General features: G+C 57.4%; 48 protein-coding genes and 1 pseudogene. 19 read left to right on the top strand and 30 right to left on the bottom strand.

The window, feature by feature from the left end; translation table 11 throughout:
- Positions 1–176: 176 nt before the first annotated feature.
- The 11 genes from PMI22_RS19900 to PMI22_RS19850 all read right to left on the bottom strand — a co-directional run bounded on the left by PMI22_RS19900 (position 177) and on the right by PMI22_RS19850 (position 8930).
- On the bottom strand, positions 177–1460 hold the full coding sequence (locus PMI22_RS19900) for an NAD(P)/FAD-dependent oxidoreductase (protein ID WP_007944626.1): 1284 nt from the start codon (positions 1458–1460) through the stop codon (positions 177–179).
- Between the two features lie 161 nt (positions 1461–1621).
- Positions 1622–2455, bottom strand: coding sequence for a transporter substrate-binding domain-containing protein (locus tag PMI22_RS19895; RefSeq protein WP_007944627.1), 834 nt, complete (start codon positions 2453–2455; stop codon positions 1622–1624).
- 45 nt (positions 2456–2500) lie between these two features.
- Positions 2501–3292, bottom strand: a complete 792-nt coding sequence (locus PMI22_RS19890; RefSeq protein WP_007944628.1) for an amino acid ABC transporter ATP-binding protein — start codon at positions 3290–3292, stop codon at positions 2501–2503.
- A 6-nt stretch (positions 3293–3298) separates the two neighbouring features.
- Complete coding sequence (locus PMI22_RS19885; protein ID WP_007944629.1) at positions 3299–4273, bottom strand: amino acid ABC transporter permease; 975 nt, start codon at positions 4271–4273, stop codon at positions 3299–3301.
- 128 nt (positions 4274–4401) lie between these two features.
- A complete protein-coding gene (locus PMI22_RS19880; protein ID WP_007944630.1) occupies positions 4402–5652 on the bottom strand; it encodes a 2-aminoadipate transaminase in 1251 nt (416 codons plus the stop codon).
- A gap of 219 nt (positions 5653–5871) precedes the next feature.
- On the bottom strand, positions 5872–6210 hold the full coding sequence (locus PMI22_RS19875) for a HopJ type III effector protein (protein ID WP_007944631.1): 339 nt from the start codon (positions 6208–6210) through the stop codon (positions 5872–5874).
- On the bottom strand, positions 6203–6499 hold the full coding sequence (locus PMI22_RS19870; RefSeq protein ID WP_007944633.1) for a DUF1244 domain-containing protein: 297 nt from the start codon (positions 6497–6499) through the stop codon (positions 6203–6205). The genes PMI22_RS19875 and PMI22_RS19870 overlap by 8 nt, the downstream gene beginning before the upstream one ends.
- 82 nt (positions 6500–6581) lie before the next feature.
- On the bottom strand, positions 6582–6968 hold the full coding sequence (folX, locus tag PMI22_RS19865) for a dihydroneopterin triphosphate 2'-epimerase (RefSeq protein WP_007944634.1): 387 nt from the start codon (positions 6966–6968) through the stop codon (positions 6582–6584).
- Complete coding sequence (folE, locus tag PMI22_RS19860; RefSeq protein ID WP_007944635.1) at positions 6968–7546, bottom strand: GTP cyclohydrolase I FolE; 579 nt, start codon at positions 7544–7546, stop codon at positions 6968–6970. Before folE ends, folX begins: the two co-directional genes overlap by 1 nt.
- Before the next feature lie 21 nt (positions 7547–7567).
- The gene (gene folM, locus PMI22_RS19855) at positions 7568–8278 is read right to left on the bottom strand and encodes a dihydromonapterin reductase (protein WP_007944636.1); all 711 of its coding nucleotides are present in this window, start codon (positions 8276–8278) and stop codon (positions 7568–7570) included.
- 82 nt (positions 8279–8360) lie between these two features.
- Positions 8361–8930 carry an antibiotic biosynthesis monooxygenase gene (locus PMI22_RS19850; protein ID WP_007944637.1) on the bottom strand — a complete coding sequence of 190 codons (570 nt, stop codon included), beginning with the start codon at positions 8928–8930 and terminating at the stop codon, positions 8361–8363.
- Positions 8931–9134: 204 nt separating this feature from the next.
- On the opposite strand from PMI22_RS19850, the gene PMI22_RS19845 reads away from it, so the two are divergent.
- Positions 9135–10094 carry a MerR family transcriptional regulator gene (locus PMI22_RS19845; protein WP_007944638.1) on the top strand — a complete coding sequence of 320 codons (960 nt, stop codon included), beginning with the start codon at positions 9135–9137 and terminating at the stop codon, positions 10092–10094.
- A gap of 3 nt (positions 10095–10097) precedes the next feature.
- Here the strand turns inward: PMI22_RS19845 and PMI22_RS19840 are convergent, their stop codons facing one another.
- Entirely contained in the window at positions 10098–10703 is a 606-nt protein-coding gene (locus PMI22_RS19840; RefSeq protein WP_007944639.1) for a hypothetical protein, read from the bottom strand.
- A gap of 54 nt (positions 10704–10757) precedes the next feature.
- Positions 10758–11234 (bottom strand): PAS domain-containing protein, encoded by a 477-nt coding sequence (locus PMI22_RS19835; RefSeq protein ID WP_007944641.1) that lies wholly within the window; start codon positions 11232–11234, stop codon positions 10758–10760.
- A gap of 100 nt (positions 11235–11334) precedes the next feature.
- Between PMI22_RS19835 and PMI22_RS19830 the strand changes: the two genes are divergently transcribed.
- From PMI22_RS19830 to PMI22_RS19815, 4 genes are all read left to right on the top strand, one after another.
- Entirely contained in the window at positions 11335–11787 is a 453-nt protein-coding gene (locus tag PMI22_RS19830; protein WP_007944642.1) for a flavodoxin, read from the top strand.
- A gap of 118 nt (positions 11788–11905) precedes the next feature.
- Positions 11906–12688 (top strand): class II aldolase/adducin family protein, encoded by a 783-nt coding sequence (locus PMI22_RS19825; protein ID WP_007944643.1) that lies wholly within the window; start codon positions 11906–11908, stop codon positions 12686–12688.
- A complete protein-coding gene (locus tag PMI22_RS19820; RefSeq protein ID WP_007944644.1) occupies positions 12688–13590 on the top strand; it encodes an alpha/beta fold hydrolase in 903 nt (300 codons plus the stop codon). Before PMI22_RS19825 ends, PMI22_RS19820 begins: the two co-directional genes overlap by 1 nt.
- 112 nt (positions 13591–13702) lie before the next feature.
- On the top strand, positions 13703–14614 hold the full coding sequence (locus PMI22_RS19815; RefSeq protein WP_007944645.1) for an SDR family oxidoreductase: 912 nt from the start codon (positions 13703–13705) through the stop codon (positions 14612–14614).
- A gap of 51 nt (positions 14615–14665) precedes the next feature.
- On the opposite strand, the gene PMI22_RS30430 is transcribed toward PMI22_RS19815, so the two are convergent.
- The 5 genes from PMI22_RS30430 to PMI22_RS19800 all read right to left on the bottom strand — a co-directional run bounded on the left by PMI22_RS30430 (position 14666) and on the right by PMI22_RS19800 (position 18066).
- Positions 14666–14929, bottom strand: a complete 264-nt coding sequence (locus PMI22_RS30430; protein WP_081502761.1) for a bacteriocin immunity protein — start codon at positions 14927–14929, stop codon at positions 14666–14668.
- Complete coding sequence (locus tag PMI22_RS32330; RefSeq protein ID WP_338010174.1) at positions 14926–15048, bottom strand: hypothetical protein; 123 nt, start codon at positions 15046–15048, stop codon at positions 14926–14928. Before PMI22_RS32330 ends, PMI22_RS30430 begins: the two co-directional genes overlap by 4 nt.
- 150 nt (positions 15049–15198) lie before the next feature.
- A complete protein-coding gene (locus tag PMI22_RS19810; RefSeq protein ID WP_007944646.1) occupies positions 15199–15459 on the bottom strand; it encodes a bacteriocin immunity protein in 261 nt (86 codons plus the stop codon).
- A 95-nt stretch (positions 15460–15554) separates the two neighbouring features.
- Positions 15555–15818 carry a bacteriocin immunity protein gene (locus tag PMI22_RS19805; RefSeq protein ID WP_007944649.1) on the bottom strand — a complete coding sequence of 88 codons (264 nt, stop codon included), beginning with the start codon at positions 15816–15818 and terminating at the stop codon, positions 15555–15557.
- Positions 15808–18066, bottom strand: coding sequence for an S-type pyocin domain-containing protein (locus tag PMI22_RS19800; protein WP_007944652.1), 2259 nt, complete (start codon positions 18064–18066; stop codon positions 15808–15810). The genes PMI22_RS19805 and PMI22_RS19800 overlap by 11 nt, the downstream gene beginning before the upstream one ends.
- 897 nt (positions 18067–18963) lie before the next feature.
- Between PMI22_RS19800 and PMI22_RS19795 the strand changes: the two genes are divergently transcribed.
- The 4 genes from PMI22_RS19795 to PMI22_RS19780 all read left to right on the top strand — a co-directional run bounded on the left by PMI22_RS19795 (position 18964) and on the right by PMI22_RS19780 (position 27413).
- Positions 18964–20757, top strand: coding sequence for a DUF1302 domain-containing protein (locus PMI22_RS19795; protein WP_007944653.1), 1794 nt, complete (start codon positions 18964–18966; stop codon positions 20755–20757).
- Between the two features lie 23 nt (positions 20758–20780).
- Complete coding sequence (locus PMI22_RS19790) at positions 20781–22148, top strand: DUF1329 domain-containing protein (RefSeq protein WP_007944654.1); 1368 nt, start codon at positions 20781–20783, stop codon at positions 22146–22148.
- A gap of 140 nt (positions 22149–22288) precedes the next feature.
- The gene (locus PMI22_RS19785; protein ID WP_007944655.1) at positions 22289–24850 is read left to right on the top strand and encodes a LuxR C-terminal-related transcriptional regulator; all 2562 of its coding nucleotides are present in this window, start codon (positions 22289–22291) and stop codon (positions 24848–24850) included.
- A 172-nt stretch (positions 24851–25022) separates the two neighbouring features.
- Positions 25023–27413, top strand: a complete 2391-nt coding sequence (locus PMI22_RS19780) for a dermonecrotic toxin domain-containing protein (RefSeq protein ID WP_007944656.1) — start codon at positions 25023–25025, stop codon at positions 27411–27413.
- 33 nt (positions 27414–27446) lie between these two features.
- Here the strand turns inward: PMI22_RS19780 and PMI22_RS19775 are convergent, their stop codons facing one another.
- Complete coding sequence (locus tag PMI22_RS19775) at positions 27447–28241, bottom strand: IclR family transcriptional regulator (protein WP_007944657.1); 795 nt, start codon at positions 28239–28241, stop codon at positions 27447–27449.
- Between the two features lie 164 nt (positions 28242–28405).
- Here PMI22_RS19775 and hmgA point away from each other — a divergent pair, with 164 nt between their 5' ends.
- From hmgA to maiA, 3 genes are read left to right on the top strand one after another with little or no spacing between them, the layout of a single operon-like run.
- Positions 28406–29710: a homogentisate 1,2-dioxygenase gene (gene hmgA / locus PMI22_RS19770; protein WP_007944659.1), complete on the top strand. Its 1305-nt coding sequence runs from the start codon at positions 28406–28408 to the stop codon at positions 29708–29710.
- 4 nt (positions 29711–29714) lie between these two features.
- Positions 29715–31019: a fumarylacetoacetase gene (gene fahA, locus PMI22_RS19765; RefSeq protein ID WP_007944660.1), complete on the top strand. Its 1305-nt coding sequence runs from the start codon at positions 29715–29717 to the stop codon at positions 31017–31019.
- A 12-nt stretch (positions 31020–31031) separates the two neighbouring features.
- Positions 31032–31667, top strand: coding sequence for a maleylacetoacetate isomerase (gene maiA / locus PMI22_RS19760; RefSeq protein ID WP_007944661.1), 636 nt, complete (start codon positions 31032–31034; stop codon positions 31665–31667).
- Between the two features lie 135 nt (positions 31668–31802).
- On the opposite strand, the gene PMI22_RS19755 is transcribed toward maiA, so the two are convergent.
- Complete coding sequence (locus tag PMI22_RS19755; RefSeq protein WP_007944662.1) at positions 31803–32606, bottom strand: SirB1 family protein; 804 nt, start codon at positions 32604–32606, stop codon at positions 31803–31805.
- A 183-nt stretch (positions 32607–32789) separates the two neighbouring features.
- Here PMI22_RS19755 and PMI22_RS19750 point away from each other — a divergent pair, with 183 nt between their 5' ends.
- Positions 32790–33809 (top strand): Glu/Leu/Phe/Val dehydrogenase family protein, encoded by a 1020-nt coding sequence (locus tag PMI22_RS19750; RefSeq protein WP_007944663.1) that lies wholly within the window; start codon positions 32790–32792, stop codon positions 33807–33809.
- A gap of 175 nt (positions 33810–33984) precedes the next feature.
- Here the strand turns inward: PMI22_RS19750 and PMI22_RS19745 are convergent.
- Positions 33985–34224, bottom strand: a pseudogene (locus tag PMI22_RS19745) (YebG family protein); the annotation flags it as partial.
- A 318-nt stretch (positions 34225–34542) separates the two neighbouring features.
- Between PMI22_RS19745 and PMI22_RS19740 the strand changes: the two are divergent.
- Complete coding sequence (locus tag PMI22_RS19740) at positions 34543–35043, top strand: phosphate-starvation-inducible protein PsiE (RefSeq protein ID WP_007944665.1); 501 nt, start codon at positions 34543–34545, stop codon at positions 35041–35043.
- On the opposite strand, the gene PMI22_RS19735 is transcribed toward PMI22_RS19740, so the two are convergent.
- Together PMI22_RS19735 and PMI22_RS19730 are read right to left on the bottom strand one after the other, a co-directional pair.
- Positions 35040–35357, bottom strand: a complete 318-nt coding sequence (locus tag PMI22_RS19735; RefSeq protein WP_007944666.1) for a DUF3509 domain-containing protein — start codon at positions 35355–35357, stop codon at positions 35040–35042. The two genes, PMI22_RS19740 and PMI22_RS19735, sit on opposite strands and share 4 nt — an antisense overlap.
- A 387-nt stretch (positions 35358–35744) precedes the next feature.
- On the bottom strand, positions 35745–37121 hold the full coding sequence (locus PMI22_RS19730) for an L-serine ammonia-lyase (protein ID WP_007944667.1): 1377 nt from the start codon (positions 37119–37121) through the stop codon (positions 35745–35747).
- A 135-nt stretch (positions 37122–37256) separates the two neighbouring features.
- Between PMI22_RS19730 and PMI22_RS19725 the strand changes: the two genes are divergently transcribed.
- Together PMI22_RS19725 and PMI22_RS19720 are read left to right on the top strand one after the other, a co-directional pair.
- Positions 37257–38204 carry a LysR substrate-binding domain-containing protein gene (locus tag PMI22_RS19725; RefSeq protein WP_007944668.1) on the top strand — a complete coding sequence of 316 codons (948 nt, stop codon included), beginning with the start codon at positions 37257–37259 and terminating at the stop codon, positions 38202–38204.
- Positions 38205–38417: 213 nt separating this feature from the next.
- On the top strand, positions 38418–38825 hold the full coding sequence (locus PMI22_RS19720; protein WP_007944669.1) for an HPF/RaiA family ribosome-associated protein: 408 nt from the start codon (positions 38418–38420) through the stop codon (positions 38823–38825).
- A gap of 155 nt (positions 38826–38980) precedes the next feature.
- Here the strand turns inward: PMI22_RS19720 and PMI22_RS19715 are convergent, their stop codons facing one another.
- On the bottom strand, positions 38981–39856 hold the full coding sequence (locus PMI22_RS19715) for an AraC family transcriptional regulator (RefSeq protein WP_007944670.1): 876 nt from the start codon (positions 39854–39856) through the stop codon (positions 38981–38983).
- Positions 39857–39994: 138 nt separating this feature from the next.
- On the opposite strand from PMI22_RS19715, the gene PMI22_RS19710 reads away from it, so the two are divergent.
- The gene (locus tag PMI22_RS19710) at positions 39995–40897 is read left to right on the top strand and encodes a DMT family transporter (RefSeq protein WP_007944671.1); all 903 of its coding nucleotides are present in this window, start codon (positions 39995–39997) and stop codon (positions 40895–40897) included.
- Between the two features lie 27 nt (positions 40898–40924).
- Here PMI22_RS19710 and PMI22_RS19705 read toward each other — a convergent pair whose 3' ends face one another.
- The 4 genes from PMI22_RS19705 to PMI22_RS19690 all read right to left on the bottom strand — a co-directional run bounded on the left by PMI22_RS19705 (position 40925) and on the right by PMI22_RS19690 (position 43664).
- The gene (locus tag PMI22_RS19705) at positions 40925–41434 is read right to left on the bottom strand and encodes a DUF2165 family protein (RefSeq protein WP_007944672.1); all 510 of its coding nucleotides are present in this window, start codon (positions 41432–41434) and stop codon (positions 40925–40927) included.
- A gap of 144 nt (positions 41435–41578) precedes the next feature.
- A complete protein-coding gene (locus tag PMI22_RS19700) occupies positions 41579–42553 on the bottom strand; it encodes a 2-hydroxyacid dehydrogenase (protein ID WP_007944673.1) in 975 nt (324 codons plus the stop codon).
- Between the two features lie 195 nt (positions 42554–42748).
- Complete coding sequence (locus PMI22_RS19695; RefSeq protein ID WP_033049053.1) at positions 42749–43126, bottom strand: DUF6124 family protein; 378 nt, start codon at positions 43124–43126, stop codon at positions 42749–42751.
- Between the two features lie 307 nt (positions 43127–43433).
- On the bottom strand, positions 43434–43664 hold the full coding sequence (locus PMI22_RS19690; protein ID WP_007944675.1) for a hypothetical protein: 231 nt from the start codon (positions 43662–43664) through the stop codon (positions 43434–43436).
- Between the two features lie 121 nt (positions 43665–43785).
- Here PMI22_RS19690 and PMI22_RS19685 point away from each other — a divergent pair, with 121 nt between their 5' ends.
- Complete coding sequence (locus PMI22_RS19685) at positions 43786–45639, top strand: PAAR domain-containing protein (protein WP_007944676.1); 1854 nt, start codon at positions 43786–43788, stop codon at positions 45637–45639.
- 11 nt (positions 45640–45650) lie between these two features.
- Positions 45651–46304 (top strand): DUF2931 family protein, encoded by a 654-nt coding sequence (locus PMI22_RS30435; protein WP_007944677.1) that lies wholly within the window; start codon positions 45651–45653, stop codon positions 46302–46304.
- A gap of 240 nt (positions 46305–46544) precedes the next feature.
- On the opposite strand, the gene PMI22_RS19680 is transcribed toward PMI22_RS30435, so the two are convergent.
- Together PMI22_RS19680 and PMI22_RS19675 are read right to left on the bottom strand one after the other, a co-directional pair.
- The gene (locus tag PMI22_RS19680) at positions 46545–46922 is read right to left on the bottom strand and encodes a DUF6124 family protein (protein ID WP_007944678.1); all 378 of its coding nucleotides are present in this window, start codon (positions 46920–46922) and stop codon (positions 46545–46547) included.
- A 326-nt stretch (positions 46923–47248) separates the two neighbouring features.
- Positions 47249–48217: a LysR family transcriptional regulator gene (locus PMI22_RS19675; protein WP_007944679.1), complete on the bottom strand. Its 969-nt coding sequence runs from the start codon at positions 48215–48217 to the stop codon at positions 47249–47251.
- Positions 48218–48464 lie beyond the last annotated feature (247 nt).

Below are 48464 nucleotides of genomic sequence, written 5' to 3' on the forward strand. Positions count from 1 at the left end.
GCTAGGTTTTCACACAGTCTGCTCGGCCGGTTTTTTTGTGCCCACAATTTAATGCCTGATCACATTCCAATGTGGGAGCGAGCCTGCTCGCGATAGCGGTGTATCAGCCGACATCTATGTTGAATGATAAATTGCCATCGCGAGCAGGCTCGCTCCCACAGGTTCGCCTGTGTTCATCAGCCTTTGAACCGCTCTTGGACAAAGTCCATCACCTTCAGTGATTTATAGATCGCATTGGCAGCCACTCGACCGAACGGCCCGCCGTTCCAGTCCAGCAAGTACGGCTTGAACAACTCATGGCGCGCACTTTCCCCGCACACGGCTTCGGCAATCACCCTGCCGCCAATTGAGCCGGTATTCAAACCGTGTCCACCAAAAGAAGTGCAGGCCCAGACGCCCTGCTCCAGTAGCCCCAGGTTGGGCATTTTGTTGGTGGAGTAACCCATCAGGCCGGACCAGGCCATTTCGATTTTTACCGGAGCCAGTTGTGGATAGACCGACACCATGTCGGCCTTGAGCATGGCTGCCAGTGCTTTCTCGTTCTGTTCATTGCGGGTGGTAATGCGTCCACCCCAAAGCAGGCGATCGCCCTCGACGATGCGATAGTAATCTGAAGCGCGACGGTCATCGGAGAAGGCCGCACCGGAGTCGAGAACGGTTTTGATCGAGTCGCCCAAGTGTTCGCTCAACACTACGTAAGTGGCGATGGGCAGGTAAGCGCGGCTGAGCTTTTGCAACTCGGGGCCACCATAACCGCCCGCGCAAAACACCAGATCCTTGCAGCGCACGGTGCCACGCGCGGTCTTGACGATTTTGTCGTTGCCTTCGCGATGCCAGGCGAGCATTTTCGATTGCTCGAAAATTCTGCCTCCCGCCGTTTCAATGGCGAGGGCCAGGCCCAGGCAATAATTGAGCGGGTGGAAATGCATGGCGTTCGGATCTTCGACACCCTGAAAGTAGCGAACGGTGTGTGCCCGTTCGCGGACCTGAGCGGTATCGAGGTAGTTGAGTTCATAACCGAAGTCGCGGTGCATGGTTTCGATGTGGTTTTTCACGCCCGCGCCGTCGTCGTAGCGCTTGACCCGAATCGTGCCCGCGGATGGCGCGCAACCGGGCAGAGCCAGTTCGATGATGTTGCGGCGGACAATCTCCACGCCTTCGGCCGACATCTGGAACAGCGCCCTGGCGTGGTCCAGCCCAAGTTTCTTGCGAATCGCTCCGGACCCCTCAGCCCAACCGGGCGAGACCACGCCGCCATTGCGGCCGGACGCACCCCAGGCCACCTGATTGGCTTCAAGAATGATCACCCGCTTGCCGCGACGCGTCAGCTCCAGGGCGGCAGTGAGGCCGGCGATGCCGGCACCGATGATGCACACGTCGCAAGTTTCGTCCGTGTTCAATTCTGGCCTGGCCGCGCGTGGCAGCGAGGTTTGGGAATACCAGGTGTTGGGGAAGGACATGGTCGATCCTTGAGAAATGGCCAGTAAATTATGCGTACGTCAAACATTGTGGGAGCGGGCCTGCTCGCGAAAAAACGCAAGGTCGACGCGGGCATTCAGCAAAGCCGTGTCATCGTTGACGTCCATCGCGAGCAGACTCGCTCCCACAGTGGGAAGGCGTACTACTTGAGAGTCGAGTAATCCACGCCGTACCACTTGTCCGACAGCTTGGTCAGCGTGCCGTCCTTGTGCATCTCGCCGATGATTTCACCCAGCTTGGCTTTTAGCTCCGGATCACCCTTGTCGGTGGCAATGGCCAGAGGTTCGAAAAACACCACGGTGTTGTCGACGGCGCGCAGCGGGTAGCCTTTCTTGACGGCGGCATCCAGGGTGCTGCGTTGCGTGAGGATGGCATCCAGTCGGGTACCATCGCCCAGGCGCAGATCGTCGAGCGGGCCGACAGAGCCTGCGTAGGTCTTCATTTTTTCGGTTTTTACGTCATAGACGACGGGCGGTACGTCAGTGGTTTCGATGGCCAGCGCCTGGCTGAAATAGTCTTCTGACGTGGTGCCGCCTTCGACGCCGATGGTTTTGCCATTGAGTGCCTTGTGGTCGGAGACCGTGGATTTGTTGTGCACCGCAAACACATAAGGCACGTAGTAGTAAGTCCCGGGGAAATCGAGAATCCGTGCCCGACTTTTCGTCGCGGTCATCGAGCCCACGGAAACGTCCCAGCGACCATTCCATTTGCCGGCGGTAATCACATCCCAGTCGGGCGTGATGAATTTGGCCTCGACGCCGAGACGCTTGGCAATCTCCTTGGACACATCGATATCAAAACCGTCGATTTCATTTTTGTCGTTGATGAACCCCTGCGGCGGCCAGGTCGCCGACGTAGCGACGGTCAACGTCTTGCTGCTCTGGATCTTGTCCAGCACGGCACCGGCATTGGCGACGCCGACAAACAACAGTGACAGGGAGGCTGCGAGGGTGATTGCGTGTTTCTTACTGAGCATGTCCATCTCCACTTCTCGTTATTGTTATGCGGGGTAAAGCGCTTCTCAGTGACCGATGATTTGCGACAGGAATTTCCGCGCGCGTTCGGTCTGCGGGTTGTTGAAAAACTCGGCAGGGGTGGCTTGTTCGATGACCTGGCCCTGATCCATGAACAACACCCGGTCGGCGACCTTGCTGGCAAAACCCATTTCGTGGGTCACGCAGATCATGGTCATGCCGTCGGTGGCCAATTCGCTCATGACGTCCAGCACTTCGTGGACCATTTCCGGGTCCAGCGCGGAGGTCGGTTCGTCGAACAGCATCACTTTGGGGTTCATGCACAGCGCCCGGGCAATCGCCACGCGCTGCTGCTGACCGCCGGACAGTTGCGAGGGGTACTTGTCGGCATGCTCGGCAATTCGTACGCGTTCGAGATAAACCTGTGCGCGTTTCTTCGCTTCGGCGGATGAAACGCCCTGTACCAATTGCGGGGCCAGGGTCAGGTTGTCCATCACACTCAAGTGCGGGAACAGGTTGAAGCTCTGAAACACCATGCCGATTTCGCTGCGCACGGCGCTGACACTTTCCGCTTCACTGGTGAGGGTGATGCCGTTGACCTGAATGTGTCCTTTCTGAAAGTTTTCCAGGTGGTTGATGCAGCGAATCATCGTCGATTTGCCTGAGCCTGACGGCCCGCACACCACCAGAATTTCGCCGGTGGCGACGTTCAGGTCGACATCGCGCAAGGCGTGAAAATTGCCGTACCACTTGTTCAGGCCCGTAATCGAGATCATCGAAGGGCCGGGATTTACAGCCGGGGCCAGGTCGAGTTGTTCAGCGGTGTTGGTTCGAGTCATCACGTATCAGCCCCTTGCCGTGGAACGGTTGACCCGCTTTTCGATTCGCGCCTGCACCCGTTCGAGAATGAACGACAGCGCCCAGTAAATCATTGCCGCAGTAATCAGCATCTCCAGGTGGCGGAAGTCTGCCCGACCCTGGGTCTTGGCCAGGTACATCAGTTCCCAGACACCGATCACCGACACCAGCGAACTGTCCTTGAGCATGGCGATAAACTGATTGCCGGTCGGCGGAATGATCACCCGCAAGGCCTGGGGCATGATCACGCGGAAAAGGGTTTTGAACGGGCTGATGTTCAGGGCTCGCGAAGCTTCCCACTGGCCGACCGGAATGCTCTGGATACCGGCACGGAAAATCTCGGTCATGTAGGCGCCATAGCACAGTGACAGGGCGAGGATGCCGGCCGGCACCGCGTCAACCACATAGCCGAGTTGCGGCAGGCCCAGGTAAATCAGGTAGATCTGAATCAGCAGCGGCACGCCGCGAAAGAACGAGGTGTAGAAAGAGGCGAGGGCATTGGCCAAACCGTTATTCGACAGCTTCGCCACCGCGCCGATCAGCGCCAGAACAAACGCGATCACAATGGCCAACGCGGAGATGTACAAAGTGGTGGCAGCGCCCTGGAGGATCAGGAAACCGACTTTGTCGAGAATGAAGCTGTAGGAGAGGTCGAAAGTATCGAAGAACGCGAGAAACAGGATCAGCAGCTCGACCCACACCACGGTGGTCTGCACCTTGAACTTCAAGCGCCCGAGGACATGGAAGTTCAGCGTGCCCAGTACGGCAATGCCAAGGCCAGTGGCGATGTTGCGAGCGGTGAGGCTGTCCGGGGTATTGCCCAACAGCGGTTGCAAAAAATGGCTTAGGGCGCTGTTGCCCAGGTTCATCAGGTAGGAACCGAGGAACAGCACCACGGCGACGGCGAGCAGGAATTGAGGATCGTTGGACTTTTTCTTATAAATTATATTGTCGTGATACATGACGGCCTCAATGTGTAGGTGGTGATGTTCTCGCTAGGTAAAGGGGGCTTTGGTCAGTATTGCGACACGAATTCGGGGACAACAAGCGAACTTAATTCGCTATGTCAGTCCCAGAACGCATTTTGCAATCAAGATAATTTGGAGAGGCACGCTTCGAGAATGTCCAGGCCTTCCTCCAGCACCGAGGCTTCGGTGGTCAATGGCGCCAGCAACCGAATGATATGGCGCGACTTGCCGCTGGGCATCAACAACAAGCCTGCGTCCCGCGCAAGGCTCAGGAGTTGCGTCAACTGGGCCGATGCTGGCGTGCCGTCAGCATTGATCAACTCGATGCCACGCATCGCACCCACGCCGGTCAAACGCCCCAGATACGGCGATAGCTTGCTGTCGCGCCAGGCTTCGTAGCGGCTGACAATCGCTTCTTCCTGTTGCGCGCCCCAGGCTTGCAACTGCGTGTCGGTCATTTCATCCAGCGTCGCCAGCGCGGCGGCGCAGGCGATGGGGTTGCCCGAATAAGTACCGCCCAGACCGCCCTTGGGCAAGGTGTCGAGTAACGCTTTGCGCCCCACCACCGCACCCAGCGGCACGCCGCCGGCAATGCTTTTGCCCAGCAGGATCAAGTCCGGCTCGATGCCCAGTCGCGAGAATGCGAAACGCTGGCCGGTGCGGCCGAAGCCAGACTGGATTTCATCGGCGATCAGCAGGATGTTCTTTTCATCGCAGAACTTGCGCAGCCCTTGGGCAAACTCTACGTCCATCGCCAGGAAGCCCGCTTCACCCTGCACCGGCTCGACGATAAAACATGCCACGTCATTGACATCGATCTCGACGCTGAACAGGCGATCCAGGGCCTTCAGCGCTTCGGCACAGGTCACGCCGTTGTCCTTGCTCGGGTATGGCAAGTGAAACACCGGCCCCGGCAGCACACCGACTTTCTGTTTGTAGGGGGCGACTTTGCCGTTGAGGTTGAGGGTGGCAAGCGTACGGCCGTGGAAAGCGCCGTCGAAGGCAATCACGGCAGTGCGGCCGGTAGCGCCACGGACGATTTTGAGGGCGTTTTCCGCCGCTTCCGCGCCGCTGTTGGTGAGCATGCCACTGACCGGGTAATCCACCGGAATGAACGCGCTCAGGCGATCCATCAGCTCGATGTAAGGCACATGCGGGGCGGCGTTGAAGGCGTAGTGGGTCAGCCGGGTGGCTTGTTCGCGAATGGCTTCGACGATGCGTGGGTGGCAATGGCCGAGGTTCAGTACGCCGATGCCGCCGACGAAGTCGATGTAGCGTTTGCCATCGGTGTCCCAGACCTCGGCGTTTTTACCGTGGCTGAGCGTGACAGGATGAACGATGTTGATCGACTGGCTGATGGATTCGCTGCTCATGGATGACCGACTCTGAAGAAGGGATACTTCTTTTTATCTAAGCCGTGAGCAGCGGTGCCCGGCAAACGAAATAAAGTTGCCGGGTCAATCTTTAAAGTCGGGATGTGCCCTGGAAGACCAAAGGATCGCAGCCTCGTTTCACTCGACAGCTCCTACAGAGAAACACGATCCCTGTAGGAGCTGTCGAGTGAAACGAGGCTGCGATCTTTTGATTTTGAATCAGCGGCGAGTCAGTGGTTGCTGAGTGAACTTCACGCCAGCCAGCCCATGGGCAATCAATGCGCGGATATTGCCGTGGTCGCTGCCATCAGGCGTTGCAACCACCGAACGGTAATGCTCGCCAAACGCCAGCAGCGCTTCTTCATCGCTCAGACCTTCCAGCAGCGCCAGACCCAGGGTCTTGCACGAACCTTCGTTCTGACCAGCTGCGTTTTCCACACCACCGTTGTTGAAAGCCTGTGGTTGATAGTCGTAACCGGCGGCGATGAAGGCCAGGGTGTCGGCAAAGACGTGTTCGCCGCTCTTGAGGCTGGCGCGCAGGGTGTTCAAATCACTCATTGGGTTTTCCTTTGGCAAACGCCGCTTGTTGTTCGGCGCTGGCTTCTTGCTGGTATTGGGCTTTCCATTCGGCGTACGGCATGCCGTAAACCACTTCGCGAGCGTCATCGAGGCTGACGTCGATCTGGCGTTCGTCGGCAGCGGCCTTGTACCACTTGGACAGGCAGTTGCGGCAGAAACCGGAGAGGTTCATCAGGTCGATGTTCTGTACATCCTTGCGGCTGTCCAGATGGGCCACCAGCCGGCGAAAGGCGGCGGCTTCAAGTTCCAGGCGTTGTTGATCGGTCATGGGGGCCTCTGCGAGGCAGCTTCAAGCGGCAAGCTTCAAGCTGCAAGTTGGATTGCGGTGGCTTGTAGCTTAACGCTTGTAGCTAAACGCTTGAAGCTTGGCGGCTTGCCGCGAGCGTAATCGATACCGATTCGGCGAATCGAAGTGCGTGAGGCTTATCGACTTCAACCTCGGCGTACAGCACCGAGGTGTTAGCCATGACCAGATCGAGGATTTCCTGGGTCAGGCGTTCGAGCAGCGCAAAGCGATTGCCTTCCACGTGGGCGATGATTGCCTTGGTGATGGTGCGGTAGTTCAGCGCGTGATCAATGTCGTTGTCGCGCACCGCTTCCTGGGCTGCATACAGGATGGTCAGGTTGATCAGCACATCCTGCTTGTTGAGGATTTCATCCTCGTTGATTCCGATGTAGGTTCGCAGACACAGGTCCTTGACCCGGATGCGTGCCATTCCTGGTTGAAGTTGTGGCATTACGACGTGCTCCGTCCAATCAATTGCAGGAACTCCTGGCGGGTGTTGCTCGACTCGCGGAAGGCGCCGAGCATCACCGAGGTGTTCATGGTCGAATTCTGTTTCTCGACACCGCGCATCATCATGCACATGTGCCGGGCTTCAATGACCACCGCGACGCCGGCGGCATTGGTCACCTGTTGCACTGCTTCGGCGATTTGCCGGGTGAGGTTTTCCTGGATTTGCAGGCGACGGGCGAACATGTCCACCAACCGCGCAATTTTCGACAGGCCCAGCACCTTGCCCGTTGGAATATAAGCCACATGGGCCTTGCCGATGAAGGGCAGCAGGTGATGTTCACAGAGCGAGTACAGCTCGATGTTGTCGACAATAATCATTTCATCGTTGTCGGAGGCGAACAACGCGCCGTTGACGATCTCTTCGACACTTTGTTCGTAACCATGACAGAGGTACTGCATGGCTTTGGCCGCCCGCAGCGGAGTGTCTATCAGGCCTTCACGATCCGGATTCTCACCGAGACCGATGAGAATCTCGCGGTAGCTCTGGGTTAGGGCGTTCTGAGGCAGGGTTAGTGGCATGGAGCATCCTCGCGGGGCATCTTATTTGATGTGCCGTCCGCCGTTGACGGTCAGGGTGGTACCGGTGACATAAGGGTTGTCGAGCAAATAGCGCAGGCTCTGATAGATCACTTCACTGCCGGGTTCGATGCCCAGCGCTGACTTGGCCAGCGCCTTGGCGCGGTAAGCCGCGTCATCCTCGGGGTTGAACATTAGCAGGGCGGGCGCGATACCGTTGACCTTGATTGTCGGCGCGTATTTCGCGGCGAAGGACAGGGTGAGGCTATCGAGCCCGGCTTTGCTGGCGCAGTAGCCTATGTGTTTGCTGCTGCCCTTGCGGGTCACATCATCGCTGATGTGCACAATGTCCGCCGGGCTTGAGCGTTGCAGCAAGTCGCCACAGTGCAGGTTGATCAGGTAAGGCGCAAGCATGTGCACGTTGAACATGCGGGTGAAGGCGGCGGCGTCGGTGTCCGGCGTTTCGGTCAGCCATTCGGAGGCGTTATGGATAATCGCCCGCAGGCTGTCAGTGTGGGTTTTCAGGGTGCTGATGAACGCGAGGATCCCGGCTTCAGTGGAGAAGTCGGCAAACACCGCGGTGGCGCCCAGATCACGCAGCGTCTGGACACCGGGGCGTTCGCTGCGGTAGGTGAAAATCACCCGCTCGCCGTCCTCAATCAAACGCTGCGCACAATGCAGGCCGACACGCTGGCCGGCACCGGTGATGAGGATGGGGGCTGCGGAAGAGGTCATGAATGGCTCGCGTCGCGGTAAGAGCAAAACTATACCAGCGCGCGACGGCATTCACCTACCGTGGAAGCGGACCCCATGCGGATCATTGATTTTGAGGGATGGGCTCGGAGGGCTGCGGCCGTGGGGCCGCGCTGTTCAGCCAGTTGGCCAGCAGACGGGTCGACAATGGAATGAAGAAATAGACCATCAATGGCGTCAGGCACAACGTACTGATGAACACCCGTGGCAGCAGGCTCATTTCGCTCAGCAAAGGCCCGAGTAAAAAATTGAACAACAGGGACACCGGAAAGAACGCCAGCCAGATCGCCACGGCCTGTTTCCAGCGTGGCGGGCGCTGACCGACCGCGCCGAACCAGCCTTCGATTCCACTGACGCGATGTTCTGTTTTGTGGCCAAACAGGTCACTGCCGCGCGCCAGCCAGGCAGTGCGCGACGCAGAATGTTCCCACGCGTGCAGGGTCTGCTCGTCGGCAAAGCGGAAAATAATCTGGAATTCGTCATCGTCGGGCGGCGGAGCGAGCACGCCAGAGCCGAGATAACCGGGAAAATCGGTGGCCAGTTGTTCGCCTTCGCGCAACCAGACCATCAGGTCCTGATAGCGTCCTTCGGCAACGCGGCGCGCAACCATCAGCGTGACGGGTGAGGTAGACATTGTGAATCTCCTATAACAGTTGCGTTACTCCGGGTAGGAGTTTCGCCAGGCGCAACGCCGGGGTGGTGGGCTGCGCTTCGAGACAAGCAAGGATTATTCCTGATTCTGGCCAATACACCAGCATGATGCGTCGATTATCACTGTGTTGAATAGTCGGCGGGAGAGTTAGAATGGGATCCAATTTTGAACATGGACGTCGACTTGATGCCTGTCCTGACTGACGTTACCTCTACCCCGCAATCGGATCGTCCTCTCGATCGGGAAGAGCTGTTTCCTATTCGTGAGGTTGCGCGTCTGACGGGCATCAACCCGGTTACGCTGCGCGCCTGGGAGAGGCGTTATGGATTGATCCAGCCCACACGCACTGAAAGTGGGCATCGTCTTTACTCGATGCACGATATCGAGAAGGTTCGCAGCATCCTCGACTGGATCGACCGCGGCGTTGCGGTCAGCAAAGTCGGCAAGATCCTGGCCAGGACCGAACCGCTCAAGGCGCTGGCGCAGATCATACCCACCGAGCTCGTTCAGGCTGACTATGCCCAGTGGCAACAGCAGGTTCAGGCGGTGGTCAGCGCCTTTGACGAGGTTCAACTGGAGCAACTCTATGGTCAGATTTTTTCCAGTTACCCACTGACGGTCGTGTTTCAGGACATTTTGCTCCCGGTCTGGAAGCAATTGCTTCAGCGTCATGAAACGTTCGGCCAGACCAGCGAGTGGCTTTTTCTGGATGCCTTTCTGCGTTCCCGAGTATTGCAACGCCTGCTGCTGGTGCGTGTCATGCAACCGCGCCGAGTGATTGTCTGTGCTATTGCCGACCAGGCCCATGAGCTGGATGTCCTGATCACCGGGCTGTACCTGAGCAGTGTCGATCTGGCGATTCAACTACTGGCTATCGGTCAGCCCTTCGACGAGTTGACGCTGGTTTGCGAGAGGGTCAAACCTGCGGCACTGGTGCTGGTGTCCAATCATGCGCCCGCTGCGGAGCTGCCGCGTCGGTTGAGTCGACTGGCCATGAGCCTTGACTGTCAGTTATTGCTGGCGGGGGACGCGTCAGACCTGGCGCAAGAGAGCCTGGCCGGATCATCGATCGGATGTCTGGGGAACGAAGCAAGGGTAATGCGCCAGCGTCTGAAACAGTTCCTGGCGGGAAACCTTGATACCTGAAACTCAGATATGCAGCGCGGGGTGTGTCAGGCGATGTTGCTGAAGGATGTATTGGCGCAGACGTTCGGTTTCGTCCTTGTCAGACTGACTCAATTCGTAGGCGTAGAAACCTTGCTCGGTTTGACGCTCAAAGGTGCCGCGCAAAGAAATCCGTTCATAGCCTGACGGGCTGAACCATAAGGCAAAGTGTTTGGGTGGCTTGGTCTTGTTGCGGACCTCCAGCAAAACCCCTTTGAACGAGATTTCGTGCACAAACATTGTGCCGGGCTGGCCTTTGGCATTCTCCAGTGCCACCGGCTCTTCAAGTACCAGGCGCCAAGGACGGACCATTGGCCCGTCTTCGTAAATGCTTGGCACGCCCAAACGCAAATGCAGCGCATGAAATTCATCTTCCACCAGGTGCAGCGGAAAGGTCATTTGCTGATTTTCGAAATGGGCCTGGATGGTGACTTGCTCATGAGCGGCGAGGCGCGTGAGCAAATCACGTATCTGCGAGCCACTGTTAACGAGCAGGCTCGACGTTGCATCACGCACATTGAGCTGTGGGTTGTGTTGCATGGTCTGGATGAAATCCAGTTCGTCCTGGGTCAGGAGTGCGTCGCGCTGCATGGCTTGCTCGAAAGATATAGATACAAAGTCATTGGTGATTGTAGTTAGTGACCATTAATTCACCGTTTTGTTTTTACCGTTCGTCGCTTTCAGCGCAGAAAGCTCGGCGTGCGCCTCGGCCAACTGGGTTTCCAGCTGCGCAACACGTTGCTGGGCTTTGACCTGGGTCGTGACGTCCTTCTGTACGCCGACGAAGTAAGTCTGCCCGTCGTTCGGGTTTTTTACCGTGGACAGTGAGAGTTCGTTCCAGAAGGGGGTGCCGTCCTTGCGATAGTTCCTGAGGATTTCCCGGCAGGATCCTTCCTTGTTCAGCGCCTCGCGAATGGTGGCAAGTGCGGCCTGATCCCGGTCACCGGACTGCAGAAAGCGACAGTCCTGATAGAGGATTTCTTCGCTGGTATACCCCGTCAGACGTTCGAATGCCGGGTTGGCGTAAATCAGGATGTTGTCCTGCTCGCCTTCCTTTTCGGCAATCACGATGCCGTCGTTGGAAGCATTGATCACCATTTGCAGCAGCTGGGCATTAATCATCGGAGAATCCTTTCCAGAGTGATTGAGCGCAGCATTCTAAAAGAACAATGCAGGTCGTGCTGTTAATATCCGGTTTTCACTCAGTTTCAGGATCAGATTGATGAAAGTCGCCATCCTTTCCGGCTCGGTGTACGGCACGGCCGAAGAAGTCGCCCGCCACGCCGCGAGTATTTTGAAGACCGCCGGTTTTGAAACCATGCACAACCCACGCGCGTTACTGGCTGATGTTCTGGCATTCGAACCCCAGGCGTTTCTGGCAGTGACGTCAACCACCGGCATGGGTGAATTGCCGGACAACCTGCAACCGTTGTATTCGATGATTCGCGATCAGTTGCCTGCCGCCTGGCGCGGTCTGCCGGGGGCGGTGATCGGCCTGGGTGATGCGAGCTATGGCGATACCTTCTGTGGCGGTGGCGAGCAGATGCGTGAATTGTTCAATGAACTGGGTCTGCGCGAAGTGCTGCCCATGCTGCGCCTGGACGCCAGCGAAAGTGTCACCCCCGAAACCGATGCCGAACCCTGGCTGGCACAGTTGGTCAGCGCATTGCAGTGAAGATTGCGCCACTGACTCGCTCGGTCATCAAGCTGGCTGCCAATGCAACTACACGAAGGCCGGGGGCTGACTAGACTGGCATAACGACAGCACCACAATAAGAACAGGAGGTCATGCCGTGAATGTTGCTCCCGTCCAGTCGCCCCACTGTGTCAAAAGCCAGGTCAGTGCCGCCGAATGGCAGACCCGCGTTGATCTGGCGGCTTGTTATCGTTTGGTCGCGGCGCATGGTTGGGACGATCTGATCTTTACGCACATTTCGGCCAAGGTGCCAGGTACCGAAGATTTTCTGATCAACCCGTTCGGGCTGATGTTTCATGAGATCACCGCGTCGAGCCTGGTCAAGGTGGATCAAGCCGGCAACAAGTTGATGGACAGTCCTTACGACATCAACCCGGCGGGTTACACGATTCACAGCGCCGTGCATGAAGTTCGCCACGATGTGGTCTGCGTGTTGCATACCCACACGGCTGCCGGCGTTGCGGTCTCGGCACAAAAACAGGGTATTTTGCCGATCAGCCAGCAATCCTTGTTTGTCTTGTCCAGTCTGGCCTACCACGCCTATGAAGGCGTTGCGTTGAACCATGAAGAGAAGGCGCGCCTGCAAGCCGACCTCGGTGAAAACAATTTCCTGATGCTGCACAACCACGGTCTGCTGACCTGTGGCAGCACCATCGCCGATACGTTCCTGATGATGTTTACCTTCCAGCGCGCCTGCGATATTCAGGTGATGGCGCAGAACGGCGGTGCCGAACTGATCACCATCGAACCGCAGATTCTGGCAGGCGCCAGGGCGATGATCGCCGGCGTGACCAAAAGTGCTCAAGGGATGGGTGGCGCGTTGGCCTGGCCAGCATTGCTACGCAAACTCGATCAACAAGACCCGGGTTATAAACTCTAATGGCGCTTGCCGAGATCCCGCTGTGTGTCTGGCGCAAACGCGGCCAGACGTTTGTATTCCGTGGCCAGACCATTCGCTATTGGACGGCCGGGCAGGGTGAGCCGCTGTTGCTCATCCACGGATTTCCGACCGCCAGTTGGGATTGGCATTACCTGTGGCAACCACTGGCACAGCGCTATCGGGTCATTGCCTGCGACATGCTTGGCTTTGGCGACTCCGCCAAACCGGTGAACCACGAATACAGCCTGCTTGAACAGGCCGACGTGCAACAGGCGTTGCTGGCGCATTTGAGTGTCACGCAACCGGTGCACGTGCTGGCCCACGATTATGGCGACAGCGTGGCGCAGGAACTGTTGGCCCGGCATTACGAAACCCGCATTCACATCGCCAGTTGTGTGTTCCTCAACGGCGGCCTGTTCCCGGAAGCTCATCGCCCGCTGTTGGCGCAAAAATTGTTGCTCAGCCCTTTGGGCTGGATGATCGGCCGAGCGTTCACACGTGACGCACTGGTGAAAAGCTTCAGGAAGATTTTCGGGCGGATGACCCGTCCGACAGAAAGTGAGATGGATGATTTCTGGGGGCTGATCAACAGCAATCACGGCCCGCGGATCATGCACAAGCTCATCACGTATATTCCAGAGCGGCGGGTCCAGCGCGACCGTTGGGTCGGCGCCATGCAGCGCGGTGAAGTGCCGCTGCGTGTCATTGATGGCGAGGTCGATCCGATTTCCGGTGCGCACATGGTCGCGCGCTATCGCGAACTGATCCCCCATCCGGACACCATCCTGCTGGCCGAAATTGGCCACTATCCCCAGATTGAAGCGCCGGCGAAGGTGCTCAAGCATTATCTGGAGTTTCGTGATCGGCTGGCGTTGCCTCCGCGCAGGGCCGCCTGCTCCTGATTATCCCCCAGCCTTATCGGACACCATTCAGCCCGCCCCTTGTTCGTTGTGACCAGCAGCGCCGTGCCTGACACTCGAACCCATTGTCCCCTGGCCTGTTGGAGTTCCCCCCATGAGTGAGTCTGTGCGCTTCGAAGATAAAGTCGTGATCGTCACCGGTGCAGGCGGCGGCCTGGGTCGGGCACATGCGCTGCTGTTCGCCAAACAGGGCGCCAAAGTGCTGGTCAACGATCTCGGCGGTTCGGCGCAGGGTGAGGGCGCCAACGCGTCGGCAGCAGACCGTGTAGTGGCCGAAATTCGCGAGGCTGGCGGGATTGCCGAGGCCAATCACGACTCCGTCACTGACGGCGACAAAATCGTTCAGCACGCACTCGACGTTTTTGGTCGTATCGATGTAGTGGTCAACAATGCCGGGATCCTGCGCGACAAGACCTTCCACAAAATGGACGACGCCGACTGGGACCTGGTTTACCGCGTCCACGTCGAAGGGGCCTACAAAGTCACCCGTGCCGCCTGGCCACACATGCGTGAGCAAAACTATGGCCGCGTGATCTTCACCGCGTCGACCTCGGGCATTTACGGCAACTTCGGCCAGTCCAACTACGGCATGGCCAAACTCGGCCTCTACGGCTTGACTCGCACACTCGCCATTGAAGGCCGCAAGAACAACATCCTGGTCAATGCCATCGCGCCTACCGGCGGCACTCGCATGACCGAAGGCTTGATCCCGCCGCAAGTATTCGAGCAACTCAAACCGGAACTGGTCAGCCCGTTGGTGGTGTATCTGGCCAGCGAAAATTGCAAAGAAACATCCGGATTGTTTGAAGTGGGCGGCGGCTGGATGGGCAAAGTGCGTTGGGAGCGCAGCCTGGGTGCCGGGTTTGATCCACGGGTGGGGTTCTCGCCAGAAGATGTGGCGGCGCAGTGGGAGCAGATTTGTGATTTTGAGGGGGCTGCGCATCCGAAGGACAATATTGAAGCACTGAAGGAAATGATGGGGAATCTGCAGAAGTATTCGTTGTAATCAAATGATGTAAAGGGAGCATGCGTGATCGCATACTCCCTTTTTCAGGTTTTATTGTTCTGCCTTGAAGCCTGGCTTTCCGTTGGCGGCTCGCCATTTCTTTATAGCTGCTAATGCGCCGGCAGGGCTGTCTTCGACACCCGGTTCGGGGTAATACAGGATGTCGGTTCCGTTTGGGTGTTCTGAAGTGCTTACTATGTTGCCAACAATTGCGTCATGCTCTTTCTCTGATGAGTAATCGCCTACCACTAATCGGTTTATAAGGCTTACATATTCAGATTCTGTATATTCTTCAAATTTGTTTTTAAAGTTCATCTTGTTTGTCTATTTTTTTTGGAGTGGGTTTCAATGTGCTGCTTTGGTGTCAGTGCTTGGAGATTATCTAGGTCGTAGACCGTGCCACCCTCTGATTGGCTTGATGTGGTGAATTTCATACTTTGCCGCTTACCCACTTGCTCGGATGGGGGGGGTTGGTGACAGTCCCCCTTTTAATAGGATTCTTTTTTATGGTTCTAGGTTGTCGCTCTTGAGGTGATATGCCGGAAAGTGGAGCCAAGCACGTCTGCCGGCTCCACAATTTATCTCTATTCTTCTATTTTAAAGCCCGGCTTTCCGTTGGCAGTTCGCCACGCTTTTACTTTTTCAATGATAGCTTCGGGTGTGGCATCTTCGTCCGTCTCTGCGTAGTAAATTAAGTCAGATCCGTCTGGGTGCTCTGTCAGCTCCTCAAATAAGACTACTGCACTTATTTGAGCTTTTTCTGTAGTGTATTCAGAGCGGCAAATTTTTTTTAAGAGTTCGAGAAACTCTGTTTCGGTATAGTCTGAAATATTAAGCTTGCTCATGCCGGCTTCCTCCTTTATGGCTCCAGGATTGTCGTTTTGGAGTGACAGACTGGAAAGTGGAGCCAAGCATGTCTGCTGGCTCCACTGTCTTATCACTATTCTTCTATTTTAAAGCCTGGTTTGCCGTTGGCGGCTCGCCATTGCTTTATGGCTTCTAATACGCCGGCAGGGCTGTCTTCGACACCCGGTTCGGGGTAATACAGGATGCCTGTTCCGTTTGGATGTTCTGAAGTGCTTACGATGTTGTCAATAATTGCGTCATGTTCTTTCTCTGATGAGTAATCGCCTATAACTAATCGGTTTATAAGGCTTATATATTCAGATTCTGTATATTCTTCAAATTTGTTTTTAAAGTTCATCTTGCTTGTCTCCTTTTTTGGAGTGGGTTTCAATGTGCTGCTTTGGTGTCAATACTTGAAGATTGTCTAGGTCGTAGACCGAGCCACCCTCGCTGATTGGCTTGATGTGGTGAATTTCATATTTTTGCCGCTTACCCACTTGCTCCGATGGGAGAACGCTAGGAGATAGTCCCCTTCTAATATCAAATTTATTGAAGTGGGTGAACTGATCTATCAATACCTCGTCATTTGCTACCGCCTTCCAAAATACTCTGCGAAACGCTTTAAAACTTGAAAACTCTCTTCCTCGAAGTTTATCCGCCACGCGCATAGGAATCGGCGCGCCTCCCAAAGTCGAGGCCGTACCCAACCAATTTCCCGAAACCGACTGTCCAGAACCACTGGCAACACCCGGTTCGTTCCGTCGATCCCTGAACATTGTAAAAATCGGGGGGATACCCGATTCAGCCGGGAAGACGGTGATAAAGCCACCAAAGCTGTACAAATCCAGCTCTGGAAATTTATCGAGCCTTCCTTCCAAGGCGGTTAGGGTCGTGCCGTCGTAAACGGCAATGTTCGGCTCGCTTGCGGGGAGGGTGGTTGACCCGTTGTTCGGCTTGACGATTGGCGTCCAGGTCATGCCGATGGACGGGGCATCCGGGTTGTAAGACCTATACGCATTGACGGCTGGATCGAAAGTGGCGAGTCGCACCGGGACGTTGCCAGGTATCGATGTGTCGTTTGTGGCAGCGACAACGAATTCGGTTATGTTCCCCACTGATCTGGAGCCGATCGCTACCGGCAGCCTGATTTCTCCATCGACCTGGGCTACTGCATACAAGTCATCAAGATTGCCCGGTGCGAAATCCGAGAGCGGGAAGCTCAAGGCATGGAGATCGTTGGGCTGGTACTCCGAAAGCGCGAGGCTCCAGGCATGGAAGTCGTCCGGGACGAGATCCGAAAGCGGGGTGTTCAGTTGACGGCTTTCACCGTCAGCCAGCGGCGAAGGAAACAGAAGCGCCGCAAATCCGACGAGTACAGCGCTTGCCGCTGCGGTGCCTGCTGTTGTGACTGCGGCAACAGCGGTGTGCAGTGCGGACCTGACCGCTTGGGTAGTCGCTACGCCAGTGGCGAGGCGCCCCGAGGCCAAGGTGAACACCGGACCCGCTGCGGCAGACTGTCCTGATATGGGAAACGGCCGACTGATTTTGGCGGCTTCCCACGCTTTGAACATCGCAACCATCGCTCTGAATCGTTCGAGCTCTTGCGCGTGTTTTTTGGCTTCGGCCTCCTTTCTTTCTTTTTCTTCCTGTTCTTCGCGTGCCTTTTCTTCCTGCCGTTTGACTTCGGCTTGTGCTTCGAGAAGCGCCCGTTCCGCAGCGACCCGCCGGGCTGCCGCTTCTGCTGCAATCCGCGCCTGCTCAACCGCCAATTGCCGCGCGCTTTCCAATGCGGCCAGTCTTGCTTGCTCTCGAGCCTGTGCTTCCGCCACTCGCCGCGCGTTCTCCAAAGCGGCAAGTCGCGCCTGCTCTTGAGCTTGTTCTGCTGCCACTCGCCGGGCGTTCTCCAGCGCAGCAAGTCGCGCTTGCTCATGAGCTCTTGCCACAGCCTCCTCATTGGCGCGCGCTAGCTCTGCTGCAACTCTCTGGGCCTCCTCATTGGCTTGCACGGCACTGAGAAAGTTCTGCACATTGACGTGTTGCTGACTGAGCAATTCGACGCCTTGAGACAGCAACCTTGCATCGTGTGCTGCCCGCAGGGACTGAAACAACGCCTGCATGGCAATGCCGTTTGGCACCGGCCTCTTTTCAAGGGTTGTCGCTTTTTTCATAAATTCGTTGATATTTCGATTAAACGGATCTCCTCCATAAAACGAATGGGCAATAGCTGTTGTGCTGTGGAGCTCTGCAGCTTTGCGTGATGTAAGTTTGTTTCGTACGTCGAGCTCTCGAATAATCGACTGGACCGGCGGAAGTGGATCGGTTGAACCCTCAAGTCGTGTGGCAGCGAGTTCAGTTTCAATTGTTTGCGGTAGATGGCTGGACCTGATTTGATATTCCTGCTCCAGCGCTTTGGTTGTGCGTTGGATTGTGAGCAGGTTTTGATTAAAGGCGCTGTGGCCGTGGCCGAATGGTCCATCTATCGGTACTTTTGATGTTCGCGGTGCAGGAATCATGTGGTCAGGTGCAATGCCTTTTATTTCGACCGGTGTATCGAGATAAAATGTGCCTGGCCTTGATTGGTTGGAGTCTTTGGGTGGTTTTTGCATATTCATATCCTTTTGAATGTGCATATGGGCTGATGAATTACGTGTTGGCGGGTAGCCGGTTATTGCGTCGTGCCATTTAAAGTTACAACGAAAACACAGTGTTTGGGTCCGAGAGATGTGTGGGTTATTACATATAGAGTTGAGAGGGATTTCTTTATGCCAGGAATAAAAGCGCGAACATCTCTCGCGCAAAGAAGAGATTTCTTATCTTGTTATAGGAAATATCTTGCAAGCGTGTCTTGAGCGAAAATTCCGATCACCACCGCCACAAAACCAACGCCCATAAAAAAGGCCGCTGCAAACGCAGCGGCCAAAGCAAGACGTGGATCAGGAGCTACAAATCAACGTCAGAGAACACAGGGTGATCAATCGATAAGGCATCGACTCATCTGAATCTGTCGCCAATGGAGTGGACTGATCACACAACATCGCTTCGTGCTATCCGGCTGTTCACCGTGAAAGCCCGGCAAGAATAAGTCGCTTGGCCCAAAGGAAAAATAGCGATTCACGACATGCAGTTTTGCAGCCGGGGCAACAGTCCCGGCACACCACACCCATGTAGCAGCTGTCGAGCAACGCGAGGCTGCGTCCGGCTGCGAAGCAGTCGTAGTCCGTTCGCACTAATTCATCCTGAGAAATCGCGATTGCCAATTTGACGACTGCTGCGCAGCCGGACGCAGCCTCGCGTTGCTCGGCAGCTGCTACAAGTCGGATTTAGCCTCACCCATGCATCTGACTGATAACCCTCCATCCAGCCCATCCATGCCCCGCGCAAACCCGCGTCCTGCCTGGCCATTCATCCTTTAGAGGTACACCACGAATACCTCCTTGGTGCGCTTATCGCTCCCGGGTTGCGGCAGTAGGGTGAGGCCTTCTGTCACTCACCGGGGAAGACGCATGACAAAAACAACAATGCGCGCCATCTTCACACCGCACGCGCTGGCCGCTGCGGTTGCCTTGGGCTGCTGTGCCCAGGCGCAGGCTGTTTCATTCAATATCGGGGAGATCGAGGGGACGTTTGACTCCTCACTGTCCGTCGGCGCGAGTTGGGGCATGCGCGATGCCAAAGATGCTTTGGTGGGCACTGTCAATGGCGGGACCGGGCAGTCATCGACGGGGGATGACGGGCGTCTGAATTTCGAGAAGGGCGAAACCTTCTCCAAAATCTTCAAGGGTATTCACGACCTTGAGTTGAAGTACGGCGATACCGGTGTGTTCGTGCGTGGCAAGTACTGGTACGACTTCGAGTTGCAGGACGAAACTCGCCCGTTCAAGCAAATCAGTGACCACGGCCGCAAAGAAGGCGCCAAGTCCGCAGGCTCGCAAATTCTCGACGCCTTCGTTTATCACAACTACTCCATCGCCGAACTTCCGGGCAGCGTGCGCGCCGGTAAGCAAGTGGTGAGCTGGGGTGAAAGTACGTTCATCGGCAACTCGATCAACAGCATCAACCCGGTGGACGTTTCTGCGTTTCGTCGTCCGGGTGCCGAGATCAAGGAAGGCCTGATTCCGGTGAACATGCTGTACGTTTCCCAAGGCCTGACGGATCAGCTCTCGGTCGACGCGTTCTACCAACTGGAGTGGGACCAGACTGTTGTCGACAACTGCGGCACCTTCTTCGCTGTCGACGTCGTGGCGGATGGTTGCAACAACAATTACACCGTCGGCAGTCCCGCGATTGCTCCATTGGCGCCGGTGGCCGCAGCGTTCGGCCAGCCGATTCTGGTTACCCGCGAAGGTGTGGTCGTTCCCCGTGGCGGCGACCGCGATGCGCGGGACTCCGGACAATGGGGTACTGCCTTGCGCTGGCTCGGTGATGACACCGAGTACGGCCTGTATTTCATGAACTACCACAGCCGCACACCCAATGTCGGCACCGTCACGGCCGGCGCCTCGACGCTGGCCAGCCTGCCGGGCATGGTCGCCACAGCCAACCGTTTGGCACCGGGAAGCGGTGCGGGTCTGGCCCAAAGTGTGATGCTGGGTCGTGGTCAGTATTACCTCGATTACCCCGAAGACATTCAACTCTACGGCGCCAGTTTCTCCACCACCTTGCCTACCGGCACCGCGTGGAGCGGTGAGATCAGCTATCGCCCGAACGCTCCGGTGCAGGTCAGCACCAACGACCTGACGCTGGCGTTGATCAACCCGATTGCCGGTGGTGCCGCATCGCCCATCGTCACGACACCTGGCGGTGACAACAAAGGCTATCGCCGCAAAGAAGTCACGCAAATCCAGAGCACCATGACGCAGTTCTTCGACCAGGTGCTGGGCGCTCAACGTCTGACCATTGTCGGTGAAGCGGCAGCGGTATTCGTCGGTGGTCTGGAGCCGCGCAGCGAACTGCGTTATGGCCGCGACTCGGTCTACGGCCAGTACGGTTTCGGCGGCGACACCGAAGGCTTTATCACCTCGACTTCCTGGGGCTACCGCGCCCGGGCCATCCTTGACTACGCCAACGTAATTGGCGGGGTCAACCTCAAACCCAACTTGTCTTGGGCGCACGACGTCGCCGGCTACGCCCCCAACGGGGTGTTCAACAAAGGCTCCAAGGCGGTCAGCGTTGGTGTCGATGCCGACTACCGCAACACCTATACCGCGAGCCTCAGTTACACCGATTACTTTGGCGGTGACTACAACGTCCTCGAAGACCGCGACTTCGTGGCGTTGAGCTTCGGCGTGAACTTCTGATCTGGCTGAGAAGGATGAATTCAATGAACAAGATGATTCTGCAATGCGGCGCCCTGGCCCTGAGCTTGCTGGCTGTCAACGTGATGGCGGCAGTCTCGCCGGAAGAAGCGAACAAACTCGGCACCAGCCTCACACCGCTGGGCGCCGAAAAGGCTGGCAACGCCAGCGGCACGATCCCGGCCTGGACCGGTGGCCTCCCGAAAAACGCCGCCCCGGTGGACAGCAAAGGCTTCCTGTCTGACCCGTTCGCCAGCGAAAAGCCGCTGTTTGTCATCACCGCCGCGAACGTCGACAAGTACAAGGACAAGTTGTCGGAAGGCCAGGTGGCGATGTTCAAGCGCTATCCGCAAACCTACAAGATCCCGGTATACCCAACCCACCGTACCGTGACCGCGCCACCGGAAATCTTCGAGTCGGCCAAGCGCAGCGCACTGAATACGTCCACCATCAACGACGGTAACGGCCTGACGGGTTTCACGGGCGAACGTTACTACGCGTTCCCGATTCCCAAGAACGGCGTCGAAGTGTTGTGGAACCACATCACCCGTTACCACGGTGGCAACATCAAACGCATCATCACCCAGGTGACCCCGCAAACCAACGGCAGCTACACGCCGATTCGCTTCGAGGAAGAAATCTCCGTCCCGGAACTGATAAAGGATCTGGACGCGGACAAAGCCGCCAACGTGTTGACCTTCTTCAAACAGTCAGTCACCGCGCCGGCGCGTCTGGCGGGTAACGTGCTGCTGGTGCACGAAACCCTCGATCAGGTGAAGGAGCCGCGTCTGGCGTGGATCTACAACGCCGGGCAGCGTCGTGTACGTCGCGCCCCGCAAGTGGCTTATGATGGCCCGGGCACCGCATCCGATGGTCTGCGCACGTCCGACAACTTCGACCTGTTCTCCGGTGCGCCGGATCGCTACGACTGGAAACTGGTCGGCAAGAAGGAAATGTACATCCCCTACAACAGCTACAAACTCGACTCGCCGAGCCTCAAATACGACGACATCGTCAAGGCCGGCCATATCAATCAGGACCTGACCCGTTATGAGCTGCACCGTGTCTGGGAAGTGATCGGTACAGTCAAGCCGAGCGAGCGCCATATCTACGCCAAGCGCCACATGTACATCGACGAAGACAGCTGGCAAGCCGCGCTGGTGGATCACTACGACGGTCGCGGTCAATTGTGGCGAGTGGCAGAGGGGCATTCTGAGTACGTCTACGATCACCAGGCTCAGGCTTATACGCTGGAAGCGCTCTACGACATTATTGCCGGCCGCTACATCGCGCTTGGAATGAAGAACGAAGAGAAACACAGTTACCAGTTTGGCTTCGTAGCCAAGGCTGCCGACTTCACGCCATCGGCGTTGCGTGCCGAGGGTGTCAGATAAGGAGGTGGATACAGACGCAGGGCAAAAGGCGACCGGGTGGTCGCCTTTTTTATGGGCGCCAATAAGCGTGCTGAATACTTCTCAACAAGCGGGCTAGACAGGTCTAGGGTTGCCCCACAATTATAAAAAGGCACGCCGCAATGACCGCCATGACTCCGTGTCTGGACCGATCTGGATTTTTGCCCCGACTTTCTTCGCATCACCTGTCGCGTGATCGCCTGAGCGAACCGTTGCTGGAGTCGGCCGCGCGGGTGAAATTAATCTGCGCTCCTGCCGGCAGTGGCAAATCGGCGCTGCTCGCCGACTGCCTGTTGCAGGCACCGCCGCATTGCCGCGTCTGCTGGTTGCCACTGTCAGGTATTGCCATGAGCGTGGAGGAGTTTCGTCAGCGTCTGGCGGAGTCACTGGGGATGGCGTCTTCGGAGGAGGCTACGATGCTCCGCGCACTGGCGCGTTTGCAAGCGCCGACCTGGCTGTTTCTGGACGATTATTGCCGTGTGCCAAACCCGGAACTCGACCTGCTGCTGGATCGCATGCTGGCCGTCAGCAGTCCGATGTTGACCTGGTGGCTGGGGACTCGCCGTCGCCCGCAATGCAATTGGCCACGGTTGTTGCTCAACGACGAACTGTTCGAATGTGAGTCCTCGACGCTGGCCTTCAATCAAGCTGAAATCACCTCGCTGTTGCACCACCTGACGCCGGCCGATGCCAACACCGCCGCCAGCAAGATCATCCAGCGCAGCGGCGGCTGGTGTGCCGGGGTTCGCGTGGCTCTGCTGCAAAAATGCGACTGGTCACGCAATGACTCGTTGCACAGTCGAGCGGACACGTTGCTCGATTACCTCGAACACGAACTCTTCACCTCCCTGACCCCGGAGTTGACCGAGGCCTGGCGGGTGCTCGCGCATTTGCCACGATTCAATGCACGGTTATGCGATCACCTGTTTGGCGCGGGTGAGGGCGCGCAATGTCTCAAGACCTTGCAGGAGCTGGGGTGCTTCATCGAGCCCTGGCAAGACTCGACCGACTGGCTACAGATTTTCCCGCCGCTGACGCAATTGATGCGCGACGAACAATGGCCCGCGGGGCGTTCCTGGCATCGTCGCGCGTGTCAGTGGTTCGCCACAGAGCTGGACTGGAAAGCGGCTTTCGAACAGGCGTTGCTGGCTGAAGAGTTCGAAGTCGCCGTGAGCCTGTTGCAGCACTTCAGTTTCGAGCACTTGTTCGAGGAACAGACCGTCGTGCTGTTGTTGCGATTGTATGAGCATCAAGGCGAAGAGCTTATGTTCGGCTCACCGCAACTGGTCGGCTTGATCACGGCAGCCTCGTTGTTTGCCGGGCGATTCGAGCAGGCCGCCGAATGCATCGGGCACTTGTCGCGATTCACGCCGCAGCCGACGGCGATTCTGCAGCAGCAATTGATCGCTCGCTGGCAGGCCCAACAAGGCTGGTTGCTGCATTTGCAGGGGCGTATGGAAGCTTCGCGCGCACATTTTATCGATGCACTTAATGACCTTGGCCCCGACCTATGGACCGTGCGCGTGATGAGCCTGTCGGGTTTGACGCAGCAGGCCTTGCTGCGGGGCGAGCTCGATGTGGCGCAGGCGTTGAACCGTGAAGCGTTGTGCCTGGCGCGTGCGCAAGGCTCGCTGGTGTTCGAAGGACTCCTGGAGCTCGATCATGCGCAATTGCTTGAACAGCGTGGCGCTCCCCAGCGCGCGGAAAGCTTGCTCGCGAACATTCATGAGTTGCTGAGTCAGCCAGTCGAGCGACCAGTGCCGTTGCTCGGTCGAATCGCGCTGCGCAGGGGGCGGCTTGCACTGTGCCTGGGACACGATGAACGCGCCGAGGCTTTTTTTCAGGCCGGCCTGCAGCAGTGCTTACGCAGCTACGACAAGCGCGTGCTGTATGGCTTTCTTGGTCTGGCACAAGTGGCGGCTAATCAACGCGATTATGCCCAAGCGTTTGTCCTGCTGCGCGACGCAGAGCGACTGATGCAGCAACGGCATATTCCTGACACGGTTTATCGCGGTGTCTTGCTGCAAATCAGTAGCCATTTCTGGTTGCAACAGGGACGTGCCGAACTGGCGTGCGAGGCCTTGGGGCGTGTGCTCAAACACTATCGCGGACCCCAGGCGCGTCAGGCGCCCCCGGCCACGCTTGAGCTGATACCGCGCATCGAGTATTTGTTGATCCTCGCCCGAACTCGGTCAGAGCTGGATGCAATCGATGCAGCAGCACAGGTTGAATCTTTGATGAAGCAGGCTCAGACGCGTGGAATGTGGGCGCTCGCTACCGAATTACAACTGGCTCTGGCGGAAGTGTTGTGGCTTGGCGGTCAAACCACGAAGGCCAGCGATGTGTTGCAGGAGGGAGTGGTCAGCGTTACCCGGTATCAAACATTCCAGGCGTTAAATGAGTTGCACCTGCGTCAGCCTTTGTTGCTGCACGATGAGCAGACCTCACTATTGTCTTGCCATCAACTTTACAGTCGTGCAGATGCAACGGAAACATTAAGTCAGCGTGAGCTGCAAGTTCTAAAGCTGATTGCGCTTGGTCATTCCAATCAAGAAATTGCCGATGCTCTGTTTATATCGTTGCATACCGTTAAAACCCATAGCCGGCGAATACATGGAAAGTTGCGGGTTGAGCGCAGGACGCAAGCAGTGGCGAAGGCAAAGTTGTTGGGGTTGTGGGAGTGATTCAGGTGATCAGCAAAGCACCAGGATTGATGTTCAAGGGTTGGGTTTTTACATAGGGTTTTAATTGTAAATAGCTGGTATTGCTTAGTGGTTTGGGTGTTGTTTTGTCTTGGGGTAATTTTGGCTGTGCGAGTTTTTCGCTCTTTCAATTTTATTAACCAAAGGCAGCGATATGAACGTAGTGAGCAACTACTTACCCGATACTAATGGTCGTCGTCCGCAGTGGTTTGAACGTGCCAATATTAGCGAACAATTAGATTTTGTCGAGCTTGAACAACAGTTGGTTGCCAGTCAGTCCGAACTGGATAAACAACTGGGAGCACACGCCAGTCTTCGGACCTACGCAAAAAGCATTGCCAGTCAGTTGCTGCAGCTGGAATTTGGCAGCACGCTGGATCCCGACAATCTGATGACCACCAGCCGTTACAGCTTCAATGTGGGCGGGCGTCGAGTCATGCAGGAAGACAAACGGTCCCTCACGGATTTGCTCCTGTGCGGCCTGCACGAGGAAGGATGGCGGGGGTGGATCACCTTTGTCGGTGAGGATCTTCCTTCCGGATTGAACCAGCAATGGTTGGAGAAAGTGCTGACCGAAGACGTTCGCGCTGCTTATGGCGCTGAACTAAGGGCTATGTTCCAGCGCACTGAGGTGCTCGCCGCCATGACCCGCGTCACCCGGTGTCAATTACTGGTGAGTGCCTTTGGCGCGAAGCTTCAGGGGCATCTCGGCGATGCCGGTCTTCATCGTGTTCAACGTGCGGTGGACGGAAATGCGAACCTGATGATCGCGCCGTTACAACTGCGCGACGAAACCCGCCCACTCAGGGAACTGGTTACCGTCGGCAGCCGCATCCCCAGCGAGGATGATTGGCTTTTGTATGCTCCGGATTCGCCGGGTGGACAAGACTGGTACGAATTGCCATCCCTCAGGCGATTGAGCCTGGATATCGGCGGATGGACGGCAACGTCAGAGGGACGCGACTACCTGCAGTGGCACTCCCATGCGGTGGATCGCGAGGTAATCAGCGGTTATCTGAAACAGGTCTCCAAACTGCCCAATCTGTGGCGAGGAGTGGCGCTCGCGCCTACCCCTTACACAGGGGCTGAAGTTTTGAACCCGGTTGTTTACAACCATCGGGCTTGGCTCGTGGCGCAGGAAGAAAACCACACGCCCTATGGTTATCGCACCGCGACCGATCAGCAACGCCAAAACTTTACCCGGATCAATTGCGAACTCCGCGCACTGAAAACAATTGAAGTTCGCGAGGGTGGTTTTGTCAGCTATGAGCGTTTTTGTCATCAACTGATCAAGCAAGGAATAGAAGAACACCTTCTGAGCAAAGGCGAGCGTATCGAGATCAACCCAGATCATATTTATGTGGAAATTACACCGGAACAAAAGATGACGCTGACGCAGTTAATTGTCGGCGAAGTGGTGTTTTACGCAGATAACGAAAAGTCCCATTACCCGCGTTTTACTGTGGAGGCTGGCCACCCCTCAATCAATAATCTCCCTATCAATGATCTCGCCATACATTCGAGAATATTACGGCCCGGCGAAAAGTACATCGACATGTTGCGCGCCAATTATATCGACCGCTCCAAAGGTTATTTCAAGCAGCAATTATCCAAGGCGATCATGCAACGCCAGATGCGCGTGGCAATCATGCAGGCACTGTTCACCGGCCGGTTGGCCAAGGAACATTTCGAGGAGCTGGTGAAGGTCGTCGAAGCGTTCGATCAACCGCAAAAGGCAAGCCCCTTGGGCGAGGCACCTGACGAGGTGCGCCACAGTGCGCTGTACAAACTTCATCTGAGGGGACGTTTAGTCGTCGGGGTGTTCGTCTTCAGGCTGCATGTTGCCGGGAAGATCGTGGAATATCTGTTTACCCCGGATGCTCCGGATGGACGTGAGTTGAGGCCATTCGAGGACTTCGTGAGAGCGGTGAAAACCCACGGCCTCGGCGACTACTTCTGTGATCGGGTGTTTGGGAAATATCAGCCGCAGGTGGGTACATATCTGACGGATCTTGAGCAGCAAGCCAACTTCACCGAGGCGCCGACACTGGAGCGTAATAGTCGCGTCACAGATTTGTACTGGTGCTATTACGACGTGGTGACCAAGGTCATTTCTGATGTCGACGAGAAAACACGAAGCCTTGAAGAGATTATCACCGGCCTGGTGTACAACGCCGTCGTGTCGGCGGTGAGCGTCATTGCCATTGTCTACGCCCCCGTCGGTATCGCATTGAGTGTCGCCTTGCTGGCTCAGAATTTGGTGCAAGGTGTTCATGCCTATACCGAGGGTAATCGGTCCAAAGCCCTGAGTCATTTCGCGAAGGCGGTGATTGAGTTGGCGGCCTTGGGCAAGGCAGGTCTGGGAAAGTCGGGTGCTACTGCAGTGCAGAAAAGCCTGATCGGATTGCTGGGGGATGTGTACACCGTGGAAAAACTGTTTGCTGAAATATCCGGGCAGCCCCGATTACATGAGCGGGCGCTGGAGGTCATTCAGGAAGTTCTCGACGACCCTGAGAGCATCACCAGTAAAACCACCATCCGCTAATGGCAATGGCTGATCGCCGATGTCCTGCCGGGCTCAGCGACTGACATCATCGGCCTGATACCCCATCCGCCAACTCACGGCCCGTGTCGCCGTCAGCAAACGCTGCGCCGCCGGGCCGTTCTCGTCGGCGTGAAACAATGAGGCCGGGCCGACAATGGTCATGACCGCTGCCACGTTCCCGATGGCGTTGAAGACCGGTGCTGACAATGCATCGACCCCGGGCATCAGCAAACCATGCACATGGTGCAGGCCGCGTTCGCGAATCTGTTCGCACAATGCCGAGTAAGCCTGGTCGTCCGCCAGGACATGGAGGCTGCCGGTTTGCAGCTCCTGCGCGCGCAAGTCGACGGTTTCACGCTTTGGCAGGAACGCTCCGAACACCAGCCCCGTGGACGAACTCAACAGCGGCAACACCGATCCCAATTGCGTCACCACCGTCACCGCGCGTACGGCGGGTTCGATGTGCACCACGGTCGCACCCTGATTGCCCCACACCGCCAAAAAGCAGGTTTCATTCAGTTCATCGCGCAGTTCGGCCAGAGGCAGGGCGGCGACTTTCAGCACGTCCATACTGTTGAGTGCCGCCAGCCCCACGCGCAACGCTTCACGGCCCAGGCCATAGTGGTTGGTGGCGGTATTTTGTTCGGCAAATCCGCTGGCGATCAGCGCCTGCAAATAGCGGTGAACCTTGCTCGCCGGCATCTGCACGTGTTCAGCCAGGCGCGAAAGCGAGGTCGAGGGCGACAACTCGGCCAAGGCCTTGAGAATGTCGGTGCCGACCTCGGCCGAGCGGACTTTTTGCTTGTCGTTGTTGCGCGGCGTTTCCATGGAGGCAGTCTGATCCCGGGACGAATGGGCGTCTTTATAGCTTGACGGTCAATACCAATCAAATTACGTTATGCGTAATCAAATTACGATAAAAATAACCCGGGCGTGCCGAACCTCTGCAATAGAGTGACAGGTCATCGCCTTCTCCCTGTTCAGGAGGCTCCATGAACCCTGATTCAACCGCGCCAGCGCTGGCTTATCAGTCTGGCTTCGGCAACGAGTTCAGCAGTGAAGCGTTGCCCGGCGCATTGCCCGTTGGCCAGAACTCCCCGCAAAAAGCCCCCTATGGCCTCTACACTGAATTGTTCTCCGGCACCGCGTTCACCATGGCCCGCAGTGAAGCGCGGCGTACCTGGATGTACCGCATTCAGCCCTCGGCCAATCACCCGGCGTTCGTCAAACTGGATCGGCAACTGGCTGGCGGCCCCTTGGGTGAAGTAACCCCCAACCGCCTGCGCTGGAACCCGTTGGAGATCCCGAGCGAGCCCACCGATTTCATCGATGGTCTGGTCAGCATGGCCGCCAACTCGGGTGCGGAAAAACCGGCCGGAATCAGCATCCATAGCTACCGCGCCAACCGTTCCATGGAGCGCGTGTTCTTCAACGCCGACGGCGAATTGCTGCTGGTGCCGGAGCTCGGCCGTTTGCGCATCGCCACCGAACTCGGCGTGCTGGAGCTTGCGCCGCTGGAAATCGCCGTGCTGCCACGCGGGCTGAAATTCCGCGTCGAACTGCTCGACCCACAAGCTCGCGGTTACATCGCCGAGAACCACGGCGCACCGCTGCGTCTGCCGGACCTTGGGCCGATCGGCAGCAATGGCCTGGCCAACCCGCGGGACTTCCTGACGCCGGTTGCACATTACGAGAACCTCAAACAACCGACCACGCTGGTGCAGAAATTCCTTGGCCAGTTGTGGGGCTGCGAGCTCGATCATTCGCCGCTCAACGTGGTCGCCTGGCACGGCAATAACGTGCCGTACAAATATGACCTGCGCCGTTTCAACACCATCGGCACGGTCAGTTTCGATCACCCGGACCCGTCGATCTTCACCGTCCTGACCTCGCCAACCAGTGTGCATGGCCTGGCCAACCTGGACTTCGTGATCTTCCCGCCACGCTGGATGGTCGCCGAGAAAACCTTCCGTCCGCCGTGGTTCCACCGCAACCTGATGAACGAGTTCATGGGCCTGATCAAGGGCGAGTACGATGCCAAGGCCGAAGGCTTCGTGCCCGGCGGCGCGTCCTTGCACAGTTGCATGAGCGCTCACGGCCCGGATGGCGAAACCTGCACCAGGGCGATCAACGCGGACCTTGCTCCGGCGAAAATCGACAACACCATGGCCTTCATGTTCGAGACCAGCCAGGTATTGCGCCCTAGCCGTTTCGCGCTGGATTGCCCGCAACTACAAACTAATTACGATGCCTGCTGGGCCACGCTGCCCGCCACTTTCGACCCGACCCGGAGATAACCCCATGACTCAGACTTCCATCACTCGTAGCTGGGTTGCCTCCGCCAACGGTCATGCCGATTTCCCGCTGCAAAACCTGCCCTTGGGTGTGTTCAGCGTAAACGGCTCTGCCCCGCGCAGCGGCGTGGCGATTGGCGAGCAAATTTTTGATCTGGAAGCAGCGCTGGAAGCAGGCCTGTTCGATGGCGCTGCCAAAGTTGCCGTTGAAGCGACCCGTGGCGGTCAGTTGAACGCGTTCTTCGAATTGGGCCGCGAGGCTCGTGTTGCCCTGCGTGAACGCCTGATCGAACTGTTCAAGGATGGCAGCACCCTGCACGGCAAGATCGAAGCCCAGGGCGCAAAACTGCTGCCATTGGCGGCCAACTGCACGATGCACCTGCCCGCGAAAATCAACGATTACACCGACTTTTACGTTGGCATCGAACACGCGCAAAACGTCGGCAAACTGTTCCGCCCCGACAACCCGCTGCTGCCGAACTACAAGTACGTGCCCATCGGCTACCACGGTCGCGCCTCTACCATCCGCCCGTCCGGCACTGACGTTCGACGTCCGATAGGGCAGACCTTGCCGGCCGGTCAGACCGAGCCGACATTTGGTCCGTGCGCGCGCCTGGATTACGAACTGGAACTGGGTATCTGGATCGGCCAGGGCAACGAAATGGGCGACTCGATCGCCATTGGTGACGCCGCTGATCACATCGCCGGTTTCTGCTTGCTGAACGATTGGTCGGCGCGTGACATTCAAGCGTGGGAATACCAGCCGTTGGGGCCGTTCCTGTCGAAAAGCTTCATCACCAGCATCTCGCCGTGGGTCGTCACCGCCGAGGCGCTGGAGCCGTTCCGTCGTGCCCAGCCTGCGCGCCCTGAAGGCGATCCGCAGCCGCTGCCGTACCTGTTCGACAAGCGCGACCAGGCCGCTGGCGGTTTCGATATCGAACTGGAAGTGCTGCTGCTCACCGAAGGCCTGCGCGAGCAAAACCTGCCGGCCCATCGCCTGACCCTCAGCAACACCCAACACATGTACTGGACCGTGGCGCAAATGGTTGCGCACCACAGCGTCAACGGTTGCCAGTTGCAGGCCGGCGACCTGTTCGGTTCGGGCACCTTGTCGGGGCCGCAAAACGGTCAGTTCGGCAGCCTGCTGGAAATCACCGAAGGCGGTAAAAAACCTATCGAACTGGCGTCGGGCGAAGTGCGTAAATTCCTTGAAGACGGCGACGAAATCATCCTGCGTGCCCGTTGCAGCCGCGAAGGATTTGCTTCCATCGGCTTCGGCGAGTGCCGCGGTAAAGTATTGCCGGCGCGTTAAGAGGATTGGGTGATGGAACTCTATACCTACTACCGTTCGACCTCGTCTTATCGTGTGCGTATCGCGCTGGCGCTCAAGGGCCTGGATTACCAGGCCCTGCCGGTCAACCTGATTGCACCGCCAGGTGGCGAACATCGACAGCCGGCGTACCTGGGCATCAACCCGCAAGGCCGGGTGCCGGCCTTGCGCACGGATGAAGGCAGTCTGTTGATTCAGTCGCCGGCGATCATCGAGTACCTGGAAGAACGTTATCCACAGGTGCCGCTGCTCTCCAAGGACCTCGTTGCCCGCGCCCGTGAGCGCGGTGTGGCGGCGGTGATCGGTTGCGATGTGCATCCGCTGCACAACGTCAGCGTGCTCAACAAGCTGCGTCAGCTGGGCCATGACGAACCGCAAGTGGTGGAGTGGATCGGGCACTGGATCAGCCAGGGGCTGGCGACGGTGGAACAGTTGATCGGGGATGAAGGTTATTGCTTGGGCGACGAACCGGGATTGGCGGATGTCTACCTGATCCCGCAGCTGTATGCGGCGCAGCGATTCAACATTTCCCTTGAGGCGTACCCACGGATTCGCCGGGTAGCGGCACTGGCGGCCACGCATCCGGCCTTCTTCAAAGCCCACCCGGCCCACCAGCCAGACACCCCATAACGCCAGACTCTGATCCCTGGGCACCTGAACTCTGTGGGAGCCGGGCTTGCCCGCGAAGGCGTAGTGTCAGTCGACATCTACTTTGACTGATACACCGCTTTCGCGAGCAAGCCCGCTCCCACAGGGGATCGCCGATTAATGGACGATGGCGTTGGGTGGCAGGTGCCCGAGGCGCTCAGTCAGGCGAATTCGCTGGATCGGGTCGTCGCTGAGCAATAGCGCATGCTCCAGGTCGAAGCGTTCGGCATTCGGGCAGTCCAGTCGTTGATAGAGGCTCGCACGAGCCAGGTAATCGGCGGCGTTGGCGTTGCCCAGTTCCAGCACACGTTCGGCGTCGACCAGGGCGCCGATGTAGTCATCGTGGGAGAGGTGCAGTTGACGCAGGTTTCGCGACAGGCGTTGCAGCATCTGCACCGGATCAGCCGTCAGTAAATGGTCAGCGCTGAGTTTCATGTTCGGGCCGTACTGGCGGTGCAGCAGTTCCCGGCAGTCGTTGGGGTACAACCGACGTCCGCCACAGGGATCGAGCAAGTGGTCGGCGCCCGGAACCCGCAGCAGGAAGTGCCCGGGGAAATTGACCCCCACCAGCGGGATTTCCAGGCGTCTGGCCAACTCCAGCGCAATCAACCCCAGTGACAGCGGCTGCCCGCGTCGCAGTTCCAGCACTTTATTGAGCAAGGCCACTTGTGGGCGCAGCGGTGTGAAGTCGTCCTGGGCGAACCCCAGGTCATTCATCCGCCGCAACAATGGCTGGGCTAGTTCGCTGACCGGTAGCATCGGCAAGCCATAGCTGACCTGCTGTGTCAGGTCGTTGAAGTTGGCCAGCACCGCCTCGGGATTCAGCTGGGTATCGTGCTCGACCGCCATCCACAGTGCCGCCTCGAACAGCGCGGGCGGTGAACGGTTCAGGCAATCGAAGAAGCATTGGCGAGGCGTCATCAAAATCTCCGGCGAATGCCTCGTTTTAGCCCCGTCTCCGGCATTCGTCCAGTGCTGCACACATGCAGTTTCGGGTTATGTCCAAAAGCCCTCAAAGCAACGCTGCTTATTCCGGTGTGCTTCTGCAATTTTTAGGCGCAAGCCTATACTGGCGACTACAAGAAGTGATTCGGGAGCCCCACGATGTTCGCTCTCATGCAAAGCACTCGCCTTGAATCGCTGCATCTGAGTGTCGACTCGGTCACCGGGTTGAAGGCGGTCATTGCCATTCATAACAGTCGGCTCGGGCCTGCCCTGGGTGGTTGTCGTTACCTTGCCTATCCCAGCGACGAATCGGCGGTCGAGGATGCCATACGCCTTGCGCAAGGCATGAGTTACAAGGCTGCACTGGCCGGGCTGGCCCAGGGCGGCGGCGTGGCGGTGATCGTTCGCCCGGTTCATGTAGAAAATCGCGGCGCACTGTTCGAAGCCTTCGGGCGCTGTATTGACCAGCTCGACGGCCGCTATATCACCGCCATCGACAGCGGCACCTCGGTGGCCGACATGGATTGCATCGCCCAGCAGACTCAACACGTTACCAGCACCACGTCGGCGGGCGACCCTGCGCCGCATGCCGCCATGGGCGTTTTCACCGGGATTCGAGCGACGGCGATGGCGCGGCTGGGCAGCGATAATCTGGAAGGCTTGCGCGTGGCCATCCAGGGTTTGGGCAACGTCGGTTATGCACTCGCCGAACAACTGCACGCGGCTGGCGCGGAATTGCTGGTCAGCGATATTGATCACGGCAAGGTGCAACTGGCGATGGAGCAACTGGGCGCTCACCCGATTGCCAACGACGCACTGCTCAGCACGCCGTGCGACATCCTCGCGCCCTGTGGCCTGGGTGGCGTGCTCAACAGCCACAGTGTGACGCAATTGCGCTGCTCGGCGGTGGCCGGCTCGGCGAACAACCAGCTGACGCACCTGGAAGTCGCCGATCAACTGGAACGGCGAGGCATTCTGTATGCGCCGGATTACGTGATCAATTCGGGCGGGCTGATCTACGTTTCCCTCAAACACCGTGGCGAAGAACTGACGACCATCACCGCGCACCTGTCGAAAATCGCCTCACGCCTGACCGAGGTCTTCGCCCATGCCCAGGCGGAAAAACGTTCTCCGGCGCGGGTGGCGGATGAATTGGCAGAGAAGGTGTTGTACCGCTGAGTCAATCCGTTATTCCAGACATGAAAAAGGCCCTGAGTCAGTCGACTCAGGGCCTATTCAATTTGGGCGTTGCTTACTTCGGCGTCTTGGTCGCTTTGGCTGGCTTGGTCGGCTCAGCGGCTTCAATGGCCTCGACAGGTTCGGCTTGCGCGGCGACTTCAACCGGCGCATTCAGCAGTTCGGACAGTGCATCCGGCTGGCTCTTGAATGCCTTGGCGAACACATCGCGATTCTTCGCCATGTAGATCCCGGCTTCTTCCACTTGCTGCTCGGTCAGGGACGGAACGGCTTTTTGTAACACTTCAGCCAGCAATTCGGCCAGTTCGAGCATTTTGTCATGACGGTCAGCTTCGGCTTTATCCATGAACAAGCGCTCCAGATCTCGGCTGCTGCGGTATACCACTTCGACGGCCATTCACCACCTCACATGCCTTCACATTTAGTTGTCTGTTTCGACCACTGTATTTATATACAGCGAAAAGGATAAGCGAATCCCTGCGCTTTGGGTAGTGGCTTTTCAATGTAGACCGAAATTGGCGGTTGTGAACCCTGTGGGAGCAGGCGGTGCGACGATTCGACTTGCCCGCGATGGCGTTGGTGAAAACACTAAAAAAGTGTCCAGTAACAATCCATCACCTTCTCATCCATAGCCTCTGGCCTTTTTTCTGCATGCAGAACAACCGTCACGTCCATCCCGCATCATCCGCTCAAACCGAGCTAAGGAAGCATCATCGTGAAAATCAACTGGGCCGAGAACCTGCGGCAGAACGTGCATCAACTGGCCGAGTCCCTGGGCAACCTGTTCGTCGAGACCTTCCACTACCTGGCGCTGTTTGCCATTGGTGCGGTGACCGCGTGGGCCGCCGTGATGGAATTTCTGGGGATGATCGAAGCAGGACACATCAAGATCGACGACATCTTGCTGCTGTTCATCTACCTGGAATTGGGGGCGATGGTCGGGATTTATTTCAAGACCAATCACATGCCGGTGCGATTCCTGATCTACGTGGCAATCACCGCGTTGACGCGGCTGCTGATCTCCAACGTTTCGCACCATAATCCGCCGGATGTCGGGATCATCTACCTGTGCGGCGGGATTCTGCTGCTGGCGTTTGCGATTCTGGTAGTGCGTTACGCCTCGTCGCAATTCCCTTCGGTGAAGATCGAACACCCGCAACGCAAGATCGGTGCGGGTTCCGGTGAACATCCCGAAGTGGAGAAGGGCGAGCTTTAAACCCTGATGGCAGGTCGGGGCTGGCCTTTGAGCGGAGGCGGCGGCAGGGAGTGATTGTCGCCGTCGGTCATGGCTTCGAGGATCGTCATGGCACTCTGGCCTTGTTCGATGGCGATGCCGAATTGAATGCTTTGCACGAGCCGTTTGAGGCGTTTGGGGTCGTTGCGCTGCTCGGCGCTGATCATGCGTTTGGCGACCACGCGGCCAGTGTTGGAGAGGGTCAGCATGATGCTGCCATCCAGACCTTGAATGCTCAGGTTGATCTGGTATTCCGGTGCAAAGGCATCGGTAATGACTTGGAAAGGGTTGTCCATGATGCGTCACCGCCTGATTGAACGTGCAGTTGTTGACCGGCCATGTTCGGGTTGGTTCGCAACTCCGGACCATTGGCAGATCGTTCGCTAAGGTTTCAACAGCCTCACCGGTGACGTAGCAAGGGGCATGCCGAAAAAATTGTCGAACAATAATCACGGCAAAAAAGCGACGGACGTTGTGTGCACCGCGATCCGTAGCAGCTGGCGAAGCCTGCGTCCGACTGCGCAGCAGTCGTAAAACCTGAGATTGCGGTCTTTATCAAACACCGCATCATCTGATTTTACGACTGCTGCGCAGCCGGACGCAGGCTGCGCCAGCTGCTACAAAGTGCGATTGCGCCTGCCCGTTTCAGGGCATAAATGAAGAGATGATCGCAGACAGTGCAATCAGCACTCCACCCAGCTCACCGCCAGGCCGCCCCGTGAAGTCTCTTTGTATTTGTCCTGCATGTCAGCGCCGGTATCGCGCATGGTGCGGATCACCCGGTCCAGGGAAATAAAGTGTTTGCCGTCGCCGCGCAGGGCCATTTGCGTGGCGTTGATGGCCTTCACGGCGGCAATCGCGTTGCGCTCGATACAAGGCACTTGCACCAGGCCGCCGACCGGGTCGCAGGTCAGTCCGAGGTTGTGCTCCAGGCCGATTTCGGCGGCGTTTTCCAATTGCTCCGGCGTGGCGCCGAGCACGTCGGCCAGACCGGCGGCGGCCATCGCACAGGCCGAACCGACTTCCCCCTGACAGCCGACTTCAGCGCCGGATATCGAGGCGTTTTTCTTGCACAGAATGCCGACCGCCGCCGCACCCAGAAAGAACGCGACCACATCATCGTCCGACGCGTCCGGGTTGAACTTCATGTAGTAATGCAGCACCGCCGGAATGATCCCCGCCGCTCCGTTGGTCGGTGCCGTGACCATGCGCCCGCCCGCCGCATTCTCTTCGTTCACGGCGAGGGCGAACAGGTTGACCCACTCCATGGCCGACAGGGTGGAGGTGATGACATTCGGCTTGCCGATTTCCAGCAGGCTACGGTGCAATTTCGCGGCACGACGCGGCACATTCAGACCACCCGGCAAGATGCCTTCGTGACGCAGGCCTTGTTCGACACACTCACGCATCACCGACCAGATGTGCAGCAAGCCCTGGCGGATTTCGGCTTCACTGCGCCACGCCAGTTCGTTGGCCATCATCAGTTCAGAAACCCTCAGACCATGCTTGTTGCAGAGCCTGAGCAATTCGGCAGCGCTGGAGAAATCGTAGGGCAGCACTACATCGCTACCGGGCGCAATGCCGGACTCGGCTTGCGCCGCTTCGACGATGAAACCGCCGCCGATCGAATAGTACGTTTGCTCGTAGAGTTCGCCGGTTTCGCCGAAGGCTGTCAGAGACATTGCGTTGGGGTGGTAGGGCAGGCTCTCGTCCAGCAGCAGGAGGTCGCGCTGCCAGTCAAAGGGGACCGCCGCTTTGCCGGCCAGGGACAATTCACCGGTGTCGCGCAGCGTTTGAATGCGGTTGTCGATGGACGTGGGGTCGATGCTGTCCGGCCATTCGCCCATCAGGCCCATGACACAGGCGCGGTCGGTCGCGTGGCCGACGCCGGTAGCGGATAGCGAACCGTACAGGCGGATTTCCACCCGACGTACGGCGTCGAGCAAACCTTGGTCCATCAATGCCTGGGCGAAGGTCGCAGCGGCGCGCATCGGGCCGACGGTGTGGGAACTGGACGGACCGATGCCGACTTTGAAGAGATCAAAAACACTGATAGCCATGCTAAAGCCTATACAAGCAATGGAAGAGGAATCGCTGCCATTTTTGTAGGACGAGCGCAATGTAGGCGATACTGCCAACCTCGGTCTGACGTGACCAACGAAACTTCCTAAGACAGCCTTTAGCAGGACTAAACGATGAGTCGTCAATTGCATGCCCAGACCTATGTCTGGCTGCACGTGTTTTCCTGTGCCGCGCGGCACTTGTCGTTCACCCGTTGTGCCGAAGAACTGCACATCACGCCGGGGGCGGTCAGCCAGCAAATTCGCCAGCTGGAAGAGCGCTTGGGCTTTCGTCTGTTTCATCGTCGTGCCCGGGGCGTGGAACTGAGCGCTGAAGGCCAGCGCCTGGCCATTACGGTCAACGAGGCTTACGGCAGCATCGATGCAGAATTGCGCCGTCTGGACGCCGGAATGATCAGCGGAATTTTGCGGGTGCGCTCGATTCCGTCGTTCCTGAGCAAATGGCTGACCCCACGCCTGCCACGTTTGCAGCAGCGCTTTCCGGACATTCAGCTGCGCCTGGTGGCCGAGGACAGCAGCGTGCCGCTGCACGAGGGCGAATTCGATCTGGCCATCGACCTGAACGATGGCAGTTACCCCGGCCTGTTATCCACAGCCTTGCTCGACGAACAGATCTTCCCGGTCTGCGCCCCCAGCCTGCTACGAGGTCGACCGCCGCTGCATGGCCCGTCGGACCTGATGCATTTCCCGTTGTTGCACGACATCACCGCGTGGCGCGGCAGCTACGAATACGCGGAATGGGAGTTCTATCTCGACGCCATCGGCTTCGAGGGTGCGGATGTGCGACGCGGGCATACCTTCAATCGCAATCACCTGACCATCGAAGCGGCCATTGCCGGAATGGGCGTGGCGATTGCACGCCGCACGTTGCTCAACGATGAACTGGAGCGGGGGGCGTTGATCGTGCCGTTCGGGTTGGCGGTGCCCAATCACAAGCGCTATATGCTGCTGTATGCGCCGGGGGCTTTGAGCCATCCGGGCGTACGCGCGGTGCATGACTGGCTGGTAGAGGAGGCGGGGATTTTTCGAAGTTTGCATCCGCTGGCAGAGCAACAGATGTGAGCAATTGTGACAAACAAGCGAGCGGACCCAACTCCCGACCTTAGCAGCGCTTTTGTCCGTTGTCCGGGTTTTTTTGCTAATCCATATTTATCTTTTTGTAGGGGTTGAAATGTTCCGCGCACACACCGATTGTGTAAGTAAGAGGTCACGGTGACGACGCCCAAGGGCTAGCCGAAAGGCCTCTCGCGAGCTAGCTGAAATAAGGGATGAACTATGCAAATCCAAGTCAACAGCGATAACCATATTCAAAGCAGCATCCGACTGGAGGAGTGGGTACGTACTACCATTGAGAGCACGCTCGAACGTTATGAAGAGGACCTGACCCGCGTCGAGGTTCACCTGCGGGACGAAAACGGCGACAAGCCCGGACCGCATGACATGCGCTGCCAACTGGAAGCGCGGCCAAAAGGCCACCAACCGATTTCTGTCACCCATAAAGCCGCCAACCTGGAACTGGCGATCGACGGCGCGGCCGAAAAACTCGAACATGCGCTGGAACACCTGTTCGGCAAACTGCGGGGCAAACCACGTGCCGCTATTGTGCCGTTTGAGCGAGCCGCAGCCGATGCGCTGCTGGAAGACGAGTTCCTCGAGAACGAACAGGCTGCACAGAACGGCTGATGCCGATTCACTTTTACCTTTCCACCACTGACAACGGGCCTGCTGATGCAGGCCCGTTCTTGTTTCAGGGGTTGCGAGGGTTTACGCATTCCAATGTGGGAGCGAGACCGGCTTGCCGGCGATGGCGGCCTGACAGTCACCGATTATCTTGGGAATTACCGCAAAAACGCCTGCCGATACTCCCCAGGCGTCCCCCCCAAAGCCTGCCGAAATCGATTGGTGAAATGACTCGCACTGGCAAACCCGCACGCCAATGCGATCTCCCCCAACGGCTGCGACGTCGAACGTAATAACTCCCGCGCCCGACTCAGTCTTCGAGCCAGCACGTACTGATGCGGCGGCAAGCCAAAACTCTCCCTGAACATCCGCGCAAAGTGGTACTCCGACAGCGCACACAGCGCAGCCAATTGCCCTAGGCTGATGGCCTCGGCCAACTGGTTATCGATGAAGTCCACCAACTGCCGCCGTTGATGCGCCGCCAATCCACCCTTAAGTCGTAACCCCTCACGCATGCCGACCTGGCCAAGCAACACGTGGCTGAGCATTTCATGGGCCAGGCTGCTGGTCAGCAAGCGTTCTGCGGGTTCGTCCCAGTTGAGGGTGAGCATGTGCCGAAAGCGCCGGGCTTGCGCCGGATCGTCGAGAAAGGTCGCTTCGCGCAATTGCAGTTCGCGTGGTTCGCGGTCCAGCAGCGTGACGCAGCCGAGGGCGAATTGTTCGGGGCTGAAATACAGGTGGGCCAGGCGAATGTCGCTGTTGATGACCCAGCCCGATTGATGTTCGGCGGGCAGAATGCACAACTTGTCCGGGCCGCCCATGGTGCCGGGCTGGTCGCGGCGGAAGGTGCCGGTGCCGCCAGCGATGTAACACGACAGCGTGTGATGGCTCGGCGCTTCGTAGTCCTGGGCATCGTGGTGGTTACTCCACAAGGCTGCAGCCATGCCGTCACCGAGTTCGGCGCTGTGCTCCAGGCGAGCATTGGGCGAACGGTTAAGGGCTTGAAAGACTTGCAGTGTTTCCAGTGCGGGCATGATCAGTAATCTCCAACGCCTTGCATCCTACTCCGTAGACAATGACCTGCCAGCCTCTGCGCTGACAAAAGCGCAAGTTTATGCAAGTGCGAAAAGGTGCGGCGCAGGACACTGGACCTCTATTGAGGAGTGCTTGCCATGAACCTGACGTTGTACTTGCTGACCGTGCTGATCTGGGGCACCACCTGGATTGCCTTGAAATGGCAACTGGGAGTGGTGGCGATTCCGGTGTCGATTGTCTATCGCTTCGGCCTCGCGGCGCTGGTGCTGTTTGCCTTGTTGCTGCTGAGTCGGCGCCTGCAGGTGATGAACCGTCGCGGGCACTTGATCTGTCTGGCGCAGGGTTTGTGCCTGTTCTGCGTCAACTTCATGTGCTTCCTGACCGCCAGCCAGTGGATTCCCAGCGGTCTGGTCGCCGTGGTGTTTTCCACCGCCACCCTGTGGAACGCGCTGAACGCGCGAGTGTTCTTCGGCCAGAAAATTGCCCGCAATGTGCTGATGGGTGGCGCACTGGGCTTGTTCGGGCTTGGTCTGTTGTTCTGGCCTGAACTGGCCGGGCACACCGCCAGCCCGCAAACCTTGCTCGGCCTGGGCCTGGCATTGCTCGGAACCCTGTGCTTCTCGGCCGGCAACATGCTGTCGAGCCTGCAACAGAAGGCCGGGCTGAAGCCGCTGACCACTAATGCCTGGGGCATGGCCTATGGCGCGGCAATGCTGTCGGTTTGGTGTCTGGTCAAAGGCATCCCGTTCGATATCGAATGGAATGCGCGCTACATCGGTTCGCTGCTGTACCTGGTCATTCCGGGTTCCGTGATTGGCTTCACCGCTTACCTGACACTGGTTGGTCGCATGGGGCCCGAGCGCGCGGCGTATTGCACGGTGTTGTTCCCGGTGGTGGCGCTGAATGTCTCGGCGTTTGTCGAAGGCTATCAATGGACCGCACCGGCACTGGTCGGTTTGGTGTTGGTAATGCTCGGCAATGTCCTGGTGTTTCGTAAGCCCAGGACACCGATGGCGCAAGGCACTGGCAAACTTGCATGAACGGCTTGGAGTGAGCGTCGAGGCTACTCAACGCTCGGTCCTGAGGGCGACGAATATCAGCAACGGGAGTATGAAATCGACAATATGCCGCGCCCAGTCCTTGGCGTTCCATGTTTGTGATTCATCCATGTTGAACCATTCGACACCGATCACTTGCAAACAGACGTAATAGACAAATATGGCGATCACTAATCCGATGATTGAAAACTTTTTGGCTTCATGAAAAACCTCGGCAGGCGCGTTTATGTTCCGGTAAAGGTGATAGGCACCGACCAGACAAAAAGCCGTGTAGATCACTTCCAGGGTAATAATGAACCAATAGATGCGGTGGTGCAGCATGGGCGAGGTAATGGCCCTGTAGCTCAGGTTCAGGTTTTCCCGAGTGGTGTCCATGCTCAGGATATGACCGACATATTCATAGTTGGATGAATAGTCGGTGAAATTACTGTACATCACCAGCAGGCCAAAAAAGCTTATATAAGCCATTAGCGAAAACTTGCTGTATCTGATGAGTTTGTCCGTGGAAAGGTTGTTCAAGGTTAAAGTGCTCCATCACTGTTTGTCCGTAAGTTCGGATTAGGTATCTGGAGTGTATAGGGCTGAACTTTTTTTCGTCGCTGGACTGAATTGCAAGTTGTGTAACAAGCGGGCAGATACATTAAAAGTATCTGCCCGTTTTAGTTAGACTTTCCAGACTTGCGGGTTGACCAGATCCTGCGGTCGCTCGCCCAGCAAGGCGCTGCGCAAGTTGGCCAATGCGCGATTGGCCATGGCTTCGCGGGTTTCGTGAGTCGCGGAACCAATGTGCGGTAATGTCACCGCGTTTTTCAATTGGAACAGCGGCGACTCGGCCAGCGGTTCTTTTTCGTAGACGTCCAGACCGGCGCCGCGAATGCGGTTGTTTTGCAACGCTTCGATCAGGGCCGGTTCGTCGACGACCGGGCCGCGCGCAATGTTGATCAGGATCGCGCTTGGTTTCATCAGCGCCAGTTCACGGTGGCTGATCAGGTGTTTGGTTTTTTCACTCAGCGGCACAACCAGGCAGACGAAATCGGCTTCGGTCAGCAGTTGATCCAGGGTGCGGAACTGCGCGCCGAGTTCTTGTTCCAGCTCGGTCTTGCGGCTGTTGCCGCTGTAAATGATCGGCATGTTGAAGCCCAAGCGGCCCCGACGAGCAATGGCCGCGCCGATGTTGCCCATGCCGACGATGCCCAGGGTTTTGCCGTGCACATCGGTGCCGAACAACGGTGCGCCGACGGTGGCTTGCCATTGGCCCGCCTTGGTCCAGGCGTCCAGCTCGGCAACGCGTCGGGCGCTGCTCATCAGCAGGGAGAACGCCAGGTCGGCGGTGCTTTCGGTGAGCACGTCGGGGGTGTTGGTGAGCATGATCCCGCGTTCATTGAAGTAGGCGACATCGTAGTTGTCGTAGCCGACCGAGACGCTGGAGACCACTTCCAGTTTGGCGGCGTTTTCCAGTTGCGCGCGACCGAGTTTGCGACCGACGCCGATCAGGCCATGGGCGTGAGGCAGGGCTTCGTTGAATTGGGCGTTGATGTCGCCGTTTTTCGGGTTCGGCACGATGACGTCGAATTCTTGTTGCAGGCGTTCAACCATTTCAGGAGTGACACGGCTGAAGGCGAGGACGGTCTTTTTCATGGGAGGAGGGCTCGTCGGGCGTGGAGAATGCCAAGCACGCTAACATTCTTCCCTGTAGTTGTGCGAGTACCCGGATTGCCGGATGTACACCGACCAAAAGTGTAGGAGTGAGCCTGCTCGCGATAGCGGTGTGTCAGTCGACATTAATTTTTAATGTCCGACCGCTATCGCGAGCAGGCTCACTCCTACAGGGGATCAGCGGTGTGGCGTGGGTTTTGGGAGTTCGAGGTTATCCATCATCCGATTCGCCGCCAGTTCGGCCAGCATGACGATTTGCTGGATCGCCATGGCGGTGTTGCGATGCGGGCCTTCCAGATAGCCGGCAAAATCGCTGGCCATCACACTGGCCTGGGCCAGTGATTCACAGGTGTGGGCCAACAGGTCTTCGTCTTTGATATCGGGCGCAAGCATGAACATCGTGCTGGGTTTGCGGGTGGCCGGTGATTTCAGGGCTGCGGGATTGAGGTAGTGATTCAGTGCGCGTTCGGCGGCGTCGTGGAATTTTTTGGAATCGACGGATTCGTAGGGGGAAACGTCGTCGGTTTCAGGAGGGTTCGGAGTTACTTTGATCATGCGGAAATTACTCATTGGCGTATTTATTGGAGCCGCCATTTTCGCTTCCAGACGAAAGGGTGGCAGCCGTGCGCAGGCTGGAAAACCGGATAAACCCGCCAAAACCCGGCAGACCCGAAGGTCTCCCGCGCACAGCTGCCATAACAGAACATTGCGAGCAGAAAAAAGCGCCGCAGTATGCCATGAGCTGTTGACGTGTTTATCAGGTTTCCAGGCCTGATCGCTGAAGTTCCAGCGACACCCAAAGCCTACCCAAATCCCGTCTGACCCAACAACCGACAGAACGCGTCGGAATCCTTCCCCAAAATCAGCGCGTCTGTAGGACCGTGAAATCAGTTCGCCAGCCGAACGTCTCCCGGCTTTCCGGGGTGTTGTCGGCCCACTTGGCCCACTTGGCCCACTTGGCCCACTTGGCCGGCGAGTCGTAAGCGATGCTAATGGCGATGCCCAGACCCGAAGGGACACGAATCCCGTCAGCGGGAGGAGACGAGTGCTTTTCCGATGATTTTTTGTGGGTTGGTTTTTTTTGCACGCTCATGTGTTCTAACATCCTGGCCACGACCTATTTACGTGGTCGAGTACTTTGGGAAACGTCTGATTGTTTTCTATAAAGAGCGTCAGCATGGTGCTGCCTCTGAATATTGATATGGAAGTCAAAAATGTCCGGCAAGCCTGCTGCGCGCAAGACCGATACCGTGAACTGTCCCCGCTGCGGTGGAACAGCCATCGATTCCGGGTCACCGAATGTATTTTTTGATGGTCTGCCTGCTGCTCGGGTAACCGACTGCACCACCTGCGGCAGTGTCTTGACCATGGGCGCCATGTCCTCGGTACAGATCAATGGCCAGGCCGCGCTGGTCACCGGCTCGCAAGGTACGCATGGCGACACCATTACGGGTGGGTCATCGAGCATCATCATCGGGAACAACTTCACGCCTGCACCTGTTTCCCCGATTAGTCCGATGCCCGCGCATTTGGTTGAGCCTGCCAGTTACCAGCCCTCGGTCATTGCACCTGCCCCCACGCCAGCGCGCGCCGCTGCTATTGACGATTCGGTTTTAGAGGAGGAAGAGGAAGAAGAGGAGCTGGATGAAGAGAAGCCTGTGGGTATCGCGCTACGGATCGGCGTGTTCTTTGATGGGACGCTGAACAATGCGAACAACGGTGAAATGGGACTGCTATGTGGTGCTAGCCATGCCATCAAGCCCGAAGATCTGGAAGCGAGTTGTAAACCTTATATGTCTGACCCGGACAGCAGCTACGCAAATGACGAGTCGAACATCAAGAAGCTCAGTGATCTGTATTTTGCTCCCGACGAACTTCAAGATATTGCCGGTCAGCAGCAGCTATTCAAATCTCTCTACATTGAGGGTATCGGCACGTCATCCGGCCAGCCGGATAGCATGACTGGCGCCGGCATGGGGCGTGGTGCAACTGGGGTTAGCGCTAAAGTAGAAGACGCCTTTCGTGAAATATTGAGGACTATCCTCAAATTCAGCCAAACAAATCCAGATTCTAAAATCATCAACCTCACCTTTGACACTTTTGGTTTCAGCCGAGGTGCAGCGGCTGCACGGCACTTTGCCAATGAAGTGGCTCTAGGTCGGCAAGGCCCCTTGGGTCAAACCATCAAGATGTTGCGACGAGCTTTTCACGAAAACTTCAGCGGTGAATTCAAGCGCGATATCAACATGGGCTTTATCGGTTTGTTTGATACCGTGCCGTCGGTAGGAGGCTTGGCCAATCTAGGCAATGTGCGCAGTCAAACAGCCCCAGGACTCAAACTGTACCTGCCTCGTAGCTTGTTTCCCAATGTCGTCCAATTGGCTGCCCGGGATGAAATCCGTGCCAACTTCGCCTTGAACCGGGTAAAACCCGCTCACCTGGAAATCACATTGCCAGGTGTTCACTCAGACCTTGGCGGAGGCTACTTTCCTGAATCCGAAGAGAACCTGCTGATCAGCCCCATGCAGGTGTTAGTTGTTCCCGGTACGACGGACGTGAAATACACTTCGATCTACCGTGATGCGCAACAGGTAAAGGCTAAGTGGGAAGCCAAAGGCTGGCCGTCCCAAATGCTCGAGGTCGTGACTCCCTATGTTAGGGGCTTGCCTCCGTCTCAGCAAAAAAGCTTTAACCCTGGGAAGCAGGTTTATGCGGCGTTGCAGCTCAAGCGACCGGTACGAGGCGAGCTGTCGCGGGTTTACCTGCGAGTCATGTACGAGTTGGCCAAGCAAAGGGGAGTGCGATTTAAACGCCTTGATGAGCAGTACCCGAGTTACACCATCCCATCGGAGCTTCAGGCGCTGTGTGACCGCTTCGTCGCGGGTGACTACAGTACAACGCCCGCCGAAGAGCAACTGCTGAAATTGAAGTACATTCACACCTCGGCCAACTGGAACCCACCGTCAATCCTGCAGGGTTCAACACCTCGAACCAGTTCGGGTTTACTCTACTTTAATGCCCCAACCACGGACGGGATCCGCGTACAACATCCCCATGTACCTGACTAGGAGTCACGAATATGCGAACACTATGGATCTTGTTCGGGGTTCTGTTGGTGAGCGGTTGCCAAGCCTCCGACCAGTCCTGGAGACGTTCAGATCCAGATGCTGGCCCGTGGGCGCTGGGTTTCGTCACACCTTATGCGATGGATGGTTGGGTTGAGGACGCTGCCACTATTGATACTCATGGAACTCTTTATCGTCGAATAAACAGTGGTGCCTCAGGAGGAAAGAAAAATGGTAAAAGCGGCGCACGTGGCTGGGCCGTTGTTGGTACAGGCACCGAAAGAGAAGTGAGAGACGCCAAACTTCCGGTACGCATCTACGTTCGCTGGCAATCGTTAGTTGAGCCGCAAACCTATCAAGGCTGGATTGAAATACCGGAGGATGCACGTCAGGTCTTACGCAAAGCTCTGTCCTTGGATTGCCCAAGTATTCCCGAAATGGCTGCCATTCCGAAAAGGGCTTCTGTACGTCTTGGACTTGCACCTGGCGGCGTGGTGCAAGTCTGGGCATTTGACGAATGCCTACACCCTGTCAAAGTCGCACATGCACAGGTCGGAGTAGAGCCCAAGGGACCTGGTTTAGGGCTCTCCGGAGGGAGTTACTTCCCATTGGAGGACGATTCCAAACGCTATGTCGAAAAATACGGTATCCCCTACGGAAGCTGGTGAATAACCATAAATTCAGCCCGCCAACTGGCGGGTTTTTTTCTATCTGGTGCAGGGAGTCAGGCTCCAGGCCAAACAACCCGATACTCAATGTGAAAGCCAATTCCGGTCTGGTGCGCCATACAAAACTGTGGGAGTGAGCCTGCTCGCGATAACGGAGTGTCAGTCGACATCATTCTTGAATGTCCGACCGCTATCGCGAGTTCAAGCCCGCTCCCACAGGGGGTAGCTGCTGCAGGGGAATCAGCGGTGTGGCGTGGATTTGGGTAGTTCGAGGTTGTCCATCATCCGGTTCGCCGCCAGTTCGGCCAGCATGACGATTTGCTGGATCGCCATGGCGGTGTTGCGATGCGGGCCTTCCAGATAGCCGGCAAAATCGCTGGCCATCACACTGGCCTGGGCCAGTGATTCACAGGTGTGGGCCAACAGGTCTTCGTCTTTGATATCGGGCGCAAGCATGAACATCGTGCTGGGTTTGCGGGTGGGCGGTGATTTCATGGCAGCGGGGTTGAGGTAGTGATTCAGCGCGCGTTCGGCAGCATCGTGGAATTTTTTGGAATCGACGGATTCGTAGGGGGAAACGTCGTCGATTTCCGGAGGGTTCGGAGTTTCTTTGATCATAAAAATTTACTCGATTTGGGATTAATCGAGCTGCCATTTTCGTTTCCAAGCGAAAGGGTGGCAGCCATGCGCGGTCTGGAAAACCGGATATCCCATCAAAACCGGCAGACCCGAAGGTCTCCCGCGCACAGCCGCCATAACAAGGAATTGCGTGCAGAAAAAGCGCCGCAGTATGCCATGTGCTGTGATGGGAATATCAGGTTTCCAAGCCTGGTCACTGATTTTGCAGCGACCCACAAAGCCTACCCATTTCCCGTCTGACCCAACAACCGACAGAACGCGTCGGAATCCTTCCCCAAAATCAGCGCGTCTGTAGGACCGTGCAATCAGTTCGCCAGCCGAATCCCGCCTAAACTGCCGCTCAAATCGTACGCCGCCAATTCCGCCTGATGCGCCGCCAGAATTTCCGGCAATGACCCGCGCAAGTACTCGACCCAGGTCTTGATCTTCGCATCCAGATATTGCCGCGAAGGGTAAATCGCATACAAGTTCAGTTCCTGGGAGCGGTAGTTGGGCATCACCCGCACCAGCGAGCCGTTGCGCAACCCTTCAATCGCTGCATACACCGGCAACACGCCCACGCCCATGCCGCTGGTGATCGCGGTCTTCATTGCGTCCGCGGAGTTGACCAGAAACGGCGAGCTGTTGATGGTCACGGTCTCCTGGCCTTCAGGGCCGTCGAAGGCCCATTTTTCCAGCGGGATCACCGGGCTCACCAGGCGCAGACACATGTGGTTCAACAAATCGCTGGGCTTCTGCGCGCAACCGTTGGCCTTCACGTACGCCGGCGAGGCGCAGACGATGCTGTAGGTGATGCCCAGGCGCTGGGACACGAAGCCCGAGTCCGGCAGTTCACTGGCGAGGACGATGGACACGTCGTAGCCCTCGTCGAGCAGGTCCGGCACGCGGTTGGCCATGGTCAGGTCGAAGGTCACGTCGGGATGCGTCTTGCGATAGCGAGCGATGGCGTCGATCACGAAGTGCTGACCGATGCCGGTCATGGTGTGCACTTTGAGTTGCCCGGCTGGACGCGCGTGGGCGTCGCTGGCCTCGGCTTCGGCTTCTTCGACGTAGGCCAGGATCTGCTCGCAGCGCAACAGGTAGCGCTTGCCGGCCTCGGTCAGGGCGATGCGGCGGGTAGTGCGGTTGAGCAGGCGGGTTTGCAGGTGGGCTTCCAGGTTGGAGACCGCGCGCGAGACGTTGGCCGTGGTGGTGTCCAGTTGCACGGCGGCAGCGGTGAAGCTGCCGGCCTCGGCCACGTAACTGAAGGCGCGCATGTTTTGCAAAGTGTCCATGGGGTGCTCTCAAGGGAGATGGCAAATTGTGACACAAGGTTTCAAGGTCGGTGACCCCCGACCAAGGGATTATCGCGTTAACGGTAACAAAGATTCACAAGAATCCCGGCTTATCGCCATTCAGACCGGCCCCTAGAATTGCGCCATTGTAGGAGCCGGGCTTGCCCTAATGCCGATCAGTTAAGCAATTTCTGCGGTAACGCAATTGTTGTAGCAGCTGGCGAAGCCTGCGTCGGCCGGTCCGCGC

It is taken from the genome of Pseudomonas sp. GM21 (assembly GCF_000282215.1).
Lineage (GTDB): Bacteria > Pseudomonadota > Gammaproteobacteria > Pseudomonadales > Pseudomonadaceae > Aquipseudomonas.

Bases quoted from the DNA above. Each gene is read 5' to 3' on its own strand.
- maiA (WP_007944661.1), top strand. From the start codon at position 31,032: ATGGAACTCTATACCTACTACCGTTCGACCTCGTCTTATCGTGTGCGT.
- PMI22_RS19900 (WP_007944626.1), bottom strand. From the start codon at position 1,460: ATGTCCTTCCCCAACACCTGGTATTCCCAAACCTCGCTGCCACGCGCG.
- PMI22_RS30435 (WP_007944677.1), top strand. From the start codon at position 45,651: ATGCGAACACTATGGATCTTGTTCGGGGTTCTGTTGGTGAGCGGTTGC.
- hmgA (WP_007944659.1), top strand. From the start codon at position 28,406: ATGAACCCTGATTCAACCGCGCCAGCGCTGGCTTATCAGTCTGGCTTC.
- PMI22_RS19805 (WP_007944649.1), bottom strand. From the start codon at position 15,818: ATGAACTTTAAAAACAAATTTGAAGAATATACAGAATCTGAATATATA.
- PMI22_RS19835 (WP_007944641.1), bottom strand. From the start codon at position 11,234: ATGATTAATGCCCAGCTGCTGCAAATGGTGATCAATGCTTCCAACGAC.
- PMI22_RS19795 (WP_007944653.1), top strand. From the start codon at position 18,964: ATGACAAAAACAACAATGCGCGCCATCTTCACACCGCACGCGCTGGCC.
- PMI22_RS30430 (WP_081502761.1), bottom strand. From the start codon at position 14,929: ATGAACTTTAAAAACAAATTTGAAGAATATACAGAATCTGAATATGTA.
- PMI22_RS19890 (WP_007944628.1), bottom strand. From the start codon at position 3,292: ATGACTCGAACCAACACCGCTGAACAACTCGACCTGGCCCCGGCTGTA.
- PMI22_RS19675 (WP_007944679.1), bottom strand. From the start codon at position 48,217: ATGGACACTTTGCAAAACATGCGCGCCTTCAGTTACGTGGCCGAGGCC.
- PMI22_RS19850 (WP_007944637.1), bottom strand. From the start codon at position 8,930: ATGTCTACCTCACCCGTCACGCTGATGGTTGCGCGCCGCGTTGCCGAA.
- PMI22_RS19845 (WP_007944638.1), top strand. From the start codon at position 9,135: ATGCCTGTCCTGACTGACGTTACCTCTACCCCGCAATCGGATCGTCCT.
- PMI22_RS19790 (WP_007944654.1), top strand. From the start codon at position 20,781: ATGAACAAGATGATTCTGCAATGCGGCGCCCTGGCCCTGAGCTTGCTG.
- PMI22_RS19700 (WP_007944673.1), bottom strand. From the start codon at position 42,553: ATGAAAAAGACCGTCCTCGCCTTCAGCCGTGTCACTCCTGAAATGGTT.
- PMI22_RS19880 (WP_007944630.1), bottom strand. From the start codon at position 5,652: ATGAGCAGCGAATCCATCAGCCAGTCGATCAACATCGTTCATCCTGTC.
- PMI22_RS19840 (WP_007944639.1), bottom strand. From the start codon at position 10,703: ATGCAGCGCGACGCACTCCTGACCCAGGACGAACTGGATTTCATCCAG.
- folX (WP_007944634.1), bottom strand. From the start codon at position 6,968: ATGCCACAACTTCAACCAGGAATGGCACGCATCCGGGTCAAGGACCTG.
- PMI22_RS19800 (WP_007944652.1), bottom strand. From the start codon at position 18,066: ATGCAAAAACCACCCAAAGACTCCAACCAATCAAGGCCAGGCACATTT.
- PMI22_RS19725 (WP_007944668.1), top strand. From the start codon at position 37,257: ATGAGTCGTCAATTGCATGCCCAGACCTATGTCTGGCTGCACGTGTTT.
- fahA (WP_007944660.1), top strand. From the start codon at position 29,715: ATGACTCAGACTTCCATCACTCGTAGCTGGGTTGCCTCCGCCAACGGT.
- PMI22_RS19755 (WP_007944662.1), bottom strand. From the start codon at position 32,606: ATGACGCCTCGCCAATGCTTCTTCGATTGCCTGAACCGTTCACCGCCC.
- PMI22_RS19820 (WP_007944644.1), top strand. From the start codon at position 12,688: ATGGCGCTTGCCGAGATCCCGCTGTGTGTCTGGCGCAAACGCGGCCAG.
- PMI22_RS19885 (WP_007944629.1), bottom strand. From the start codon at position 4,273: ATGTATCACGACAATATAATTTATAAGAAAAAGTCCAACGATCCTCAA.
- PMI22_RS19775 (WP_007944657.1), bottom strand. From the start codon at position 28,241: ATGGAAACGCCGCGCAACAACGACAAGCAAAAAGTCCGCTCGGCCGAG.
- PMI22_RS19690 (WP_007944675.1), bottom strand. From the start codon at position 43,664: ATGAGCGTGCAAAAAAAACCAACCCACAAAAAATCATCGGAAAAGCAC.
- PMI22_RS19685 (WP_007944676.1), top strand. From the start codon at position 43,786: ATGTCCGGCAAGCCTGCTGCGCGCAAGACCGATACCGTGAACTGTCCC.
- PMI22_RS19875 (WP_007944631.1), bottom strand. From the start codon at position 6,210: ATGAGTGATTTGAACACCCTGCGCGCCAGCCTCAAGAGCGGCGAACAC.
- PMI22_RS19895 (WP_007944627.1), bottom strand. From the start codon at position 2,455: ATGCTCAGTAAGAAACACGCAATCACCCTCGCAGCCTCCCTGTCACTG.
- PMI22_RS19870 (WP_007944633.1), bottom strand. From the start codon at position 6,499: ATGACCGATCAACAACGCCTGGAACTTGAAGCCGCCGCCTTTCGCCGG.
- PMI22_RS19715 (WP_007944670.1), bottom strand. From the start codon at position 39,856: ATGCCCGCACTGGAAACACTGCAAGTCTTTCAAGCCCTTAACCGTTCG.
- PMI22_RS19735 (WP_007944666.1), bottom strand. From the start codon at position 35,357: ATGGACAACCCTTTCCAAGTCATTACCGATGCCTTTGCACCGGAATAC.
- folM (WP_007944636.1), bottom strand. From the start codon at position 8,278: ATGACCTCTTCCGCAGCCCCCATCCTCATCACCGGTGCCGGCCAGCGT.
- PMI22_RS19695 (WP_033049053.1), bottom strand. From the start codon at position 43,126: ATGATCAAAGTAACTCCGAACCCTCCTGAAACCGACGACGTTTCCCCC.
- PMI22_RS19730 (WP_007944667.1), bottom strand. From the start codon at position 37,121: ATGGCTATCAGTGTTTTTGATCTCTTCAAAGTCGGCATCGGTCCGTCC.
- PMI22_RS19815 (WP_007944645.1), top strand. From the start codon at position 13,703: ATGAGTGAGTCTGTGCGCTTCGAAGATAAAGTCGTGATCGTCACCGGT.
- PMI22_RS19780 (WP_007944656.1), top strand. From the start codon at position 25,023: ATGAACGTAGTGAGCAACTACTTACCCGATACTAATGGTCGTCGTCCG.
- PMI22_RS19810 (WP_007944646.1), bottom strand. From the start codon at position 15,459: ATGAGCAAGCTTAATATTTCAGACTATACCGAAACAGAGTTTCTCGAA.
- folE (WP_007944635.1), bottom strand. From the start codon at position 7,546: ATGCCACTAACCCTGCCTCAGAACGCCCTAACCCAGAGCTACCGCGAG.
- PMI22_RS32330 (WP_338010174.1), bottom strand. From the start codon at position 15,048: ATGAAATTCACCACATCAAGCCAATCAGAGGGTGGCACGGTCTACGAC.
- PMI22_RS19720 (WP_007944669.1), top strand. From the start codon at position 38,418: ATGCAAATCCAAGTCAACAGCGATAACCATATTCAAAGCAGCATCCGA.
- PMI22_RS19785 (WP_007944655.1), top strand. From the start codon at position 22,289: ATGACCGCCATGACTCCGTGTCTGGACCGATCTGGATTTTTGCCCCGA.
- PMI22_RS19830 (WP_007944642.1), top strand. From the start codon at position 11,335: ATGAAAGTCGCCATCCTTTCCGGCTCGGTGTACGGCACGGCCGAAGAA.
- PMI22_RS19680 (WP_007944678.1), bottom strand. From the start codon at position 46,922: ATGATCAAAGAAACTCCGAACCCTCCGGAAATCGACGACGTTTCCCCC.
- PMI22_RS19710 (WP_007944671.1), top strand. From the start codon at position 39,995: ATGAACCTGACGTTGTACTTGCTGACCGTGCTGATCTGGGGCACCACC.
- PMI22_RS19750 (WP_007944663.1), top strand. From the start codon at position 32,790: ATGTTCGCTCTCATGCAAAGCACTCGCCTTGAATCGCTGCATCTGAGT.